This is a genomic window from Neobacillus sp. PVCKKU3 (assembly GCF_058323225.1).
Genome location: NZ_JBLVQN010000017.1, coordinates 57,672 through 115,035, shown reverse-complemented (window position 1 = coordinate 115,035; position 57,364 = coordinate 57,672). Strand labels below are relative to the sequence as shown.

The following is a 57,364-nucleotide window of genomic DNA, read 5'->3' as shown; positions in this document are numbered from 1 at the left end:
TCAGAAGTCAAGGAGTCTCCTACCATTAAAACCCGTTCTCTATTTGTAATTTGCAGTTTGGAAAAGGCATAGTCAAAAATTCCTTTATGAGGCTTCTGGTATCCTGCTTCTTCTGAAATAATAATCTGCTCGAAAGCATGCGCAAGAGAAGAACCCGCGATTCTCGACTTCTGAACTTGGCCAAAGCCGTTTGTAATGACCGCCAGCCTGCAGCCAGCCAAATTACTGCACACTTCAAAGGCGCCAGGAACAAGATGGCTTCCTTCTCCCAAATATTCAAGATAAATACGATTAAACTGGTCGGCATCGATTTCGAGGTTATATTCCACAAACAAGCGTTTAAACCTCTCCACACCCAATTCAGCCAAAGAAATAATTCCTTGTTCTAATTCTCCCCATAAAACCTTGCTAATCTCTTTATAACGCGGACGATAATCCTGCACTCCAGAGGGTAGGCCAAAGTCTGAAAATGCCTTTAGTAAAGCATTTTGTTCCGTTTTTCCAAAATCGAACAATGTATCATCTATATCAAAAAAAATCGTATCGTATCTCATCGCTGCCTCCGTTGGCTATAAATCTAGTTTTCTCTATTCTATCATTTTTTACAGTGGACAGCTGATTAAAGACACCTGTTTAAAGTTCCACTTTTTTGAAATGCTCCACAGTTGGGAATGGATCATAGAAATGGTGAAGCAGCTTTTTCCATTCTTGGTATTCCTGCGATCCCCTGAATCCAACTGTATGGTCCTCTAATGTTTCCCACTGCACCAGCAGCAAGTATTTCCCCTCCACTTCCAGACAGCGCTGCAGTTCGTGGGTGAGATAGCCTTTCATTGATGAAATAATCGTGGATGCTTTTTGAAAAGCAGCCTCAAATTCCTGTTCCATTCCTGGTTTAACTTGGAGCATGGCAGCTTCTAGAATCATAAAATTTTTCTCCTTTTCTTTAACATAAGTTGATTACTTTAGGAAATTCCTAAATAAAGGGAGGTGAATAAATCTGAAAAAGATTCTTTTATTAGTCGCTTTAATGATACTAAATTTTCATAATCCTGCTGCGGCTGAAGTCATTGAAACAGGAGAAGAAATCGAAGTAAAAGACATTGCTACAAAGAGTTTTATTTTCAACAGTCTAAATTTCTGGATAGTCAGTGAGTACAGCGATTTCTACCATAAAAAGTATAATGCCAACTCGGTAATGACGGATCCTCCGGAAATGAAGGACATCCGCATTTGGATAAAGGAAGCCAAGAGACAGCATGGGTCCTTTGAGTATACCCATATAGTTAAAATCTATCTGCCATTTGATGACATCACATTAAATGAAAAAACAAAAATGAAAACCGCCGACACACTCATTTTTGCTGTGAATACCGACTATATAGCCTTCGCAAACTGCAGCAACCCTCATTTATTTGAAAAAACCTTTGAACTGTTGGATTATTATCATAAGGTTATTCAAAAATAACCACTTTGAAAAGGCTCAATCATTCGATGGTGTTGGGCTTTTTATGATGTTGAAAGGAAGAGGAGCATGCTAAAAAAATTCACCTTGAAAACCGGCAAACGGGATGAAATGATTGAAGTTACCGAACAGGTACAGGTTTTTGTAAATGAACAAGGATTGCATGATGGAGCGGTGATTGTTTATTGCCCTCATACAACGGCCGGAATCACCATTAATGAGAATGCTGACCCGGATGTGAAACGGGATATGATCCGCCGCTTTGATGAGGTGTATCCATGGGAGCATAAATTGGACCGTCACATGGAAGGCAATACTGCGGCACATATGAAGGCAAGTACAGTTGGTGCATCACAGCATGTTGTTGTTTCGGACGGCCGGCTGCTTCTTGGTACATGGCAGGGCATCTACTTTTGCGAATTCGATGGTCCGAGGACGCGGACGTTTTATGTTAAGGCATTATAGGTTTATACTATTTACAAGAAACAGACCAATTTATTGCCAAGAACCCCTGCTCAACTTCAGGGGTCCTATTGTTTTCGACACAGGCATTTTTTGCGTTCTCAAGTGAATAAAAATTTAAAACGAACATTGCTGCAAAAAATGATAAACCAATGACTCCAGGGATAACGAGTTTTCTGTTTAGTGTCATATATAGGAACCCTCCATTAAAGATTCATAAGCTTAAAGAATTCCGATTCAGGCTTCATGATTTTCGTGCCTTTTTCTGATTGAAGATAGATTTCCTTGTCGCCTTCATAGAGTACTTTAATTTCTATATCTCCAACCCTAATAACGGTAGTTTTTTCACGGGGCTGCACTTCCCCATTCCAATCAATAGCACCATTGATAATACGGACCAACTCGGTTATTTGAGAGAGGTCTTGGATTTCGGAACAATTTTCAACAGAAGTACTTTTATAAATACAGATGGCATTGGGAATTTGATCAATCCACGCCGTCGAATGTAAGATTGGATTTTTATCAAAAATAACCTTTGTCTGGTTATTCAATTTAAAATAACCCACGCTAATCGATAATTCCCAATCTATTCCTTTTTTACGCCATGTGGTCATAAAACTTGGTACATCCTCATTCGGAGAGCTTTGCTCGAGATCCATCCTCCAGCCATTCTTTGGCATTTCCTTTTTATAAAAATCATAGATTTCCTTCCAATGGTTTCCTTCCATTACATACTCATGACGGGTTGGTTTCAATCCCTCAAATAACGGAATATCCTTGTGTTGCTCAGGAATAATCGACATTCCTTCATATGTTTCATTGGTGACCTTTTGATATGTAAACCAGCCTGCAGCGATTAATATAACAATTACGCTGAAAAGGAACCAATTTATTTTTTTCATATATCCCCCTTCGAAACTCTTCTAGTTAAATCGATTAATGGAAAATAAAGAGATATCTTGCTCTGTTTTCCCGGCACTAATCAATTCGGCTAATACCTGTCCAACTGCACTGCTAAATTTAAAACCATGTCCTGAAAAACCAGCTGCGATAGCGACGTTTGGATAGTTCGGGTGTAAATCGATAATAAAGTCTTCATCCGGTGTCAGGGTGTAGATACAGGTTTTACCGTATTTTAATTTTGGGTTCTGTGGCATAAAGGCATTCAGAAATTGCACCAAATCCGCCTCATCCTCCGGAAGTTCACCAAATCCAGGTATCGCGTTGTCCGGATTTATTTTTTCCCCGCCGTCATGCCTGCCCACTTTCAAGCCAGCTCCATCGATACTAGGAAATCCATAATGAAGGCCCTGCGTGGTTTCAAAGGCAAAGGCTGGAAAACTTTTATGATTATAAAGATCCTCATCCGCTTCAAACCAGGCAAATGTTTTTCTAACTGGCTCGAGAGGAAGGTTTAAACCCAGCTGTGAAAGGAGCTCGCCTGACCACGCTCCCGCTGAAACGACTAAGGATTTTGCATGAAACATTTGGTTCTCAGTCTTGATTGTTACTCGGTTATCATGAACCTTTATTTCTTTTACCCTGCTATTTGTTAAAATTTCAGCGCCATGCTTTATGGCGAGTTCCCGGTAAGCCTGGATGCATTCCTCACATTTCAACACACCTGATATTGGTTCAAAGCAGCTTATGTATTCGTTAGATAATGAAATACCTGGCCAACGGCGGTTTACCTCGCTTGAATTTAAAACATCCAGTGGCAAAGAGTAAGTCTCTGAACTGGAAATAATGTTTTGGATGAAATCCGATTTTTCAGGACCCACATTGAGAACTCCGGTTTGGAGAAACAACCTTTTTCCTGATTCTATCTCTAAGTCGTTCCATAATTCCTGCGCTTTAAGCGCAAGTGGGACATATTCTGCTCCCTCCCCATAAGCATATCGGATGATTCTGGTCTCGCCATGATGGCTTCCTTTGTTATGCGGCGGGTTGAAGGAATCTAATAACAGCGTGCTTTTTCCACTCTTTGCTAAAAAATAGCCAGCCGCCATTCCCATTGAACCTGCTCCAATGACAATGACATCATAAATTTTCTGTTCCATAATTTTTCCACCGCCTAACTAAAATTTTTGAAAAAGCTGAATGGCTATGTAAATGGCAACTCCCCAGATCATGAGGGCAGATAGTTTATTTATCATTTTCAGGAATTTGCCTTGAGAGTCGACATTCCCTACTATTCTACCGGCTACAGCAAGCCCGGAGAACCAAATCCATGATACGATGATACAGGCTGCCGTAAATGCCGCTTTTTCTGTACCGGAATAACTTAGTGAACTCGTTCCAATCACGCCGATTGTGTCAAGGATAGCGTGAGGATTCAACAGCGACACCGACATCGCAAACATGATCTGTTTTTTGGGCGGCATAGAGGCTTCCTTGCGGGATAGGTCTGATGGATCACTTTTCCAAATAGACCATCCCATATAAATTAAGAATAATATACCAATAGAAAATAACACGGTTTGTAAGACCGGCACTGTTAATACAATGACTGAAACTCCTAGTACGGCTAATAAAATTAGCAGTGTGTCGCAAAGTGATGCTGTAATAATGACTGGAATAGTCCCTCTAAACTTTGGCTGCGAAGCCCCTTGATTAAATACAAATACGTTTTGGGCACCAAGAGGAAGAATTAACCCGAAGGCTAATACAATTCCATGTAGTAGTGCTGCTAGCATGATGTTCCCCCTCATTTTGTAAAAATATTAAACTATTAGTATTCTGTATAGGGAGCCCTGTTTCCTTCTCACCAAATGAAAATGACGTCCCTACCATTTGTAGTGACGCCATTAAATGGAATTTAAGCTTTCGGCATCTTGCTCATATCCATGTACAATGCATTCCAGCGATGGCCATCCGGATCGGCGAACCCACAGCCATACATCCAGCCTTGGTTTTCCCCAGGCTCAGCAAAGACGGTGCCTCCTGCTGCAGCTGCCTTCTTTGCTATCTCATCCACTTCTTCTCTGCTTTCCGCGTCGATGGAAAAAATTACTTCAGCAGACTGATTTGTATCAGCAATTGTCGACCTGGTGAAGTTTTCAAATATTGGATTAAGAAAAAGCAAGACGTTTACTTGATTATCACCGACCACAACTTTGGCTCGTTGACCCTCAGGATGTGGTTCGACAGTATATCCAAGACCCTTATAAAATTCGACTGCTTTATTCATGTCTTTTACTGGGAGGTTTACCCACATGTATTTTGGCATTTGCATTCTCCTTTTCAACTCTTCAATTGTATAACCATGATTCACCTTATTTTTAGGAATCATACCTTTCGGAGACATTACAATTTTGAAATTTCCCCATTCCGGGTCCCCTTATTTAACATTTAATTTTTCAATGATTCTTTGAATCACAGTTTCATAATACGAAAATTGGTGCGGCACAAATTGTTCCCTGCCTGCTATTTCGTCAAGTGGAATTCTAATTCCTTCTTCGGTCACCTTAAATCCCGTAATGTGAATAGTGTCCTCTCCTCCATACCAAAATTCGATAAAATTATCAAATTTCACCTTGATAATCCCCGAAACCTCTTCCTCTTGAAGTTGAAAATCATCAAATGACCCAGCTTTCTTATATAAAAACACATTTGCAATTTCCTTGTCGATGAAATGACCATTACGGGAAACACAGTAATCAATTACCCCTAAGGACTCCAATTCATGAAAAGAAATATCAATCCCTAGCTCTTCCTTTACCTCTCTAACCCCATCCTGAACGGTTTCATCGGCCATCAAATGACCGGCAGCGGTAATATCAAATAGAGCCGGATAATCCTTCTTTTTTTCACTGCGGTGCTGTAGATAGATATAATCGGCATCCTCTTCCCTACTGACAAACCAGCAATGGAATACTTCATGCCAGTAGCCGACTCTATGTACTTCCTCCCGAGAAGCAACCCCAATTTGATTTTTGTTATCGTCAAAAATTTTCAACTGTTCAGTTTCCATCGGTCTTCTCCTTAACTATTATTTTAAAAGAGGAATTGTCTCCTTAACAATTCCTCTCTCCTGTTTAATAATCCATTTTTCTTTTCTTAAATAATTGTTTATTTTTATAAGCCAGCAAGCTAACGACTAAAAGCAAAGCCCCTGAAAGCAGGAAGACACTTTGTACGCCAAAATAGTCCGATAAAAAGCCCATTATTAAGGAAGAGACCCCAAATACTCCTGTCGAAACGCTGCCAATAGCAGCATAAACCGTTGCCAATTGTTCTTTAGGCACGCTAGTTTGAATCACTGTTTGCTGGGGAATATTTTTTAACTGCCAAAAAAAGCCGATCAATCCTGATAAAATTAACGCAACCTTTGGGAAACTGGTTAGTCCGAAATACACCGATAGTATGCTCGTTATAAAAGCTCCGGCCGCAATAAATTGGCTTCGTTTTTGGTCAATGAAGACGGAAATACGTACACATAGCAAACTTCCCGCGACCAATCCGATGAAATAGGCACTATTGATAAAACCCCACCATTGTTCTCCAGCACGCAATACTTGATTTACATAAACAAGCAGGATGGCCGCAATCCATACCGAACCAGCGATGGTTTCCAAGAATTCCATTTTTATTAGTGTACTTAACACAGGTGCAGATTTAATGGTTTGCCACCCTTTTGTCAGCTGTGTCCTGATGCTTCCCTTTGTTTCCGGCCGATGCTCCACTTTTTCCAAAAGGCATAGAAGGATGCCGGAAATGACAAACAGGGCCGCCACCAGCCAAATAAGTCCGTTTGGGCTTAATACCATCAACAGCAAACTGCCAAATAACCACGTTCCTATTTGAATGGATTGCGTAATCGTTTCGGCCATGCCATTCGCCTGGATCAGGTGCTTTTCCTCTACATAATAGGGAACCAATGCTTGCCTGACTGGATTGGCACAGCCGTCAAATAGGGCAATGACGGCGATGACGATAAAAATCAAATACAGGTTTTGTTCCATCATTAACATCGTACTTAATCCGAACATTAAAACGGTCTTAGCCGCTTGTGACCATGTCAATAATTGTTTTAATGGAAACCGTCCTATAAAGATTGGTGTAATGGTTCCTGAAATAAACATCGCAGAAGTGATCGTAAACGGAACGAATGTCGATGCTGCGGCAGACTGGGTAGCATCATAAATAATGCTTATCACAGCCACGATGTACAAGACATCGCCAATATTGGCAAGCGACTGCCCCAGCATCAAGAAAAGGAAGTTACGATTATTTTTCAAAAATTCTCCCCCACTTATAATTTAATCCTCGAAGTGTGGGCGGCCTTAAATTGGAGTATTGGACATGTGATTTGCTCCTTGTAAGAATGCATCTTGATAAAGCCTTCGGGGGAGCCAGACTTAATCTTATTGCATCCAATTTTTTCATCTTTTATTTGAAATGGTATATTTAATTTAGTTTATAACTTTAGAATACCATAGCCACGGATGTTCGTGGATTTTTAAAAATAAGGGTGTGAATTTCATGGATTTTTCTAATAAAACAGTGATTGTTACAGGAGCGGGTAACGGAATTGGAAAAGGTGTTGCACTTCTTTATGCTGAAAAAGGTGCCAATGTCGTTCTGGCAGATGTGGATGAGAAGGCCGGTTCTCAAACAACCAGCACGATAACTGGACAAGGCGGCCAAGCTCTTTTTGTAAAAACTGATGTGAGACTGGAATCAGACATTGTCCGGTTAATGGAAACTGCCCATCAAACCTACGGCCGAATTGATATATTAATCAATAACGCCGGAAAAGGATTATTCAAGTCCCCTTTTGATGTATCGGTCGAAGAATGGGACGATGTCATCAACACAAACTTAAGAAGCGTGTTTTTGGGCTCGCGGGAAGCAGCGAAATATATGCGTCAGAACGAAGATGGCGGGGCGATTGTGAATTTGGCCTCCACACGAGCCATCATGTCTGAGCCGAATTCAGAAGGCTATGCTGCCACTAAAGGCGGAATCGTTGCCATAACACATGCACTTGCAGCATCTCTTAGTGAATATAGAATCACAGTCAACGCCATTTCCCCAGGCTGGATTGAAACAGGAGATTATGAAAAGCTTAGCAAGGCTGATCATGAACAGCATTTTTCAAAGCGTGTCGGAAAGCCGGACGACATTGCCCGGGCCTGCCTTTATTTAACTGCCAAAGAAAATGATTTTGTGACCGGGATCAACCTGGTAGTCGACGGTGGAATGACTAGGAAAATGATTTATGAGGAGTAGGAAATGAGGACGGACCACTGAGAGTGGTCCGTCACTTATTTACGTCCTTTTCACTTTACAAGAGTAAAATAAACCATTTGAAAAATCCAAATCAGGATAATCAGCCAGATGGCAAGAATAATGGAGCCTGCAATCCAATTCTTTGGTTTCCCATTGGTCATCATTTCCTGTGCTTTCAATTCGCAATCATGGACCACATCTTTTGGAATCATTTTTAAGGCAAGCTTGATTCCTAGTGGAACTAGAATGATGTCGTCAAGGTAGCCAAGGATTGGAATAAAGTCAGGGATGAGGTCGATGGGGCTGAAGGCATACGCCACAACACAGATGGCTAATAATTTTGCGTACCAAGGCACTCTAGGGTCTTTATAGGCCAAATACAGGACGAATGTATTTTTTTTCAAACCTTTTGCCCAAGTTTTTAATTGATTAAACATGTTATTTCTCCGTTGAAATATTTTTAAATCTTATGATTCTCCACAAATGCTTGGATATGTTTCACAGCTTCCTTCAAGGCGTCTATCGTTGCTAAGGTATCCCCTTTTACTTCTAGGCTGTGTTCTGTATTTGGTATTACAACTGTATCTACAAGATGATTAGTTGTTATAGCTGAAATCTTTTCCTTGTTATAATGATGGTCCAGGTCTCCGATTATGCAGAGTGAAGGCAGTTCGGTCTTTAAAAGTGTCTGATAAACCTCATTCATTTTGATAAGCGGCGTTAACCAAATACCAAAAGCATTGCGGATGAAATTCCTTTGTTTCCACTCTATCGCCATTGGAATCGTGCCAATCGATTTGCTTAACAGAAAACATTGGTCATAGGAACGTTCCTTTAATACTTCATCAACAACAGCTTTTACATCCTCATACACCCATTGATCTTGGTCTGGTTCAGGAAGCATTTTAAAATGTTCATTTTTTGCAAACTGGTAGTTAATGTGAAGAACATCAATGTTTTGGTCCAGACAAATTCCAGTTGAATAATGAAACAGCGGCCGCTGTGTGGTATATCCAAGTCCCGGAAGCATAATACAGATGCTTTTTGCTGGTTGTTTGCTGCGAATCCACATGTAGGGAATGGTGGAATATTCAGTTCTTAGCACTTGTCCTTCTATAAATTCATACATTGATTGTTTCACCTCGATGGTTGTTTACTTACTAGAAAAACTTGATTTCCTCAATCAGCCCGCATTTTTGAAACCCGATATTTTGATATACCTTATTGGAGTCAGGATTTTTCACATCAGCATAGAGCATCGGAATTCGCTTCTCTGACTCTATGATTTCACAAAGTTCAGCGACAAGCGCACTGGCATAGCCGTTTTTTCGATGTTGGAGTGGGGTAAATACGGCATTGATTCTGGCATGCCTTGGAGAACGGTGGGAAATGTTCGCTTTCGCCACTGGCTGGCCATTGACGTTCCAAAGGTACAACCCGCCACCAGCAATCATCGTCGCAGCCCTTTTCTGCTGAGATGACGGTTCAACAGTGGTCCCAAATGCATCCCTCATAAAGCCCGCGAGATAATCTGCAACAACGTCAACATGCTGTTCCGTTGCTTTAAGGATTTCTCCCTTCACACCTTCAGGCTTTATGAGCTTTGGACAATGGTAGGCTTCCATGGTCATATCCGTTTCGTATGGAACGTTATTTATTTTTGAAAAAATTTCAGTGAACATCCGTGCCGTTTTGGGGTCTCCAGTAACTCCCTGCAAGGGCACTTCTGCGAGCTGGTTTATAAGTTCATTTATTAGGGATGTTCGTTCCTTCGATGGGATATCGTTCGAAATCCACAGCCAGCCCTTATGTCCGGGCGTTTGGGCAAAAATTATTTTTTCGTCTGGTGTTTTAAGACATAAGGAGTTAGGGTCTTCACTGATTCGATGGATTAGATTGTATTGGACTTCATCCGAAGTAAATGGACTTCCTTCTGTGATTGCGGTGTCATTGTGGATTAATTTTAAAAACATATTTTTCCACTCCTCATTTAATACCTATTAGGATTGTATATTTTCATACGTACTTTTATGAAGGACAATTTGTTCCTTGGACTTATTGATTTTGGTCTTCATCGCCTTTATGAAGGACACTTTAGTCCAGATCTCTTTCAATTTTGATCTTCATCGCTTTTATGAAGGACATTTGGACATAGGTCTTTATCCATTTTGGTCTTCATCGCCTCTATGAAGGACATTTTGACCCAGGTCTCTTTCAATTTTGGTCTTCATCGCCTCTATGAAGGACACTTTAACCATGATCTCTAGCAATTTTGGTCTTCATCACCTTTATGAAGGACACTTTAACCATGGTCTCTAGTAATTTTGGTCTTCATCGCCTTTATGAAGGACACTTTAACCATGGTCTCTAGTAATTTTGGTCTTCATCACCCTTAGGAAGGACACTTTGACCCTAGGCTTTATCCATTTTGGTCTTCATCGCCTTTATGAAGGACACTTTGACCCAGGTCTCTAGCAATTTTGGTCTTCATCGCCTTTATGAAAGACACTTTGGCCCAGGTCTTTATCGTTTTTGGTCTTCATCGCCTTTATGAAGGACACTTTGACCTGGGGATTTACTCTATTTGTCCTTCACAATCACTCATTCGGACCATAGACTCTCTTCGTGATTTCCGGTACTTCCCTGTTCTGAATTCTTTCCTCCAATGTGGCTCTCAATTTTGGCGCGAGCAATTCACACCGGGCAAGTTCACGCATTTCTTCAAAATTCGGCTTTCTTGCATGAATAATCTCATTACATTTCTGAATAGTCCACTGCGGATAAGGGCGCTCAATCAACGTAAAGCCCTGCCCGGCTTCGACGAAACCCTCTTTTAACACGCGAAAATACCACCCGGTCCGTCCTGTATTTTGGATAAGCAGTGCGAGGGTTTTGATTTTAAAACGGCGGGCCGGCTTCCAGCATGGCTGGCGCGGCTGGGATACCTGAACAACCGCTTCGCCGATTTGAAAGGTATCACCTATCGAAATCAAATCCTCCCTAGCATTTTCCATCAGAAAATTCTCGCCCATAGCTCCTGGTCCAATATGAGAGTTTTCCAATTCCTTTTGCCAGTCCACATAATGTTCCGAAGCATACGCAAAGACAGCTTTCTCCGGGCCGCCATGGTGCTCCGTATCAAATACACCGTCTCCCGCCAAGCCTGTTTTGCCGACCCAGATAGACCCCTCAACAGGTTCTTTAAAAATCGCACTCGTCCACTCACGGTCCATCAAACCGGCGGCATCCTTATCACCGACTGTTTTTGGCTGCCCGGCAAAAACCTTATTTAATAAAAATTCCATCCTTAATCCCCCAATTTATTCATCATCCGAAACCCTATCTAGTGCTCTTATTTTGAAAAAAACATTTGGTTATGATATCCAAATTCTATCACAGCAATTTACGAATATTAACAAAAATCGGATAAGGACTATTTATTTTCAAACCTTCACAAGGTAAATTCGTAATAAAATTTACGGGAGGCATGTAAAATGGAATTCAAGATGAAAAAGAAGAAGAAGAAGGAAGAGAAGGGCGACAAATGGGAATTCTTTGAGTTAGCTTTCGATCTCATTGAACCTATATACTTGCTTATCAGGTGGGGCGTCCGAGTAATAATAAAAATCCTTCATTAATAAGGATGGAATCGAAATAGCCCAGTATGAATACCAGGCTAAATAAATCCTATTCTTTTCTTGTCAATCCGCGACTGACTTCACCATATCTGCGGACCGCATTCCTCCACATCAGGAAGCCGGTTTCCATCAACGACATTGTTAGCCCTGTCCAGAAAAACATACAAGAAAGAGGGTAGCTTTCCAATTCCTTTGAAAAATCATCGTCTTTTACGGGAGTTGCCGGCTTAGAAGCTTCAAAGGGTTCGTTCTTGACTTCCTCTACCTCTGGAGATGTTTCTTTTTCCGGAGTTGATATATTGCTTTCAACAGGCTTCCGTTTTGCATCCTTGACTGCCTTAATACTGACTACTTTTTTCCTCGGCGTCGTCCTAACAGTTTTCAATGGACCCTGTGCCCGGAAAAACGCATCTGCTTCGATGGCCAGACCCGACATGGACTTCATGGCCTCAACAATGACCTTTATTAGCTCATCTTTGGAAAAATCTCTAACTGATATCCAGCCGCGTGCATCAACCGTGTAGTTATTTTTCCTAATGACTTCTTCAGACATGTACTTGCCAAGCACATAGCCATTACCGCTTTGCTGCAATTCCCTTGCTAGCACCAGACCTCTTTGCTTGCTCTCGGGATAGTTAAAGTTCACTCGGCCGTTGCTGATTTCCTTCTCCTCCAGCTTGAACGTGCGGAAAATCTCCTTTTTTTCCTCAAACGATAACATTGGTTTCGACTCCCCTTCCTTTTTCATTTATTTATCTATTCTTTATAGTTGATAATCAATTTCTAGTAATAGACTTCTCGATATATGCCTTTTTTCCTGCAAAAGTTTTCAAAGGTTATGAAAAAAGTAATTTTTCCTCGATTGAGAATGATTTCCTTTAATCAAGGGGAATTTAAGATTGGAAAGGAGGTTCCAATATGCCTTATTTGATTAGAATTCTTCAACTTATTTTACCCTGGTTTTCCATTGCTTTTCTTCCAAGAAAGTCTCTTCGGCAGTTCTTACCTGTTTCCATAGTTGCTTCATTATTTGTAACAGTGCTGTGCTTGCTGGCTATTCCATATAAATGGTGGACTGTTAAAGGTGGATGGAAGGGAAAACTTTTAAACGATAGCAGCTTTATTCTGGGGCCATTCTTCGTGGGAACCCTATGGATATTCCATTTTACCTTTGGGAAATTCAAACGGTATATGCTGGTTAACCTGATTATGGATTTATTATTTTCCTTTCCATTAAGCTTTCTTTATCAAAAATTAAAGCTTTTTACGTTGATTAACTTTAAACCTAAGCACATCTTTTTATCTTTTATCAGCTTTTCTCTAATCATTTATGGTTTTGGGCGATTAAAAAGAGGCCTTAAATTAAAAAAATTGAGCGGCTGAAAAATTAAACCGCTCAATACTTTTTTTAAAAATTTAGCCGATAGGACCGGACGCATTTACCGGTTCAAAAACGTATGTCTGTCTAGCACTCAATCAAACTAAAACTACCCATAAAATCATCGTCACAACGATGGTCACAACACCCTGCAATAAGGTTGCCATAGTCTGGGCTTTGTAGGCATCGGTTACTTTCATTCCGCTGAACTGAGTCACAACCCAGAAGAAGCTGTCGTTTACGTGGCTGACTGTCATCGCACCTGCACCAACCGCCATGACAACTAGTGCCAATGGAACGGCTCCCTCAATGCCAAGAGTCGGCAGCATTGGAGCGATCAAAGATGAAGTAATAACCAATGCAGCAGTTGATGAACCTTGAGCTGTTTTTAATGCAGCAGCAATAATGAAAGGAATCAATAAGAACAGTGCGCCGCTAAATGTGTCGCCGATTGACCAGCTTTGAATCGCATCTGCAATTCCAGTATTTTTGATGACGCCGCCAAATGCACCGCCAGCACCTGTAATTAACAGGATTGGAGCAGATTCTACTAAACCTTCTCCGACCCATTTTGTTAAAGTTTCTTCATCATATTTTGGCAGCAAGGCAAAAGCAGCAATGACACCTGCGAGTAATGCAACAAGCGGTGTACCTAAGAAAACCAAAAACGTAGCGATATTTCCTTTCGCACCTAGGAAGGTAACAACCGACCCAATACCAATCAAAACGATCGGCAAGACAATCGGCAAGAATGATAGAAATGTAGACGGCATTTTTCCAAAGGAACGAACGATTTCGTCATAATTCAATTCCTCACCATCGTCTTCTACCTCAATTTTGTTGGCTACTTTTGTTGCCCAGAAATATCCGACGATGGTTGCTGGAATAGCTGTAATAAGACCAATTAAAATGATAGTTCCCAAGAAGTTGCTTGCGCCAATGTTTCCAGCCGCGGCAATCGGCCCCGGTGTTGGCGGAACAAGCGTGTGAGTAGCGTACAAGCCGGTTGCAAGCGCCACAGACATCGATGCGACCGCTACCTTTGCACGCTTTGCTAGTGCTTTTCTTAAGCTTGATAAAATAACAAACCCGGAATCACAAAATACAGGTATCGAAACAATGTATCCAATTAAACTCATCGCCAGCTGCGGTCTTTTTGGACCGACAACGCGGAGTACGACTTCAGCCATCCTGAGGGCCGCTCCTGATTTTTCAAGAATTGTTCCAATGACGGTTCCGAACACGATAACGAGTCCGATTCCCCCCATCAATCCTCCGAATCCAGTATTCACGTTTTCCACAATCTTCATCAACGGCATACCTGAAGCAAAACCTACAAAAAATGTACCTAATAATAACGATAAGAATGGGTGCAGCTTAAATTTCGTCGTGGCGATGACGACTAACAGTACGCCAATTAATAAAACTAGAAATAACATCTGTATTACCCCTTTGTTGTTTTGTAAAAATCTTTGCCTCTTTACAGCAAGGTTTTTTCTCTGCCAACCCCTGTTCGTATTCCAAACCCCTTAAGCTAGTGACGCCAAATAAGTCCGCATTACCTGCTCTCCTGACTGCTCGAGCAATTCTGCCCCACGGTCCATTGCCTCTTTTAGCGTCATCGGAGCATTGATGATACTATGAACACTCGAAATCCCATGCTCATAAAGCTGGTCAATCCCTTTGCCAATCGACCCGGCAAGGACAAATACCGGTATTCCAAGCTTTTTAGCTTCTTGAGCCACGCCCATCGGCGTTTTTCCGGAAGCGGTTTGAAAATCTGTCTGGCCTTCCCCGGTAAACACACACTGAGCACCGTCCAGTTTTTCTGCAAGCTTGGTGTACTCGATGACGATATCAATGCCCCTTCTTGTTTCGGCTGGAAAAAACGCCTGGAAAGCACCGCCAATTCCGCCTGCGGCACCGGCACCTGGCTTGTCATGAAGCCGGATACTCGTTTTGGCTTCAACCAAGTCGGCCCAATGGCGTAAATACCCATCCAGAATTTCCACCATTTCCGGTGTGGCCCCTTTTTGCGGGCCGAACACATGGGATGCTCCGCTCAGCCCCACTAAAGGATTCTGAACATCTGTGGCAATTAGAAACTGGGCCCCGGCAATGCGCGGGTCAAAATCCCGGTCATCAATGGAAGCAATCCGGGCAAGCTCACCTGCACCAGCCCCATCCTGCACAGGATTTCCATCCGAATCCAACAGCTTCATTCCTAGTGCCTGAAGCATACCAATCCCCCCGTCGTTTGTAGCGCTTCCACCTATGGCCAAAATAAATTTTCGGCAGCCATCGTCTAATGCTTTTTTAATCAGTTCCCCTGTCCCGAAGGTGGTTGCCAGCATCGGATTACGCTGTTCAGGCTTAATCAAATTTAAGCCAGATGCGGTCGCCATCTCGATGACACAGGTTTCCTGATCGCCAAGCATTCCATAGGCTGCCTTCACCGGTTCTAATAATGGGCCTTTCACCATGACATCCACCATTCGGCCATTTGTTGCCGCAACTAAACTATCGGTTGTTCCCTCTCCTCCATCAGCAACCGGCACAAGCACTGTATCTGCTGAAGGGTTCACCCTTTTGATACCCCGCTCAATCGCCTGGGCAGCTTCCAGTGCAGTAAGTGATCCTTTAAACGAATCGGGTGCAATAACAATCTTCATTGTGTTTTCCCCTTTTTTCTACAATATTCTGCTTAAAACAATTATAATCTTCAGACATTTGACATTCATCGGTCACCATAAACAAAAAAATAGAAAACCTTTTTGAATTATTTGTGTATAATAAATAAAAACGCTTACAACGGAATGGTGATGGCATATGCTAACACAAGAAATGGCAGCTGAAATCGTCAAACAAACGATGATTCGTCTCAACCGCAACATCAATATTATGGATCATACCGGGACGATTATTGCATCAGGGGACCAAAGCCGCATTCATCAGCTCCATTCAGGGGCATTGGAGGTTTTAAGAACAGGCAAGCCTTTAATTATCAAAGAAGATGACCCGCAGCAATGGGAAGGTTCCCTGCCTGGCATCAATCTTCCCATTACATTCCAGGACCTGATTATTGGCGTTATCGGAATTACCGGTAAACCTGAGGAAATCATGGAGTTTGGCTCGTTGGTCAAAATGATCACAGAGATGATGATTCATCAATCTTTTATCGCCGAACAATTTGAATGGAAGCAGCGGCTGAAGGAGCAAGTCTTTGAAGAGTTATTGAAAGACCAATACGATGTGGAGTCCATTAACCAACGGTTGAATTTAATAGAAATCAAACTAACTCCATATTTCCAGATTGCTATTATTGAAGTTTCACAAACACCGTTAAAAAAACGAGAATTACTGCAAATTCTCGAGAACACTTTTGACGAGGGAAGTTCACTGATGGGATTTTTAAACAGCAGCAGAATCTTTTTGCTCACATCCCAACTGCCTGAGTCAAAGCTGATACAAAAATTGAAAACTGTTTTAAACTCTACCAATCTATTTTTAAAAATTGGAATCGGTTCAACAGCAATGGATTATACTCAAATACGCCATTCCTTTCAGGAGGCACAGCAGGCTTTACTGTTTGGAGGTCAAGAGCAATTGACCACTTTTGCAGAAATTGAACCACAAGCCCTCTTGGCGGGATTGGATGAACGAACCAAGAGACAGTACCTAAACCGAGTCATTGGGAATCTATCGGACAAGTTGATTGAAACATTGGATTATTTTTTCAAAAGCAATCAAAATATCGGGGAATGTGCCAAGCGCATGTACATCCATCGCAATTCGCTTATTTATCGGTTAAGAAAAATAAAAGAGATAACTGGACTCGACCCGCAGGTGCTAAATGATGCGGTGACCCTGCAGCTTGCAGTTTGGCTTTTGCAAATGAACCGGAAGGAAAACTAATTCAAATGAACAACAAAAAGGCTGACTTGAAACGGTCTCCCTAAACGACCATTCAAGTCAGCCTAATAAGTATTATTTCTTAAGGTTATTCCTCATCAGAGCAGCTATAAGTCTATCATTTTGATCAGTCGAGCTTTCCAGCTGCTTGATAACCAATTCCTGACGTTCAACTGGGTGGTTTTGACTAAGTTTTGCTTTACCCTCAATTTTGGTAATATTGATCCGAAAACCTACAATACCTCTTGTCATTCCTTCAATGTAACTTGGATCTACATCCTTTAACTGATAGGAACTATTGGGCTTTTCATATGTAGTAACCATTTCTGCTAACGTATAAAGCAGTTCCTGGCCATCTTCCACAATCTCCAATTGGCCATATACATGAACGGCAACATAATTCCAGGTTGGCACAGCCTTATTGGTTTCGTACCATGAAGGCGAGATGTAGCAGTGCGGGCCTTGAAATATGACTAAAACCTTTTGATTTGCAATATCCTTCCACTGTCCGTTCGGACGAGCAAAATGGCCATATAAAACACCTTCCTCTTTATGAATGGTTAATGGAAGGTGAGTGGCATATGGTTCCCCATTATGCTGCGAAACCAACGTGGCAAAGCTGTTATTTTTCATAAAGTCATAAAGAATTTCTTCATTATCTATTTTGAAATGGTTTGGAATATACATTTTTAATACCCCTTATTCTGATAAAATTTTATTCTGGCAGACCATGCAGGTTGTCCGCAATTCCTTTATAAAAACTGTAGATATCTTTTAAGCCAAGATTATCTTCAGATCCGATCCCGATAAAATCAAAATGATCCCAGCCAGACTGCACATCAAAGTGATTCCAAACCCCTTTTTCAACATGGCCATCATACCTCTTATGATCATGACCGTGCGGGTATTTCGCCGAGACTACATTGACAATCCCATCATTTGGCCACCAGGCAGAATCAATAACAGGCTCAGGGCTTTTTCTTGAATAAGCTCCCATTAACATGCTGGAGGCTTTCATTAAAGGATTCATGTTAAACATCGGATACGCCCGGCCGGTCAGAACGCCTTTATAGGTGGCATCCCCAGTATACGAAAAATAGTAAACATTCTGATGCGTCTTCACCCATTTATTAAGGTTAGCCGCTCCATAAGTGGTTAAATCATTGAGGCTGCTGTCTTTGCTTGTCCAAATGGCACTTTTGAAAACCCTGTCAACATATTCAAAGTATGACTCTCCCTCTTCCCGCTGTAGCCCCCATTGGTTAAGTTTATAATCATAGACGATGTTTTCATCACTTGCCCCTGATAAACTCCCAGCGTAAAAGACCATCTGATTCAGCCATGGTGTCATCCCTTCTTCGTCCGCAAACGTGGAGCCATTATGGGGCGTCGCAAGGGTTGTGACACTATGGACCCAGCTTTTTCCGCCTTTGAACAAGTCAGATAGCCCTTCTTCCGGATGCTGCTCAGCGTATTCCCGTTCCGCAGCACTTCCATTTTCCAGCAGTTCGACCAAGGTCCTGATGGTTTGTCCGCCCATACTATGGCCGACAAGGTGAATTTTCTCAGTGACATTCCATTGGCTGTATATCCCAGGGTAGGTTCTCCCAAACCGTTCATGCCCGTGCTCTTTGGCATGGGCCGCCCCGTAATCTACCTTTCCGCCTTTGATGTACGCATAAAGCTCAACGGCCCGGTCCCAGTTGCTGGAAACAGGTCCCACTGTCGCTGTATAGGTTTTATGTCCTTTTTCATTTAAGTACTCTTCGAGGTCGCGGACCCCGCCCCAATATTTAATTCCCCCCATTTCATCCCTGCCCCAGCCGGTTAATCCATGGACAAGGATCATCGGAAAATCATTCAATTTTTGTGAAGCTTTTGGTTTAGTTTTTCCTGAGAGCGTTGCGAAAAAAGAACTTGTTAACAGACATGGACTTGGAAACAATGTTAAACTCCCAATCATGAAATTGACCCCCTCCTTTTTTGCTGAATTTTCACAATTTTTAACCCTATTATATCATATTGGTATAATCAGTTTTCAAATTAATAGAAGTGTACAGGTACACATCCCAAGTCTGCTTGGCATCATTTTATTGGTCAATTTTCTTCCCTTTTGGTGAAACTTTATATAGACTAATACGTAATACATGTTTGTACCATTCTAAATATTAAGATAGGCAGGAGATAGAAAATTGGGTTCTTATATTATGCTAATTGGACAGTATGCTTTTGAGGCATATTATTGGTTAATTTTAATATCGATTTTTGGTTCTTGGTTCCCGCGTTTTCAAGCAACAAAAGTGGGCGAATGGATTTATAAGCTGGTTGAACCTTATTTAAACGTCTTTAGGAAATTCATTCCTCCTTTAGGTCCAATCGATTTTTCTCCAATCATCGCCTTATTTGTATATCGATACATCGGCGGGTTTGCACTTGAGGGACTGCGCTCATCCATTAATTTTATTGGGGTTTAAAAGACATATGAAAATTGACGCGCCTAAGATTCCTGATGAGTTGCGTGACAGGAATTTCCATGAAATTTTTTATGAAGAAGATCCGGAATTAGAAATGTGCAAGATTAGCGACTCCGTTTTTGAAAATGAAGCGGCTGTCCGGGTCCGGCTTTACAATGTGGTGTTGAAGAATTGCCGGTTCACCAATACTGATTTTCAAAAAATGGATCTAACGGATGTAATCTTTGAAAACTGTGATTTATCCAATGCCGATTTAAGCAAATCTTCGATTCACAGGGTCATCTTTAGGGATTGCAAACTATTAGGGGTAAATTTTGAAGACTCCCGGTTTGGAAACGTCCAGTTCATCAATTCCGTCTTAAACTTAACGGCATTGGCCACTTCCAAGTTTGAAAAGGTACTTTTTCAAGATAGTTCATTAAAGGGCACTGATTTTTATGACTGTAAATTCAAAAGTGCCGAATTTCAATTTTGCAATCTGGATGAAGCCAGCTTTGACCATACCTCCCTTAAGGGCGTGGATATCAGTTCCTCGAATTTCAATACACTGACCGTCGCAATTGAAGATTTAAAGGGATGCAAGGTATCAACGCATCAGGCTTTGCAATTTTCTACTTTGATGGGGTTAATTATTAAAGATTAATTTGAAAAAAGGAGTTCTGAACCAAATTTGGTTTCAGAACTCCTTTTTAGTTGCCTATGCTTGTTCGTTTCTTTCCATTCTGCGCTGCTGTTCGGCGATGATTTCATCATCCTCAGAATTGTCCCTAATGACTTTCTGGGTAAGGATGGAACCCACGATGATGAGCAGCATAACCGCAATATAATATCCCTTTTCATTCAACTCCAGGTCAGCGTTATAGATACCAATCGTAAATAAACAAACCCCTGCAAACAGCGTGAAATAGGCCAAGAATGTGAACGCTGCCGTATTTCTTCTTTTATGTTTTTGTGGATACATCAAGTAGCCCCCTTTTTCTATTTCTTTCCTGAAATAAAAATAACTGCAATTTTATTATAAGTAGAAACAGGCATTTAAGTAAACTATTTCCATATTGAAATAACGAAATATTAGGACGTGTTAACCAATGCAGGCTTTTTAACATACATTTAAAACAGGGGTGAAAAGGATGCCGCGAGCAAAATATAGATCATCGGATGTTAATCTGATGGCAAGGATGATGAGAGCAGAAGCCGAAGGTGAAGGAAAAATGGGTATGCTGCTCGTCGGGAATGTCATCGTTAATCGTCTAAAAGCAGATTGTTTAGACTTTAAAGGACTAAGGACAATTCCACAAGTCATTTATCAAGTACAAGGCGGAAATTATTCCTTTGAGGCTGTTCAAAAGGGTAATGTGTTTTACCAAGCAGCGAGAAGTTCAGAGAAAAGATTAGCAAAACAAACTTTGGATTATTGGAGGAACCAACCGGCTAAACATGCCTTATGGTATTTTAATCCTTATGCTCCATGCCCGCCAACATGGTATGACCAGCCACATTCTGGGCAATATAAACAGCATTGTTATTATGAGCCGAAAGAATGTCCTAATGCATATAGCTGGTAAAGAACAAAAGCGCAAGCGCCCTGTTCAGCGGCGTATGGCCTGGAGCTCTCCAACTGAGATAAAGGAAACACGAAGAGCGCAAGCGATTCGATGTTGACTTATCGTAGGGCGGAGAGCGAAGGACACTAGCCGCTAGGGCGCTGGAGCTAGACGTGTCTATCCTAGTAATAAGTTATACACAATAACCTAATCTATTATTTCCTAGACCAAAAGTAAATCCCACAGAATTTGTAACAGGTTTGCTTGTAAGGTGCAAAACGGTTAATCACAACCCTAACCACATAGCAAATCCCATAATTTTCCACAATACAAATCACAGTATATTGCACAGTCCATAAGGCTTTGAGATGAAAATGTCTCTAAGCCTTTTTTCAAATTTTCTTTGTCTGACTAAAGCAACCGTAAGTTGTATAAGTTCATTAGACATTAGACACTGTTTGATAAATAAGGGAAGAAATTTCCCTTATTTAGTATATAAGATTAAGAATAACTTAAATAGGCGGAGAAATTTCCCCTATTGACTCAAAAAACATCAATATTGGGGATTTTTCTTTATTTAAGCGGAAAACCTTCCCTTATTTACGCCGGAATGAGCCCTATTCTCCATTTAGCGGAAAAATCTTCGCTTATTATTGTGAATTCAAGTGTGTTTAGCTGTGTGGTTTAAAATGATTGCACCTCCTAAAGTAAACCCGTTACAGAATTTGTGTGATTTTTCTTTTTTTAGATACTCTTCATAAATAATAGTTTAAGATAATGGTAGTATATCCCTATACCTTTTGGTAAAATTATCAAAATCAACTTAGGGAGGAATTATCATGCTTACCTATCCTCTTTTGAAAAAAGGAGCAACGATTGGGATTACCGCACCTTCATCGGGTGTCCCTGTTAAATTGCATGATTTGGTCAAGAAAGCGTGCAACCGGCTGGAGCAGAAAGGATATCGAACAATCTGCGGAGAAACGGTTTGGACGCAGGACAGGGCCAAATCAGCACCAGCGATAAAACGGGCAGCAGAATTGAATGCGATGCTGAGCGATGCTGAAATCGACCTCATTCTTCCTCCTTGGGGCGGCGAGCTTTTGGGTGAGATTCTTGAGCATATTGACTTTGAAAATATCAAAAACAAATGGGTGTTGGGTTACTCCGATACCAGCGCCCTGCTGCTGGCCATTACTTTAAAGACAGGAATGGCAACGGCCCATGGGACGAACCTGGTCGATATTCGGGGAGAATATTGGGACGAAACAACTGCGATGTGGGAGACCATCTTATCGACAGCAAGCGGCGGGTCTGTCCTTCAGCACTCCTCCCCCCTTTATCAAAAGAAATGGCAGCATGATAATCCGTCACCATGTGTATTTCATTTAACCGAGGAGACCAGGTGGAAAACCACTCCTAGTAGTACTGTTAAAATTAGCGGCCGCCTGCTTGGCGGATGTGTTGATATCATCAGACATCTTGTCGGCACTCCATATGGTGATGTGCAAAGCTTTAGAAAACAGCATATCCCTGGAGAACCTATCATTTGGTATTTGGAGAATTGCGAATTAAGTACGACTGATTTGCGGAGGTCATTGGTGCAAATGAAGCTCGCCGGCTGGTTTGACAATTGTTCGGGTCTGCTGTTCGGCCGGAGTTCGGCGAATATGCCTGTAGAGAACTATACTATTGAGGATGTTTACCTGGACCTTGCTGAAGATCTGCAAATACCAATTGTTTATGATATTGACTGCGGGCATGTTCCGCCACAGATTACTTTTATCAATGGGGCTTTTGCGGAGGTAGAGGTTACGGAAGGCAAAGGGACAGTCCTGCAAATATTTAAATAACATTGGCAAAGGGCTGGTCCATGTTTGCTTAAGATTCCCCCATAAAAGCAAAGAGTCAGGCTCCCTCTTCACTTTCCTGTTAAAGCGATGGGGCCTGACCTCTAATTTTAAATCGGATTTTGCCGCCTGGGCGGAGCTGGGCGATTTTCCATATGTCTTCTTTCGCAATTTTTCCGATTGTGGCGTAGCCGCCAATCGTTTGGGCGTCGGCCATTAGGATGATCGGCTGACCGCTGTTTGGAACTTGGATCGTCCCAAATTGAGTGGCTTCCGAGAGGATATCTCCTCCGTTTTTAAACCTTAGCTCAGGACCTTTAAGAAGGTATCCCATCCGGTCCCCGCTCCTCATCGTATACGGAGTTTGGAAAAATTCCTGTAAGCTTTCCGGTACAAACATCTCTGAATGCGGACTAGTCCAGACACTAACCTCTACCTCATCCGAGTAATCCGGGATTTCACTTGGAATCAACCCTCGATGAAACCCAGTCGATTTCTCTTTCTTCGCGTAGAGGATACCATCCTTCTTAATGGAACTTCCCAGAAGCCCTTTTGGATAAACCGATGCGCTGCCCAACAGTTCTTCTGAATGGAACCCACCTTCAGGAAACACATAGGCGATACTGCCTTTATTAGGACGAGTAAACTTTAATGACTGCCCTTGATGAATCGAAAAGGTTTTCCAGAGCGGAACAGCTTTTCCGTCCACCTGGGCACCTAGATCCGCTCCTGTGATGACAATTCGATGATCCAACAAAACCTCAAATTCCTGCCCACCTAAAAACACTTCCAGCGCTGGGCTGCCGGATGGATTCCCTAAGATGTAATTTCCCATTTCGTAAGCATAGGCGTCCATCGGTCCAGATACAGGAACGCCAAAGCGCTGAAAGCAGAACCTTCCTTTATCCTGAATGGATCCGTAGACACCAGTCTTTCGAACCTTCAATAAAGGAATCATGCAGGTGCTCCTACTGACCGAACAAAAACATTTTCCTTTTCTAAAGCTTGGCAAATCCGTGCGGTATGTTCAACCACATTTGCCCCATCCCCATGGAAACAAATCGTGTCTGCCTGCAAACTAATCCAGCCTCCTGAAAGACCCTTCACCCGCTTATGGAAAATGATCTCTTTCACCTGTTGCAAAATCTCATCATGGTTTTTCAAAACAGCATTCGGCAAGAGCCTTGAACACAGCCGTCCGTCATCCGTATATTGTCGGTCCGCGAACGCTTCGGAAGCTGTTTTCAAGCCTGCTTCTTTTCCGGCCTTCACAAGTTCACTATTGCACAACCCGAATAAATAAGCATCCGGAACCGTATCATTCACAGCTTCAGCGATGGCTTTTGCCACTGCCGGATTCTCAGCCGCCGTATTGTATAAGGCGCCGTGAGGCTTCACATGCTGTATAGCCATCCCCTGAATCTGGGCAAACATTTTTAGTGCCCCAATTTGATAGACCATGCAATTATAAATTTCCCGCGGTGTCATCTGCAGGTTTCTCCGGCCGAATCCTTGAAGGTCCGGATACCCCGGGTGGGCGCCAATCGCCACGCCGTTTTCCTTTGCTTTTTTCACCGTATCGTTCATCACGTTATAATCTCCGGCATGGAAGCCGCAGGCGATATTGGCAGATGTAATATATTGAAACAGATTCTGATCATCGCCAATAGTATAGGCGCCGAAGCTTTCCCCCATATCTGCATTTATATCGATTCTCACTCAGGAGCCCCTCCCTTCTAAAATCCCCTTTTTCTAATTCTCTACGATAAACTCACTGATAGATTCAGGATGCTTTGCTAATTGCACTTGTATGGCGCTAAATTCAGTTTGGGAGATGGCTGTAAACTGAAGCGTGTCTCCCGTACGAATAAAAAACGGTTCCTCCCGGTCAGGCCGATAAATCTCAAGCGGTGTTTTTCCGATAATGTTCCATCCCCCAGGACATTCAATCGGATAAATTCCCGTCTGGCTGCCGCCAATACCAACCGTCCCCTTTGGCACTTTTACCCGCGGGTTCGGAAGCCTGGGTGTCGCTAATTTTGGATTTAACTCTCCAAGGTAGGGGAATCCAGGTAAAAACCCTATCATATAGGTGGTATATACCGTTTGGGAGTGATGCGAGATAATCTCGCTGTCCCGCAATCCGGTATGCTCCATCACTCTTTCCATGTCCAAAGCAAACTCTTCACTATAGCACACGGGGATTTGCAGTTTTCTAGGTTTCCAGTCTGGTTTCCCTTGTGATTGATGTTCCCACTTTGCTAACAACGACTGAATAAAGGGTTCTTTTTTTTCCAAATCCTTCTTTAAATAGATCGTTACTGTGTGATAGCTTGGAACCACTTCTTCAATCAAGAAAGATTCCTTTTCCAGCATGTGACAAAAGCTTTGTACTTGATTAAAGATTTCTTTCCCAACCTTGTTGCTGAAGGCAAAGCGAATGCTGCGTTCCCCTGTGATGTTTACTTTTGGAAAAATAACTTTCGTGTTACTCATGTTCCGCTAACACTTGAATGCAAGTGTAGATTCCTCGTTTTAAATCCTCATGCGACCAGCTAGGGATTTTCCCGTGTTGGATCGCCAGCTCATGGGAGGCAGGAATATGGATAAAACCGGAAGGCATTTTCTTGTTTTGTGTTTTTGCATAATGCAGGCTTTGATACATAACATGATTGCATAAATAAGTTCCTGCTGTATTAGAGATTTCAGCCGGTAGACCTGCCTCCTTCAATTGGTTGACCATGGTCCGAATCGGCAGGGTTGTCATGTAGCCGTCTGCGCCTTCAGCCTGAATCGCTTCATCGACAGGGGTGTTGCCGCTGTTGTCTGGTTCTCCGTCATTGACATTGATGGCAATTCGCTCGGGTGTTATTTTGAAGCGCCCACCAGCTAAGCCTAAGGAAATCACAGCGTCCGGCTTAATTGCCTCAAGGTGTTCTAACAGCTGTTTCCCTGCTTTCTTAAAATCTACCGATAAGATTTCCCCATGAATCTTGTAGCCGCCAACTTCCTGGCCGTTCAGTTCTTCCACAATACGCATGGTTGGATTGATTGTAAAGGATAGAAACGGTTCAAAGCCTGTTAGTAAAAGTGTTTTCATTGCAAAAACCCTCCCCTGGTTTTATAAAAAGTTCATTTTTTAAAGATATCTGCGAATTTTATAAGTATATCTGCGAATAATCATTTTTATCTGCGAATTTCTAAATATATCTGCGGATTTTTCATTTTATCTGCGAATCTTAAAATAACCATGGTACTTTATAGACGAATCGGCCTGTTCCGTTCCAAGCCGAAGCCGTTTCGGTCATCGCGTTTGACCTCGATTTCAGCTTTTTGCAGAACTTCCAAAATCGCTAAATCAAAGACGATGTGCGCTTCGACGCAGCTTTGAAGCACTTCACCGTATACCACTTCATCCGCTGTTTCAGAAATGATTTCGGCCGCAATCCACTCTGGGTACCTAGAGATTCCAATGGTTCTATACGACGGTGCCACCGAAGCAGAGCGATAAAAATGAATCCCCGGCGCCTCTTCAATTGGAAAAACATTTGGCAGCCACTGGTTTCCGTACTTTATAAAACGCCCCTGCCAGTATCCATTCTCTTCCTCAATCAGCGTCCCACGAATTCGACTGCTGACCTGACCAACAATTTTATCTACATTATCTTCATGCAGAGTCCGATACTCTCCGTTCGATAACCGAGCGATGCCATAGATTTTCGCACTTGGCAAAAAGTAAGATACCGGGAAACGCGGCGGACTATTATAGCCAGCAAACGGCTGTACCCACTCATGTGAAGGGATGCCGTGATCATCAATGATGACATCAGGAGCCCATCTCTTCAGCACTTCCGGATAAATATTAGCTTCTCCAAAAATCGTTTCATGGAAGCGAACCAAGGAATATTCCAAACCTACCGCATTGTACCTGGCCGCATGGTGCTTCCATTCCGGATGCTCTTCCGTAAGCTTGGTCAGCAATTCGTATCCATCTGGGTTTGCCAATGGAAGGATCACCATGTTGACTTCCTTCAGCCAGTTTTCATATTCAGCCACGGCACGATTGATAAACTGAAGGATCGCTGGTGTACTGGATACCTCATTCGAATGATGTCCCGCTTCAATGAACACAGTCTTTTTAAAAAGAGACATTTTTAAAGGAGAATAGAACTCTTCCCCAGCATCCAGGAAGCACTCAATGACTGGGATCGCCTTGCCAAGATACGAATGGTCTGGATAGACAACTCGATAAGGTGATGAAGTGTTCAGCCACTGCTGAACGTCGGGATGTATATGCTCAGTCGGTTTTTCAAACTCCTTAATCTCCAGGTTTACGACCACTTCCCCGTTGGTAATGACAGCTTCAGAGAACCTGCCATCTTCCGTAAAGGAAATCGCTTTTGTCACTAAGTTTTCCAGCGGCTTATCTTCCCATTTGTACACGCGAATCTGAGCTTCCGGCTTTTCGCCGACTCTTACATGCATAAATGGATGAACGCCCCCAGGTGCATCAAACGACTTACCTTCCAGTTCTTCTCCCATATAGGCAAAATAATCGAGCGTATTAAAATATAGGTCTTCGTGGAGAGCTTCCAGTGAAGAAATACGTTCCTCGTCCACTCCAATCTTCTGTTCCTCTTCACTCATCCAAACATCGATTTCAATCCGGTCGAATAATGGGCGGTTGCGGCCCTGGCCGGGATTGTACTTCGAAACTTCTTTTCTAAGCTTCGGCAGCACTTCTTCGACATAATAACAGTAAAAGCGTTCTCGGTCCGTTTGAATAAGATGTTCTTCTTTACGTCCTCCATCGCCATTAATGCGAACCGTACTTGAAACAGGATAAACGTAACGCTGATGGTCCAGGTAAGGCAGCTTTGATACAGGTACATCCAAACAGCCTGCAAGCTGAAATTCTTCTTTCTCATTCCAGATATGGACCTCATATGTATGAGCAAGGTCCTTCACCAGCTTGAATTGGACACAATCGGCCTTCAAGCCCAGCTTCTCTTCCAGGCAGCGGTCCACAGGATACAGCTCCTGAATCCAGCGAATCGGAAGCTCGAGGCCTTGCTCCCCTTGTTCCTCCCTTACGTAGATATCCATTCTAGTAATGGTCTCCCCTGCCGTTTGCAAGGAAGGCAGAATCTCCTCCATTATCCAATGAAAACCGGGCTTAAAGGCGGAGCGGATAGATAGGGCGTGAATGTCTGGAAAAATTGCTTTCCACTCAGCCACCAGACGGTTTCTCACCTCTAATGGTTCCGATAAAAAAATCTCAACATTCGCTGCCTCAATATTCTTGGATGCTTCTAATACCTTGAATGCTAAATCCACTTCCCGCTCACCTGACCATACAGATTCAAACAAAAGCGGAGCTTCTTTTTTCTGGGATAATAGATATTCCTGTTCCCAATAGCCAAATGCTCCTCCTTCGCTCCAATGCTTAGCTTTCGCCAATTCATTCAGAGCTGCAGGCAGTGTTTCCTTCTTCCCGGTTAAGCGTAGTTGGTTTGAATTTAAAAGCTCAAGCACTGCTGGATCGGAGCCCTCTTTTATAGCAAACTGAAACCGTGCAGCCGTATTCCCCATAATCGGAAAAACGATATTCGTAGAATACATAGCAGCTCTTGCCGCAAAATAACAAATCTCACGTAATACGCTCGTTGTCATCAATGGTTTTTCAACTGATATATTTAAGTTTAGTAGCTTCGAAGGAGAGGCTTCCTGATTTTTTCCAAACCCGGAAAAACTCCAAAGATGGCTGAGGCTATGAATATCAGAATAAACTTTGTTAAGCTCATCTTGGTTGGAGACTGCCTTAACTGAATCCTCAGCTAAGGCCATATCTCCCTGGCCCCAGTTCACCGCAACCAAGTCTGCCCCGGCATATAATTGGTCTTCTCTTAATTCGATAACCGGACTTTCCATCCCCGGTTCCGACTTCATCGCTGCAAGTAACTGAAGGAACAATGACAATTCCGATTCATTTTTATAAGAAATAGTAAATTCCCCGTTTTCCCATCGTGCTTCTGTTTTAGAACTAGAACCGACAAAACGGATATTTACAGCCTTATCACTTGGTTCAAAAAACGAAAGTGATAGAGAAGTAGTTTCAAATCCCAGACGGGCACTGAAATCGATTAAACCTTCCGGCGCCAGCCCCTCTGGCAAATCGATAAAAACAGAAACTCCATCTACCACACCATCGCCATTTTTATCCCTTAGAAGTCCATCCTTCGTCCAAATCGCCAGAATATTATTCAAGATCATCACCTACATCTTCATATTCGGATCAAATTTATCTCTGAGCCAGTCGCCAAGTAAATTGAATCCTAAAACAGTCAACATAATCGCAATCCCTGGAAAAGTTGCTGTCCACCAGGCAGTTGTAACATAGTTACGGCTGTCTGCGAGCATGCCTCCCCACGAAGGTACTGTCGGGTCAACGCCCAAGCCTAAGAACGTTAACGAAGCTTCTAATAAAATAAATTCCGCAATATACATCGTTCCCAGAACGAGAATGGATGACATGACATTCGGCAAAATATGCTTACGAATAATCCTGAACTGCGTGCCGCCAATGGCTTTTGCCGCCTGAATATATTCCTGCTCCTTCAGCGAAATGACCTGTCCCCTGATGAGACGGGCAAAACCGACCCAATACGTTAATCCTAGAATAAGGATAATTTTCCAAATCCCCGTTCCAAGTACGCTCATAATAACAATTGCAAACAGGATAAACGGAAAGGCTAACTGGATATCCGCCACCCGCATGATTAAATCATCCATCCATTTTCCAAAGTAACCAGAAATCAGGCCAAGGATGGTTCCGATAATCATGGAAATCAATACTCCAAAAAAGCCAACCATTAATGAAATCTTTGCCCCATAAATGATTCTACTTAAAAGGTCACGTCCTACCTGGTCAGCCCCGAGGAGAAACACAGATTTGCCGGTATCGTCTGCCCAAGACGGTGGTGAAAGCCTTGATGAAAGGCTTGCCTTAGTTGGATCGAACGGTGCAATCCATTGCGAAAATAGCGCACAGCTCACGGTGAGAAGAACAAGTAAAATCCCGATAAAGCCGGCCGGGTTCTTTTTCACAAAACGTAAAAAGCTTTGAAGAACGGTTCTTTTTTTTGGAAGAATGGCAACCTCCTCCTGAACCTGTTGCTGTAAGGTTGTCATGCTCGTCCACTCCCTCCGGTCTTAATTCTTGGATCAATCAATGAATAACTTAAATCAACAATTAAATTTACTACCACCATGATAATGGCTAGGAAAATGACGCCGCCTTGAATAACAGGATAATCACGCTGGTTGATGGCATCGATAATCAAACGTCCGATTCCAGGCCACGAGAAAATCGTTTCCACGATGACCGTTCCGCCGAGTAAGGAGCCAAATTGTAGACCAAGAAAGGTGATGGTCGGCAGCAAGGCATTACGGAAAGCGTGCTTGATAATAACCGCCCAATCGCTGATGCCCTTCGACTTTGCTGTTGACACATATTGTTGATTCATGACTTCCAGCATGGACGAACGGACAAGTCTTGCCAAAATACCGGACAGAATCATCCCTAATGTAATCGATGGCAAAATCAAATGCTGCGGTCCATCAAAACCTGAGGATGGCAGCCACTTTAAATTAACGGCAAAAATCAAAATCAGCATGATTCCCAACCAGAAGTTCGGGAAGGAAATACCAATTAGGGAAAAAATACGCCCGAAGAAATCGACGACGGAACCGCGCTTCACGGCTGAAATAATTCCGACCGGAAAGGCGATTAAAATAGCAACGATTGTGCCGCCAATGGCAAGAGCCAAAGTTGCACCCGCTCTTTCCATAATTAAATCCATGACTGGCATATGGCTACGAAATGATTCGCCAAAGTCAAACGTTACAAGTCCTTTTAAAAAGATTAAATATTGCACATAAAGCGGCTGGTCGAGCCCGAGATTTCTTCTTACTTCCTCTATTGCTTCTTTCGTTGGTTCACCTGCGGAAAACATCACCGTCACCGGGTCCCCCGTCAGGCGGATCGAAAAGAAGATTAATAACGATATCGCAAATACAACTAAAACCGTGTGAAGTAATCTTCGAATCACGTAAGCTATCATGTTATTCCTCCGTCCTCTTTGATAAAGAAAGAGATAGCATGAGGACCATACTATCTCTTTTTTAAGCCAATCAGTATTTGTATCCGGCCATTAAAACGCATCGCGCTTAGCATTCCTTTTAGGAGGCCGGAGCGTTAAGCGAGCAGTATTTTTTTACTTAACTGATACTTCTTCTAGGCGCATACGGTCCTCGTGTGGCGGCTGGAAGTTTTGAACACGTTTATTGACAGCGTATAGATCAACGGCTGAGTATAAGTTAACCTCTGGTGCCAAATCATATAAAACTTTTGTTAACTCTTTGAAGAGGACCTTCCTCTTTTCAGGATCAACGGTCGCACGCTCTGCTGCAAGCAGCTCTTCAACCTTTGCATCTTTAAACGATGGGTTCCAGAATTCACCTTCGTGGTACATTAAGTATGCTGTGTTATCAAAGTCGAGCGTCCATCCGCCCCAGCCATTACGGTACATATGACCGACCTTGCCGTTCGGAATTAAATCAGAGTTCATCGTTGTTCCGTCTGCAGTATGAATATTTACCTTTAAGCCAACTTCCTCCAAATAGAAGGAAACAGCCTGAGCAATCTCTTTAAAGTTTCCATCGGTGCCTGGAATGTAGAAGTCGAGTGCTGTACCCTCTTTCACTCCTGCTTCTTTTAATAATTTCTTCGCTTTTTCTTTATCATATGGATATGGCTTCAAGTCAGGGTTGTTACCAAATGAAAGTTCACTTTGGAATGTGCTGATTGGCTTACCGTATCCACCTAAAATTTCTTTAATAATCCCTTCTTTGTCAATCGCGTAGTTAATCGCTTGTCTAACTAATTTATTATCCATTGGTTTTTTCGATGTATCGAAGCGAATGGCGAATGCAGTTGGTGTACCAACATCTTTTAATTCTAGGAAACTTGATTCTTTAACTGTTTTTGCCTGGGCCACTTCGACACGTTTCATGATATCGATTTTTCCAGTTTGAAGCTCTGCTAATCTAGTAGAAGCTTCTGGAATAACTTTGAAAGTAACTTTATCTAACTTCGGTAATCCTTGTTTCCAATAATTCGGGTTCTTTTCTAACACGATTTCTTGGTCGCGCTTATAGCCTGTCATCTTGAATGGTCCTGTACCAACAGGGTTGTTATTGAAGTTCTCGTCGCCTTTTTCCTGAATGTATTTAGGCGGTACAATAACGGCACCATAGCCGGCAAGTTTCGTTAATAGGACTGGGTCCTTGGATTTCAATTTAAAATTAACAGTATATTCATCGACAATTTCTACATGATCAATTGAATTATAGTTGGCATACTGAGGACCCTTTTGTCCTTCTGGCCCTAATAAACGGTCAAACGTAAATTTGACAGCCTCCGCGTTGAATGGCTCGCCGTCATGGAATTGAACACCTTTACGCAGTTTGAATTGAAGTGTGCTATCGTCCAGGTATGCCCAGCTTTCTGCAAGTCCTGGCTCCAGTTTTAGATCTAGCGTACGGTCTACTAATCCTTCAAATACAGAGGTAGCGACTGTGCTCCAATCTAGCAAAAATGTATCAATTGGATCCCAGTTTTGCGGTTCACTTGTAACACCGATAACAATTTCATTTCCACGGTCTTTAACAGGATTCTCTTCTTTACTTTTACCAGAAGAGCTTGCATTGGATTTTTCGCTCTTGCCTGAAGAACAAGCGGATAAAACAAGTGTGAAGCTAAGTAACAGTGCAAATAGTACTGACAATTTCTTCTTCATGCTTTTTCTCACCCCTATGTTTGATTCGTTGCTATGGTTTTTCCATATGGATATGGATGGTTATAGCCTAATTTCTTGGAAATTTCAGCAGCTGCCTCCCAAAGCGGTCCAACAAAATGATCCACCTTATCTCTTGGCAGGCTGGTTGAAAAACTGGCAATGCTTAACGCGTACTGGACAGCTCCGCTGCTATTAAAAATTGGTACGCCAATCGACGCGGTTCCCTCTTCTAATTCCGAGTCGCTGTACGAATAGCCCCTTTCCCGTATTTGCTTGATTAAGAGAAGAACATCCTCTTTCGTTGCCGGAGACTGGCTGGCATACTTTGTCAGAGGCTTGTCCAAAATCTCTTGTATTTTTTCTTCAGGCAAATAGGCGAGAATGGCACGCGGGCATGCTCCCGAATATAACGGGGCGTGTCTTCCCACTTTTGTGTACAGCCGAACGGGCAGTGTACTTTCTACCTTTTCAATGTACACACCTTCGTCCTGCTCCCGGGCAATCAATTGGATAGCCTCATTAAACTGCTCTTGAAGCTTTTTCATATAAGGATAAGCAATTGGGCGGATATCGAACCTTCCGGCTACTCGCTCTCCCATTTCCAGGAATTTCAACCCCAGCCCGTAGCTTTCTCCGTCAATCACGAGCCCCTCCTGCTGGAAGGTCATCTTTTTTAAATAACCGAGTTCTACAAAAGTTCTTAGCAGGCGCAAACACGTTGGCTTAGGGACACCTGTAAAAGTAGAAATCTCATCCAGCTTCCAGTAAGGTCTCTGTTCCGTAAAAATATCAAGAAGCTGCAAAGCTTTTTTTACTGTTTTACTCATCGAGATTCACCTGCGGCAATCTGTTCCTTGGCGCCTTGATATAAATGGCAGGAAACGAGATGGTCCTCATGAACCGCCTGCAGGCTTGGCTGTTCCGTTTTACAAACATCTAAGCACTTAAAGCAGCGCGGATGAAAGGTACAGCCGCTCGGCGGATTAGAAGGACTTGGGACATCCCCCTGAAGAATAATCCGCTGCTTCTTCTGAAGCGGATGGGAGCTTGGCAATGCTGAAAGCAAAGCTTCTGCATATGGATGAAGCGGAGTATCATACAAACGGTTTTTATCCGCTACCTCTACCATTTTCCCAAGATACATCACGCCAATCCGGTCACAGAAATGCTTAACCACGCTTAAGTCATGAGAGATGAAAATATAGGTCAGTCCAAACTCTTTCTGCAAATCTCTCATGAGGTTAAGAACCTGTGACTGAATGGAAACGTCAAGGGCCGAAACCGGTTCATCGGCGATAATCAGCTTAGGCTTTGAAATCAGCGCCCGGGCAATCCCAATCCGCTGGCGCTGCCCTCCGGAAAATTCATGCGGAAATCTGGTTAATTGCGCCTTAGTTAAGCCTACTTGGTCGGCCACTTCCAAGACCCGTTTTTCCCGCTCACTTCTGTCGGTCACCCCGAAATTAATCAGCGGTTCCTCTATCGTTTCTTTAATTTTCATTCTTGGGTTTAACGACGCAAACGGATCCTGAAAGATAATTTGAATATCTTTTCTCAGCTTTCGCATATCGTTTTTTGAAAGCTCGGCAATATCTCTTCCCTGGAAAAGAATCTTTCCTTCCGTCGGCTCTAGTAATCTAAGAATCGTCCGTCCGGTCGTACTCTTCCCGCAGCCTGACTCACCGACGATTCCAAAGGTTTCCCCTTCAAATACATCGAACGAAACTCCGTCTACGGCTTTAACTTGCTTTAGGGTCTTCTTGCCAAAAACCCCGCCCTTTATGGGAAAGTATTTCTTTAAGTCTTGTACTTGCAAAATTGGATTTTGTGTCACAGTACCGCCTCCGAATCACCATTTTCATAGAGCCAGCATTTTACCTTTGAACCGTTCACCTCAAATAATGGCGGTGTGTTCTTGCAGCGTTCATGAGCAAAGCTGCAGCGTGCGGCAAAGCGGCAGCCGGAAGGCATTTTCCCTGGTGCCGGTACCACGCCTGGAATTGAAGAAAGGTACTCCTTTTCTTCGTTCACATCCGGCAGGGAGGATAATAAACCCTTCGTGTACGGATGCCTTGGGCGATCAAACAGTTCGACCACCTGTGCTTCTTCGACGATTTCTCCCGCATACATGACGATGACGCGGTCGCACATTTCAGCCACAACACCGAGGTCGTGTGTGATTAACACAATCGACATATTTAATTGTTCCTGCAGCTTTTTCATCAACTCAAGGATTTGCGCTTGAATTGTTACATCCAATGCCGTTGTCGGTTCATCAGCAATCAGGATTTCCGGATTACACGATAAGGCGATCGCAATCATGACCCTCTGCCGCATCCCACCGGAAAGCTGGTATGGATATTCATCAAGAACCTGCTCCGGTCTTGGAATTCCGACAAGCTTCAGCATTTCTAGCGCGCGTTCTCTGGCTTGTTTCTTCGAAACGTTCTCATGGCTTAAAACCATTTCGACAATTTGCTGGCCAATTGTGTAAACCGGGTTTAGCGAGCTCATCGGCTCCTGAAAAATCATCGCAAGTCTTTTTCCTCTGATTTTCCGCCAATCCTTCTTTTTGAAATCCTTAAAATGAAGGCTCTCTGTTTTGATATCGCCGTCGAACCACTCCACGCCAGGCGGCAGGAGCCCCATTAACGATAGCGATGTCATACTCTTCCCGCACCCGGATTCTCCTACAATCCCAAGTGTCTCACCTTTATTCAGGGAGAAGCTGATTCCGTTCACAATCGCAATTTTATTCCCATCATCATTAATACCGACTTTTAACTGATCAATCTCTAACACTTTTTGAACCATTATGACACTCCTAACGGTTTCATTTTGTGAAATGCAATTTCATTTTATGATTTTAATAATATAAAATAATGCGAATATTTTCAATAGTATTTGATGGAAAATAATTTAGAAATATCGAAATAATCAATAGTTTGGTAAAAACTGTGGCATTTTAGCTTTTCCCCGTTCTATTAACATGTGGGTCTTCCATTCAAATAGATATTGAGAAATTAGCAAGTTTGTGGTTGGATTAGAATATCTGGGAGGGTTTTACATGAGTGTGAAATTTAGATTAATCATGACGATGCTCATCTTTGGCAGCATCGGGGTGTTTGTTAAGAAGATTGATTTGAGTTCAAGTGAGATTGCTTTTCTACGCGGGGTGATTGGCAGTCTATTCCTGCTTTTAGCTAGTTTTCTAGTAAAACACAAACCGTCTATGAAGGCGCTGAAAGAAAATGCGGTGCTTCTCCTTTTATTAGGCGGGGCAATTGGTCTTAACTGGATTTTTTTATTCGAGTCCTATCGGTATACGACCATATCCAATGCCACAATCAGCTATTACTTCGCACCAATATTTGTGATGATGTTAGCTCCTTGGGTTCTGAAGGAGAAACTGACGGGTGTGAAGGTTATTTGTATCGCCATGGCTATGGCGGGCTTATTTTTAATCGTGCAGAACGGTCCTGGCGGGGGAAGCGGCTCACACAATCATACCTTAGGGATATTCTATGGCCTTTTGGCGGCATCCTTATATGCCAGCGTAATTTTAATGAACAAATTCATTAAAAATCTATCTGGTTTTGAAATGACATTAGTTCAATTAATGGCGGGAGCTTTAGTACTGTTACCCTATGTATTGTGGCAAGGGCAGCTTAACCTTGCTGGATTGAACTCTACTTCGATTATTTTTATTTTAATACTGGGTATTGTACATACGGGTTTAGCTTATTTCATGTACTTTACTTCCATTCAAAAACTAAAAGGGCAAACCATTGCAGTTCTTAGCTATATTGACCCGATTTCCGCCGTCATCATCGCGGCGTTATTCCTGCACGAAAGTATGACATGGTTACAGATGATTGGCGGTGTCCTTGTATTGGGTTCGACATTTTTAAGTGAAAAAGTTGATTTAAAAATCGAGAAAAAAGGCCAGACTCCTACTACTTCGCCGTAATAGGGGGTCTGGCCTTTCTTTTTTAATGGGAGACTACACCTGTTAAATCTGGCTTCTGCCCTTGCATAAGATTTAGCTTTTCAATTGCAAATGCAACGTTTAAAACATTTTCTTCCTTAAACGCAGGACCCATTATTTGCAAACCGACCGGCAGACCATTGCTGATACCGCATGGCAGGCTTAGTGCGGGAAGTCCAGTCAAATTGCCTGGTCCCGTGAAGCGAATCACCTGGTCAAGGAAACTTTCTTTATTGCCATTAATGTCGACTGAATTATCACCGATAGCAGGCGGCAGGAACGGCAGTGTTGGCGAAATCAGAGCATCCACGTGCTTAAAAGCATGAGCAAAATCATTACTTAGTTGAAGACGGACCTGCTGTGCCTGCAGGTAGTCAACTGCTGGAATCAGTTCACCGAACTCCAATAAAAAGCGAACGTCGTCGCCAAAGTCCTCAGGACGTTTAAGCATATTGGCATGATGAATGGCGCTTGCTTCGGAAACAATCGTGACCAACTCGGCAAATTCAGATGCGGCAAGAGTAGGAATCTTGACTAGTTCAATTTTGGCACCCATCTTTTCAAGCTGCATAAGAGCGGCACGGACAGCTTCCTCTACCGGTTTGTCAACATTTTTAAAGAAATAGTCTTCATTTATACCAATAACCTTCCCGGAAAGGTCTTCTGATAGCAGCTCGGTATAGTTTTTCACTGGAGTATCCACGGAAGTCGGATCTTGAGGGTCGTAACCGGAAAGGGTTTCTAATAGCAATGCTGCATCATACACCGTTTTGGTCATTGGTCCGATATGGTCCAGGGACCATGCGAGCGGGAAACATCCAAACTTACTGATTCTGCCATGGGTTGGTTTTAGGCCGACGATTCCACAGCTAGAGGCTGGAATTCGGATGGAACCGCCTGTATCCGTCCCAAGGGAGGCAATGGTCATATCGGCAGCAACTGCTGCTCCTGAACCGCCACTTGAACCGCCAGGAATTTTGCTTAAATCCCAGGGATTATGGCAGGCCCCGAAATGCGGGTTAGTTGTCGTCGCCCCCCAGGCGTATTCGTGCATATTCAATTTTCCTGTAAAAATAACGCCTTCCTCTTTTAATTTCTTTACTACCGTTGCATCGTAATCCGGAATATAATCCTGGTGGATTTTTGAACCTACCGTGACTTTCTCGTCCTTAAAGTACAAAATATCCTTCAAGGCCATCGGTATGCCGTGCAGTCGCCCGCGATAATTCCCCTGAAGAATATCTTTTTCAGCCGCTGCAGCGGATTTTAAAGCGCTTTCCTTTTCAACTTGAATATAGGCATTGATTTCATCGTCGTATCGATCAATATTTTCTAAAACAGCTTTGGTCAATTCAACTGGAGAAATCTCCTTATCCCGTAACAGCGGGGAGGCTTCCCCAATCGACATGGCGGCTAAATTTTTACTCATTCACATTTCCCCCCGGCACGTGTTTTAAACCAATGTTATAGTCTGCAAGTTTTTCAAGATGCGGGTTGTTCTTTAATTGTTGATAGGATTGCCATTGTGCCATTAATGGCTGAATATGGTGTTCGGATACAGCAATTCCTTTCTTTTTCAGATGATCAATAATTTTTTCACTCACAATTCTCATCCTCCTAGATTAGAGTTGGTATTGGTCTTTGATCTTAACTATTATAAGAACTGCTTGTATACCTTAGATGCACTCAATCTAAACTATACCTTACGTCCAATTAAAAGATTGTAGTTTCTTGTTGTCGATTCTTGTTCAAAACGGCGATTATATTTCCTTTACTAGAAATAATATAATTTGAATAATGGAATCGGAGGTTTAATGAATGAGTGTGCCATGGTCGCCTGAAAGGGTTATTTCGAATGAAGAAGCAGCTAGGATGATTGAAAAACAGTTTCCGCAGTTGAAACGTGTAAGGATACAAGTCTTAGGTGAGGGATTTGACAATTCTGTGTTTCTGGTAAATGAGCAGTTTGTATTTCGTTTTCCTAGACGTGAAATATCGGTTAAGTTGCTTCAGGTTGAGAACCGGCTACTTCCGGTCGTGGCCCCTTTGCTGCCAATCCCCGTGCCGAATCCTATTTTTCATGGCATTCCTGAAGACGGGTATCCGTGGCCTTTTGCCGGGTACAAACTGTTAAGCGGGAAAACTTTGTCTGGTTTAACCACAGAACAGCGGCTTCTCTCAGTTGAGGGCTTGGCTTTATTTTTAAAAACACTGCATGCATTTCCGGTAAGCGAAGCGGAGATGCTCGGCGTTCCTTATGACGAGCTGGGCCGGACGGATATTTTAAAAAGAAAGCCGATGCTGGAAGCAAATATAGATAAGGCAATGGATTTAGGTTTGATAGAGGAATGTGAACGGGTGCGGTTGCGGTTATTTCTTTCAAACATTAAGGGCTCTTTAGAGAATGACACCAAAACGCTGGTTCATGGCGATTTTCATATTCGGAATATGCTGGTTGATAATAGTGGCATAGTGTCGGCCGTGATTGATTGGGGAGATGTCCATATTGGCAGCCCGGCGATTGATTTATCGATTGTGTACAGTTTTATTCCGGCGGAAGGCAGGGATTTATTTTTCCAATTATATGGTGATGCAGCTCCTGAAATAAAAAAGCTAGCTAGATTTAGAGCCGTCTATTCGCTCATCATGCTGCTTTTGTATGGGGATAGTCAAAAGGATAAACGGTTGGTAAACGATAGCCGAACTGCATTGGGTCTAGCACTGGACAATTAACCAAAACATTAACGCTTAGAGTGATAAATTCTCTAGGCTTTTTTTTACCTCAAAAGAAAATTCAAAAAGTTCTTGATTTTTTAAACACGGCATATTATGATTTTTAATTAAGTAATCCTATAGTTATTATCGGAATTTATTTTTACCATCATAAAATGGGCTAACTTTAGAAGAATTGGATAAGTGCCCTCCGCTTCTTCATTGCATATATTTATTAAAAACTAATACCTGTTCGTAACATTCCTGTCCCAGAACTCCATTTAGGGATTTATTTTTAGCAGTGAATGTTGACTGAAATACTCAACATTAAGGAGAGGAATTACATGAAGGTATCAAGTAAAGGAGAATATGCCCTAAGGGCCTTGCTCCTGCTCGGCGGGCATCAAGGAACTGTCCTCGGCATCCAGGAAATCGCCGACAAAACCCTGGTAACGACAAATTACCTTGAACAAATCCTGCTTCAATTAAAAAAACTGGGTTATGTAATGAGTAAACGAGGGGCAAAAGGCGGCTATATGCTGCTTAAAGAGCCGCAGGACATCAATATCGGAGAGATTATCCGGGAATTAGAAGGGCCTTTGTCACCGATGGCCTGTGCATCCATTACAAAATATGAACCATGTCCTTTAGAGGCGGGCTGTCAATTAAAGCCGCTATGGTCATTGGTAAGGGATACCATTGCCTATGTCCTGGAGCGGACAACACTTGAAGATTTATTAGAAAACCGAATAAGTCTATTAAAAGGAGAGGATTTAGTTGTCATTAAAACCACATCTTAATCAGCAAGTGCTGGAAAAACTCGAAAGTTTGTTGGAAGGCTTAGAATTTGGAACCGTACAAATCACCGTTCACGAATCACAAATCACGCAAATCGACCGATTAGAAAGACACCGGCTGCCATTGCAGAAAAAGACCAGCCAAGTAACCAACCAAAGGAAAAACGAAAGATGAATATGCTGCCGATCGGACCCCCGAAGGCCCTTTAGTTAGATGTACATGACGATGTACATGCAAAAACTAATGGGCTTTTTTTATTGAAAAAAGCCCGCCAATTCAAAAAAAAGGGGAGATAAAAATGCTCAAAAAAATCTTAATAACGGTAATTACACTAATGTTTCTTGTTGGGGCAGCGGGCTGCTCGAATCAAACTTCAACTGAACCGGCCAAGTCCAAAAAAGATGCCGCCGCAAAGGAAACCAATAAGAAACCGATTGAATTGTTAAATGTATCCTATGACCCAACCCGAGAATTATACGAGGAATATAACAAAAGCTTTGCAGCTTATTGGGAAAAGAAAACCGGTCAAAAAGTGACGATTAACCAATCACATGGAGGTTCCGGCAAGCAGTCCCGCTCTGTCATAGACGGTTTGGAGGCGGATGTCGTGACGCTGGCCCTTGCCTATGATATCGACGCTATTGCCGAATCAGGCAAACTCGCGGAGAACTGGCAGGAGCGGCTGGCTGACAACAGTTCACCGTACACATCAACCATTGTCTTCCTGGTGCGAAAAGGGAGTCCCAAAGGAATCAAGGATTGGGATGACTTGGTGAAAAAAGATGTTTCTGTCATTACCCCGAATCCAAAAACCTCCGGCGGTGCACGTTGGAATTACCTGGCGGCGTGGGGCTATGCTTTGCTGCAAAATAATGGTGATGAACAAAAGGCGCAGGAATTTGTGGCAAAGCTCTTTAAAAATGTGCCGGTATTGGATTCCGGAGCCCGCGGTTCAACGACTACTTTTGTTGAAAGAGGAATCGGCGACGTATTAATTGCATGGGAAAATGAGGCTTATCTTGCACTTAAGGAATTTGGCGAAGACAAATTTGAAGTAGTCAATCCATCTGTCAGCATTTTGGCTGAGCCTCCTGTTTCCGTAGTGGATACTGTGGCGAAAAGGCATGGGACCGAGGAAGTAGCAAAAGCGTATCTTGACTATTTATATACAGTTGAAGGACAGGAAATTGCCGCGAAGAATTTTTACCGCCCACGCAATAAAGATGTCGCAGAAAAATATGCCAGCCAGTTCCCTGATATCAAACTATTTACGATTGATGAGGTTTTTGGCGGCTGGAAAAAAGCCCAGGAGACTCACTTTGATGATGGAGGCGTCTTTGACCAAATCTATAAACCATAATGATTGGAGGCTTTCCCGTGTTTAATCAATCCAAACGCCGCCGGGTGCTCCCGGGGTTCGGCCTCTCAATGGGGTATACGGTCATCTATCTCAGCCTGATTGTCCTGATCCCGATTGCTGTTTTATTTTTAAAAGCAACTACGATAAGCTTTGCCGAATTTTGGGAGACTATAACGGATGATAGAGTCGTAGCTTCCTATAAACTGACTTTTTACACCTCCTTCGTTGCTGCAATGGTGAATGTCCTTTTTGGAACGCTGATCGCCTGGGTATTAGTAAGATATGACTTCGTCGGCAAACGACTTGTTGATGCGCTTGTCGACCTGCCGTTTGCCCTGCCGACTGCAGTTGCAGGCATAGCGCTTACCGCCATCTATGCTCCGAATGGGTGGATTGGGCAATACTTCGAAGCCGCCGGGGTGAAGATCGCCTATACACAGTATGGAATCATGATAGCATTGACGTTTATCGGCCTTCCCTTTGTGGTCCGGTCTGTCCAGCCAGTTTTACAGGAGTTGGATCAACAGTTCGAAGAGGCAGCTGCTACACTTGGTGCCTCTTCGGCCCAAATTTTTTTCAAAATTATTTTTCCAGCCATCTTCCCAGCCATGTTGACGGGCTTTGCCCTTGCCTTTGCAAGGGCCTTGGGGGAATATGGTTCGGTCGTGTTCATATCCGGCAACATGCCGATGAAAACGGAAATTGTCCCCCTGCTCATCATCACAAAATTAGAGCAATACAGCTACGGGGGGGCTGCCGCCATTGCCGCCGTTATGCTCGTCATCTCTTTCCTTCTATTATTCTTAATTAACTTTTGGCAATGGAGAACGGCAAGGAAACATCAAGTGACCTAGAGGAGTTTGAAGAATATGATTGCTAGAGAACAAGTCCATCTAAAAAGTCCAGGAGCCAACCGGTTTGCCCTGGCTCCGATAAGGAAATGGCTGCTGATTGGAACGGCTCTCGGATTCTTAGGAGTCTTTATCCTCATCCCCCTCATTGCGGTTTTTACTGAGGCATTGAAAAAGGGAATAGAATTATACTTTGCGGCCATCACGGAGCCTGATGCGCTGTCTGCCATTAAACTCACGCTCATCACCGCTGCCATCGCCGTTCCCCTGAATACCATTTTCGGTGTAATCGCCGCATGGGGAATTGCGAAATTCAATTTTAAGGGAAAAAACTTTTTGATTACCCTGATTGATATTCCTTTTGCTGTTTCCCCTGTCATTGCAGGTCTCGTGTTTGTGTTGTTGTATGGTTCAAATGGGGTGTTTGGTCAGTTACTGGAAGCAAATAATTTAAAAATCATATTTAATATACCGGGAATTGTTCTTGCCACTACCTTTGTCACCTTCCCGTTTGTTGTCCGCGAGTTAATCCCAATTATGCAGGAGCAGGGCACCGAGGAGGAGCAGGCTGCAATAACTCTCGGTGCGAGCGGCTGGCAGATGTTTTTCCGGGTCACCCTCCCAAATATTAAATGGGGGTTGTTGTACGGCGTGATTCTTTGTAATGCACGTGCTATGGGGGAGTTTGGCGCCGTTTCGGTTGTGTCCGGCCACATCAGAGGGCTGACCAATACCCTCCCTCTTCATATTGAGATTTTGTATAACGAATACAACTTTACCGCCGCCTTTGCCGTGGCTTCTCTGTTGGCCATGCTTGCCCTGCTTACGTTAGTTATGAAAAGTATTTTGGAATGGAAAACAAATAGAAAGGGAGATTAAGATATGGGGATTACAATCAGTGGCGCAACGAAAGTATTTGGTGCTTTTGCGGCCGTCAAAGATATCAACCTAGAAATATCAACCGGCGATTTTGTGGCATTATTAGGTCCTTCCGGTTCTGGGAAAACCACCCTTCTCAGACTGATTGCAGGACTGGAGGGGTTGGATACAGGTTCGATCTTTTTCAACGGTGTTGATTATTCTTTCAAAACCGTGAAAGAACGCAAGGTTGGTTTTGTATTTCAGCATTATGCCTTGTTTAAGCATATGACGATTTTTGAGAACGTCGCCTTTGGGTTGAAGGTAAGGCCGCGCAAACTACGGCCTTCTAGGATTGTTATCAGGGAAAAAGTACTGGAATTATTAAAGCTGGTGCAGCTGGAGGGTGTGGCCGACCGTTATCCCTCCCAGCTTTCAGGTGGACAGCGGCAAAGGATTGCGCTGGCACGGGCGCTGGCTGTGGAGCCAGAGGTACTTCTTCTCGACGAACCATTCGGAGCGTTGGATGCAAAGGTTCGCCAGGAACTGCGCCACTGGCTACGGGAAATCCATCGAAAGCTTAATATTACCACTGTTTTTGTGACGCATGATCAGGAAGAAGCACTTGAGATGGCCGACACTGTTGTGGTGATGAATCATGGGAAAATTGAACAAATTGGTACTCCTGCGGAAGTCTATGAAAAACCAGTAAATGCTTTTGTTTATAGCTTTTTGGGTCGGGTAAATGAATTCCGTGGGGCTGCTGTGTATAATGATGTTGCAGTTGCGAGGGATTCAGCGGTAGAAAGGGTTGGGTATATCCGCCCCCATGAGATTGGGTTGAGCAGGTTTTCCAACGGGGGTGGCATACCAGCGGAAGTCTCACATGTCAATGCGGTTGGTTCCACTGTACGGGTTGTATTGAAAAGGCTTGATACGGAGGATTTTTTTGAAGCTGAATTGACGAGTGGCAATTTTCGTGAACTTGGTCCGTTTCATAAAGGTGATATTCTTTATGCTGATTTTACAAATATTGTTGTGTTTGAGGCTAAACAGGATACTCAGCATGGAAAAGTAATGGAAAAGGTAGCTGCTAGGGCTTTTTCGGCATTTACGTAATAGAGTTTGTTGAATTGTTTTGTGATAACTACCCGAGGCGGAGGTTCTTTACTAGTTCGGGGGTTATGATGGGTTCATAACTACCCGTAACGAGGCTACTTTTCCTGTTCGGGCGTTATAATGCGTTCATAACTACCCAGGATGGCGCGGCTTTTCCCCTTCGGGCGTTATAAAGCTTTCATAACTACCTGGGTGGCGCAACTTTTCTCGTTCGGTAGTTATAAAAGCTTTCATAACTCCCCGGGGTGGCGCGGCCTTTCCCCTTCGGGCGTTATAAAGCTTTCATAACTCCCCGGGATGGCGCGGCCTTTCTCGTTCGGGCGTTATAAAGCTTTCATAACTCCCCGGGATGGCGCGGCCTTTCCCCTTCGGGCGTTATAAAGCTTTCATAACTCCCCGGGATGGCGCGGCCTTTCTCGTTCGGGCGTTATAAAGCTTTCATAACTCCCCGGGATGGCGCGGCCTTTCCCGTTTGGGTGTTATAAAGCTTTCATAACTCCCCGGGATGGCGCGGCCTTTCCCGTTTGGGCGTTGTAAAGCTTTCATAACTCCCCGGGATGGCGCGGCCTTTCTTATTCGGTCGACTAGCACCTTTCTATGCGACCGATTGTTTGGAAAATCCACTGGTTCAGGAGCATAGACCCTTTCTACGCGACCGAATGTCTAGTAAATTCGCCAGTTCAGGAGCATAGACCCTTTCTACGCGACCGAACGTCTAGTAAATTCGCCGGTTCGGAAGCATAGAGCTTTTATATACGATTGTACAATTAAAAGATATTCAAGCTAGGTTCGCCACACACAACTATATCATCAGTATCTCTCTAATATCCTCTTCAGTAAGACTCCCCATCGCCTTCTCATCCGAATCAATGATTTCCTCTATTAAGTGCCTCTTTTTATCCTGCAGTTCATTAATCTTTTCCTCGATGGTGCCACGGGCAACAAGCTTGATGACCTGAACCTCATTTTGCTGGCCCATCCGGTGGGCGCGGTCCGCAGCTTGTTCCTCGACGGCCGGGTTCCACCAAGTGTCATATAAAATAACGGTATTCGCCCCCATCAAGTTAAGGCCGGTTCCGCCTGCTTTCAAGGAAATCAGGAAAAGGTCGCGTTCACCGCGATTGAACCGTTCGCAGATTTCCACCCGCTCTTCAGATGGAGTCTGCCCATCAAGGTAAAAGTATGGCTGTCCTTTTGCCGTTAACCGCCGTCCAATCAACGCCAGCATTTTCGTAAACTGGGAAAAGATTAACACCCGTCTCCCGGAAATCCGTGATTCCTCTAATATTTCCATGAGCTGTTCAAATTTTGCCGACCCGCCTTGATAGCCGTCTACGAACAAGCCCGGATGGCAGCAAATCTGCCGCAGGCGGGTCAACCCCGCTAAAATCTTGATACGATTTTTTCGAATCGTGTCTTTGTCCAGATGCTTTAATGTATCATGCCGAAGCTTGGCCAAGTAAGCAGCATACAACCTCTTTTGTTCAGGTAACAGCTCAACCAAATCCAACGATTCGATTTTTCCAGGCAGTTCGGATAAGACATCCTCCTTCATCCTGCGCAGCAAGAATGGCCGGATCCTGCGAGCGATTTGTTTTCGGGTCAGCTGGCTGAATTCCTTTAGGCCAAGGAAAAGCTCTGGAAAGACGACATGAAAAATCGACCACAGCTCCTCCGATGAGTTCTCAACCGGCGTGCCTGTCAGAGCAAAACGATGATGGGCCTGCAGCTTTTTTACCGCCCGGGCTGTTTGCGTTAACGGATTTTTAAAGGCCTGGGCCTCGTCAAAAAACACGGTATGAAAGGTTTGTTTTTCAAACCAAAGGATGTCCTTACGCAGCAAAGGATAGGAAGTGACAATGACATCGACATCGGAAAGATCCTGTTGCTGCCTGTTCCGCTCCTCCTTCGAACCATCAATGACCACTGCCCGCAGTTGGGAGGTCCCCGTAAATTTCCTGAACTCGCTTAGCCAGTTATAGGTCAGAGAGGATGGACAGATAACGAGGACCGGCTGCTTTTGCTTGCGAATTTCCGGAAGCACCGACACAATAAAAGCGATGCTTTGAATCGTCTTTCCGAGCCCCATATCATCGGCTAAGATTCCCCCAAAGCCAAAGTGGGCAAGAGTCTTCATCCATTTAAAGCCAACTTTTTGATAATCTTTGAGAATAGGCTCAAGACTGCGAGGCACCTTGAAGTCCAGGCTCCCCGGGTTCCGGAGCTGCTCCATAAACTGCCTGAAGGATTCCTCTAGCTTAAAGGTATCGCTCACCTCCACCGTATCCAGCAGCTGCAAACACTGTTCGATAGGCAAGGCCAATCCATTCCCTAAGTCACCGGCCTTCATAAGTGGTGAATGGAGAAACTGCTGAATCTCCTCGAATTCCCTTGTTTGCAAGGATAGCAGAGAGCCATTCGGCAATCTATAATACTTCCGTTTTTCCTCGAGCGCCTCCAAGACATCGCGAATCTGATTGTCGGAAATGCCGTCCATTTCAAACTTGAATTCCAGCCAATTGGTCCGTTCCTTCTTTACCTTCACCCTTATTTTCGGAAAAACATTTTCTCGAAAAATCCGACTGCGGACAGCCGTTGTCGCATAAATTTGGGCGAGCTTTTGCAGCCTCGGTACGACATAGACCAGAAATTCGTACTCAAGATCCTCATTATGCAAAAAATAACCGCCATCCGTCTTGGCGAAGGAGCTGTCCTCCATGATTTGCAGGATTTCCGCTTCCCTCTCGACATCCCTAACGACCATGGAGCCTGAGGGGAGTTCCCTGCACTCCAACGGATTGATCACCATATGTTCATAGTGAAACTCAAGCCCGGCAAGGAGTCGGTTTTTCACCCGATCCAAGTAGAGCTTGACCTTCAACGGTGTTTTCATCCAGGTTTTTGTGATGGAATCGGCAATCTGCACCTGCCCCAGCTCTTTTAATCCCGGGGCGACTTTTTCAAGAAAAAACGGAATTTGTTCGTGCGGGATAGGGATTTTGTTGGTCCCGGAACCATGGAGCATTCGTTTTAGTTCCAATAACCTCTGGAAATCCTGATTCTTCAATTGTGTTATTTTCCCGTCGTAAAGAACGGAGCGATAGGTTTCCAAAATTAGTATCTGGTCAAATCCTTCAACCACCAGTAGATTTTCCGTAAAAGCAAACTGTAATGGCAGCGAACCGTCTGACAGCTGGAGTTCTTCATAGGTTTGGCCATTGTACTGTATTTTGACCCTGGGAGCCTTTATAAGTAATGGCAGGAGCCGGTCCCATAAGGATGCCGAAATCGGCAGGACTTGCGGATCCAAAGCTTCCTTTCCATACGCCTGTTCATCTCGAACCATGTTAATCAGCTGCTGAATAACGGCATCGGTTTCTTTTTGAAAGCAATGAAGGCTCGGGTCGTAAGTAAAGGAATCCGATAGAACATATCGATTTCCACTACTGACCTTGTCCAAAAACTCTCTGATATTTTGAACCTCGTTCTCTTCTACCTCTATCTCAATGCCCAGAATACGCCGGCCCTCGCCTGCAGCGACTGGTTTACAGCTAAACCTCGCATCCAGCACGGTTCTTTTTTCAAAATAATTCTGGTGTCCGCTGGTCTGGACGGGCTTATTATCGAAAATAGTCAGCAAGCTGGCGGTCAGCTCCTGATTCAGTAAATTCGGTGTTGTTCCTTGCCGTTGATGATCGTATATCACCAATAAAACCGCCGCAATATGCTGACAATCCTTTTGAAAAGAAGCGAGCTTTGGGCAGCTGCAACTAGTGCGGAACTTACCTTCAGCTTCACTTACAACAGTCACATGGAAATCCCCGTCAACCATTGCTTGGCAGCGATCTGGACCATATTCGGTGAAGGTCACTTTATTCGTCCGATAAAAATAATCTCCTCTTTTGAAGGAGACTGCTCCACACATATCTGTGATGATTTTATAATTTAACTCTATGTTCATGCGGTCGCTCCTTCGTTAAGAGATTTCAATAGTACGATTTTATCATAAGGGCAGCCCAAATTCATACATAAGGAAATACGGGAGACTTTATCATTTGTTCCAACCTTATAATCATATATAAAGATCAAATACAACTTTTGGTTTATTTTCCTTTTCAAGCACAATTGATTTAATAAGGAAAGAATGATTCAAGGCTTATGTTTGAGCATCAAAGTAGATAGGGGGAACGAACATTGAGTAACACAGACAAAACTCCAACACCACCATACTATGCGGTCATTTTTACATCGGTACGAACCGATGGTGACAATGGTTATGAGAAGATGGCAGAAAAAATGGTCGAATTAGCCTCGAGGCAAAAAGGTTTCTTAGGAATTGAAAGTGCCCGTGACAAAGAGACAGGAATTACCGTCTCCTACTGGGACTCTTTGGAGGCGATAAAGGCATGGAAGGAACATACAGCACATAAAGCGGCGCAGGAAAAGGGCCAAACTGAATGGTATAAGCATTACAAAGTGAGAATCTGCAGGGTGGAGAGAGCTTACTCTTTCGATAAATAGTGGTGCATATTGCTTAGAGTGTGAGCCACATTTTGATCGATTCCAAAGTGAGTTTTGTCCGTAGGAGCGGGGCTTACGGACATTTTGATCGATTCCAAAGAGAATTTTGTCCGTAAGAGCGACCCTTATAAGCAACAATCTATCAGAAAAGAGCGTTTCAATTATACTAGCTCTACAAAAGATTCAGTGCTCTCTCTACTTTATCCTGACAATAACCTTCCCCTTGGCTCGTCCTGTTTCCACGTAATCCAATGCTTCCTGTGTATCGACAAACGGATACACTCGGTCGATTACAGGGATGATTTTACCCTGCTCGATTAAACCTTTAATAAAGGTTAACTGCTTACCGCTTGGTTTCATGAAATGATAGAGATACTCTACGTTATACTTCTTTTCTAATGATGCAGTTTTGAGGTTGACGAGTGAAAAGAGAATCATTCGAAATAAACCTAAATTTTCTTTTCTAGCAAATTTGGCATCAGGCAATGCGGCAATGGAAACAATTTTTCCAAGCGGTTTTAAAATTTCAAACGATTTGACCAGCGTATCTTTTCCTACCGTATCAAATACTGCATCGTAATCTTTTATAATCTCTGCAAAACTTTCTTTTTTATAATTAACGATTATATCCGCCCCTAGGGACTTAACAAGGTCGTATCCCTTTTCGCTAACAGTGGTTGCCACCAATGCTCCCATTTCTTTAGCCAGTTGGATTGCAAAGGTGCCTACCCCACCTGAACCTGCAGGTATAAAGACTTTTTGTCCTGCTTTAAGCCCCATCATCTCAAAAGCTTGTATAGTCGTTAATCCCACCAATGGGATTGAGGCAGCTTCTTCAAAGGATAAATTACCTGGCTTTAAGGCGATATCATCCTCGTGAACAGCAACCATCTCAGCAAATGTCCCGATTCTGGTTTTTCTAGGCCGGCCAAACACCTCATCTCCGATTGAAAACTTTGTTACCTTCGATCCCTTCTTGATGATCGTCCCCGAAAAATCATTCCCCAACGTTAAAGGAAATTCATATTTCGCGAGCAGCCTCACGATTCCATCTCTAATTTTAAAATCTACAGGATTGATGCTGGCTGCATGAATTTCAACCAACACCTCATATTCACCCACAATAGGAGTCGGCCTCTCCATTAAGCGTAACGGAACATTTTTACCGTATCGATCTATGACCATTGCTTTCATTTTGTAGCTTATCTTCCCTTCAGTTATCGGAATAAAATTGACAATAAATTTACAATTCCTCCAAAATGGATTAACAAAATTCGTCTATACTGAGTGTATCAAAATCAAATACAAAGGAGACTTAAAAATGATTGATTTCTTGATTCGACTCATTATATTGACTCCTGTTTGCACGCTGCTTAGCCCTTAACATCCCCCTCTAGGGAGTCCCAAACATTGTAACACTCAGCCCACACTCTACACAGCAACTCCTCATTTCAGTAGAAAAAAACGAACAGCATCGATTACCGTTCGCTTCAAAATCTTAATGGGGCTTTTGACGTACAAAGTTCTATTCCTTCTAGCTTTTTCACTGACAAATAGAATTCTAACCCGGACTTGACAATATCTAATTTGGTTCGGGGGCCGATCGTTATTTTGCGAACCAAAAGCTTGCCTTCCCTTGATTCATCGTTTTGGTCAACCACAGGTACTTTAATAAACGGGATAAATGCCCCTCGGGACACCCGAAAGTGGATGTGTTCATCGGATTTTGGGATGAAAATGAATCTGAATTCTTCTTCGCAGGCAAAGGTGGGATGCTTAATAAAGCAGCCTAATGTTCCGAAAGTAAATAGCAGCACACGAGAAAAACTCTCCTCTGATAAATTGGCGTTTCTTACCAATTTCAGCAGTCTGGTAATCACTTCTTTCACAATTTGCCTTTGTTTCTCCTCATCATAAACCACTTTTCCAACAAAGGTAATTTGTGAGTTAAATGATTGACCAAAAAATTTCGAGGCGTCGATTCCGATATTGCAGCCCTCATTCGCCCCGTAGTTATACCAGAGCGGCAAGGAATCAGGGTTTTCCGTTAAAGAAAAGGCGAAGATGTTTAAATCCTTATAATAACTTTCGGTGGAGGAAAAATCCTTGTATAAGGCAATAAAGGTCTCTTTTTCTTTGCTGTCCTCAATCTCACCAATAATCGCCCGAACTATTTCCGTCACATAGGCGATCTCTTTATAATCGTTCATGAAGTCCACACGGGTAATCCAAAAACACTTTTCCCGGTCAAGGATATTATTTAAAGCTTTCATGGACGTATAATGATAAAGCATCGGACCTTGCATGATTTTGTCCAGGTTTTCAAAAATATGCTCTTTAAAATAATCCGCCATCTGCTGGCTGAAATCATCCAATATGACTTGTCCCAAGACTGCTCCTCCTCCAGTTTTTTCTTTTATTATTGCTAATTATTGGAGAGAACATTTCCTTTTGGGCCAACTTTTTGAAAAAACTAAACGCGGTTGCAACCACGCTTAGTTTTTTGATAACTTCGAAACCGCTCCTAAAAGTGAACTCCTTCATTATTTTGAAGTGCTTTTTGTAAGTAACGGAGCTCCTTTTGGATACTCAGGAATGATTCGATTCCAGGAATCGGTTTTAGGGGCGGTGCTTTTTTCAAATGGGTCGCTATCGCCATCGTTTCACACGCTAAGAGCAGCTGGGCAAGATCATCATCAGCCAGAATCGGACGGCTGCTTAGTTTAGCTGCATTCTCCAGCAGATAACCTAGATGTTCAATAGAATGGACAACCGGCCAGTAATAATCCAATACATCACGATTGACCGGAATTTCACCTGAAGCAGTATTATACAGGATTTTTAAATTCGAAATGTTCGTTCTCATTTTCTTTAACTCTGTGCTTTTTCTAGCATTAAACCCTTTTCCTTGGTCAGAGAAAAGGACAAACAAAAATTGCGACTGACTGCGTATGGTTTTGCTGATTAAGTGCGGCAGGCGGCTTGAGGCGGACCTCCTCCCAACCAGCCATACCCCTATTAGACCAATGATACTGCCGATTAAAACATCCATCATTCTTGCCGAGGCAAAATAGGCAAAGCTAAAGCTCCCGTGGCTTGTGCTTTCTGCCATAAGCAACGCATTAGGGGTGAAAAACAATGCCGCTAACGCATAATTCTTCACGATAAACAGCTCCGTAATGAACGTAAACAGTAAAACTAATAAAGCAATTATGTATCCATCAGGATGAATCGAAAGAATCAAGCTGGCAATTAGAATTCCAAGCAATGTACCGATTCCTCTTTGAATCGCCCGATGGTAAGTGGCGACAATAGAGTAGCCCGACATGACGGCCACGCAGGACAACGGTACCCAGAAGGAACGGGCAAATCCAACCTCAAACGCGAAGATGGCAGCAATGATCGTGATGATCCCAAACCTTATGGCAGCAATAAAAATAATCGAGTTTTTATCAAAGGCCCCTCCAAAAACAGTCTTAAGTGACAACTTCGAGAATTCAACCTCTTGATTGATTTTGGAAGTGGGTTCATTCATAACTGCATCTGCATCATAAATCAATTTAAATAAATGAGCGACCGAAGCATCCATCTCTTCAGGCTGTAAAATGACTTCTGAAGCAGAATCACTTTTATTTTTTTTGCCTAACGAGTTTGCTATTTTTCGGACAGACTGCGCTGCTTCCGGCGGTAGTGGTGCTCGGTGTTCTGGAAAATCTTCAAGTAAATAAGTAAAAATATCATGAGCCGAATTGTTTAATACATATAAACGTTTGAAATAGTTCGTTTCCCTGATAGGCGTTTGCCCTGATGCCAATGTTTCGTCCGCATCCATTAAGGCTGACATGACACGGTGCCGCGACTCGTGGAATCGGTCTGTCCCTACTGAATCAAGCAATGCTGCGAGCTCTAACAGGCCCCTTTTAACTACTCCTGTTTCAGGACCATGGGGATCAGAAAACCAGCCAAGCATAGCCAAAATCCACGATAGACTCCCGCCCAGGAAGACTAAGCCTGCTCTTAATGGAGCAATCTCTGGTGCCTGGGGCATTCCTGTTACCATTGAAAAAACGAGGACCAAGAAGATGGCAGCAGGGCCTGCAATCCTTAATGCTCCGAAAATAAAGATGGCCGAAGCACCGATGATTCCCATAAATATCGCTACCATAATGGGATAAGGGGCCACCAGTGTACCCAAGGCAGTAAGAAAAGTGAGGGCAATGACAATCCAAAATATCTTTTTCGCTCTTTGAGCGTATGGGACATTAAACACATATAGATATGTAAATCCGCCCAATCCGGCAATTAATCCATATTCCAAGTTGCCAAATAACAAGCCAATCAAAATCGGCAATGCTGCAGCCAGGCCTGCAGTAAATGCCTTCAGCCACGGAAATGGCTTCCTATTGACAGACAAAGCTTGTTTTAATAAAGATGGTGTTTTCTCCATACCAACCACTTCTTTCTAAAACTTAAGTCATAAAATACATTTTAAAACAAATATTTTTTTAAGGAGGAAATAATGCTTATACTATCGGAATAGAAAAGCCTAAATCACATAGTGATCTAGGCTTTTCTATTATTTCCGATATTGCTCCATAGTAATCGAGTAATGGACTGACCTAATTAGGCTGAATTTCCTTTTATTAATGAAACTATTTTTACAATCATTCCAATGAAAACATAAAGAATCCCGTTGCCGACGATCATTAAACCAACAAAAGCACCGGCAATGGCTCCACCTTCACCTGTGCTCCCTGCACTATGGTCCATCTTTACAAATATGGCCCCAATTAAAAAGGCAATGATGGGACCGAGCATACTGATAATAATCCCAGACCAAAAATAGTGCATTTTTTTCTTATTATGTAGAGAAATTGCTCCCCAGTTGAACAGCGTAAGCAATAGTATTATCAGCAGCCAAATTACTGCATCCATATGAACACCATCCATCTCATAATTTTCGGCTTTTCCCGCCCGACTTGATGATAATATTCACTCCATTTACATCGGCGCTATCAATGTGGTTTTTCATTTTCGATACATCAATATCGGCTTCAATCATCACTCGTTTCCTTTCCTTGTTGCCAAGCTTTATTGTGTAAGGGGCATTGGCGTTCATTAGCGTTACGATTTCATCCTCATATTTGTCGTAAAATTCAATGGTAAAACGGACATCCTTGCTGCTGTTGTTTTCAAATGGAAGTACACATTCGCCGTGCAATATTTTCTCATTAGCCATTTCTAAATGGCACCGGCTTTCGTTGTGATTGAAGGAGATTGTATAAATACCTGTTGCAAAATATTTTTGAATGGAACTGGCCAAAAAAGATGGGATAACCATTGCTCCCAAAAAGGCAATAACTATGAATCTAGTTTGATACTTATTCAATGATTTTGAAAGCAAATAAAGACTCATCATTAATACAACAAATAAGGAAATGCTCAAATAGTTCAACCCATTTGCCGGACTAACAGGTATATGAAACATCGATGCCAGTGTCTCTCCAAGGGGATTTGCATTTGGGAAAGGAAGGGTTAAGATCATCACAGCAAAATATAGGATGATCGATATATATAAAGATTTTTTATCCCTTATCATAATGGAACCCTCCTGCCTTCTAAACATTCTTAATATAAGTTTACCATTAACTTGGATAGATTTGGAAAAATTTTAAAAACCAAAAAACAGCCTGGATGTCAGACTGTTTCCATTCTAAATATTTTAATTTTATTTCCAATGAGCCGGAGTCCTTAATGCAAGCGGCAATTTTGTATGCCGGTCGCCCCTTGCTGCATTTACTTGCGCCTGCGTAAGAAAGATACTTCCAGTAAGATTAGCACCGCTTAGGTCGGAATCCCTCATGTCTGCTCCAATAAAGTCGACTTCCCTAAGGTCGGATTCTCGAAGATCGGCTGCTATTAACAAAGCGCCCCTTAAATTAGCTCCCCTCAGGTCGGCACCTCTTAGTTTTGCCCCAATCAGATCACTGCCCTTGCGAATTTTGCTAATATTTTTTCCAGGTGAAATCTTTGCACGGACTAGTTCACTCGTATGTAAAAATAACTTATTTACCTTCGCCCGATGTGATGGTACATCAAGATTCAAGATTTCCATTGGAGTTAAATTGGTCAGGCTTTCTAATTCTTTAAAAGCCGCATGCAGTTCATGATGAATGACTTTCGCTTCTTCAAAATGTATTGCCTCATTTAAGTAATAAAGCATTTCATGAAGCTGCTGCATGATGGGAAATACATTAAACATTTCCATAGCTGACTCCGGGTTCTCGCGCCAATCTCTTCCCCCATATGTATTTTGGGAAACCTTTTGACCTGCCCCAAAGCATTCGTAGGCAGAACAGCCGCGGAACCCTTTATCTCTAAGATTTTGATGAATTCTGCAGCGGTGATCGGATTGCAGGTTCTTACAAGGGGTCCCGCTTTCTTTATCAAAGGCAAAATCGGCAGACTTGGCGTAGGGCAGCGCAACACAGCATAAAGCAAAGCAGTTTGCACAGTCGGCGTTTAAGCTTTGATGCCTTTTATTGTTATTGGTTAATGGATTTGACAATCCTTACACTTCCTTTTAACGATTATACGATTAACAAAATTTGTTAAATAACCTGTAAATTACAAATTATATTATAATGCTTCAGTGTTTGGATTTATATTTAAATTTTTGAAAAAGCCATTGTATGAAAGGAGTGTTTGATTGAGTGGAATGAAATGATTGGTTTTGTAGATAATACGTTTATAAATTAATCTAGTTATATGAAGGGGAATACTTTCAATGAAAAAACACTGGATACTGAGTGTATCTATTGTCCTTATAGCATGGTCGACGCTCCCTTTTTTGGGAAAGAGCAACATAAAGAGATATCTTCCTGCATCCATCCTGATTTCGTTGATTGAAGGACTTAATGTGCAAATTGCCAGAAAACGCAAATGGTGGATTATTCCCAGAACACCAAGGTCGTTTTTCTTTAGAGAGTTTCCTTATAACATCGGACCGCATTTGGTCGGTTCCATGTGGATATTAAAATGGACATACGGAAATTTTATACGTTATATTCTACTAAATGCATTGGTAGATGGTTTCTTTGCTTTTCCTTTTGTAGGGTTCTTAGAGAAAACAAAAATGTTTAAACTAGTGCGCATTAATCATTTTCAATTTTTCCTTTACATTTTTTATAAGGCCTTTTTGCTTTACGGGATTCAATTCTTTTTCGAAAAAAAGGCTAAGAATTTAATAAAGTGAAAATACCCTGCCGAATATTGGCAGGGTATTTTCATTGTTTCATCTCTTATGAACCTTTTCCCCTTGGACCCAAACTTCGCGAATATTTACCGGGCGGGCGAGGTACATGATTTTCTGGAAGATATCATGCAGGTTCTCTTCTGTATCGTAAAGAGGCAGCTTGGCCGTCTCTATGGTCGTATCGATGATTTGGATGTCCCAAGCGTAATTTTCTTCAAGGCGGCCGATTGGGAGAGAAAGGCTTTCGCCTCCGCCGGCAGTGGCCAGATAGAATGCTTCATCAATGGTAATCCGGGAATTCGGAACTCCGCGGTCCTCAGCAGGAATTGCCGGGTTCACACCATCTTCCAGCATTCTTGAGGACATCACCGCTTGTCTTACATTATCGAACAGACTTGGCGAGAAACCTCCGGAAATATCCGACCCTAAGCCAATCTCGACTCCTTTTTCTTGGAAACGGGCGATTGGAATGACGCTGTTCGCAAAATAAGCATTAGAAATAGGACAATGGGCGATTGCCGTCCCGGTTTCCACAAACAAGTCTGCATCGTCATCACTGAGAAAATTGCAATGCGCCATGACGGATTTTTCCCTTAATAAGCCGAAATCATGTAACGCAAATGCGTCATTTTTGCCCATACGATCCTGAACATAGCCATGCGCCCAATCGCTTTCACTGCAGTGCGACTGGACATGTGCATCGTACTTAGCCGCCAATTCACCTAAACCTTTTAGAGTTTCGTCAGTACAGCTTGGAATAAAGCGCGGTGTTACGACTGGGTAGACGCCCTGTTTTGCTCGCTTTGCCACTTCTTTCACCGCTTGGATAAATTCCTCTGTATCTGCCAAGGCGGTTGCTGTGTCCGAGTCTCGATAATATTCCGGTGTCTGGTCAGGGTTATCCATGACCACTTTTCCGACTAAACCGCGCTGCCCTTTTTCCGCGCAAATTTCTGCCAGCAGGACGCTTGCTTCTTTATGTACAGTTGCGAAATAAAGGGCCGTGGTTGTACCGTTTGCAAGCAAGGTGCTGACAACGTCCTGGTATACTTTTTTTGCAAAATCTAAATCTGAAAATTTCGCTT

At 42.9% G+C, this 57,364-nt stretch carries 58 protein-coding genes (2 of these 58 only partly in view); 19 read left to right on the top strand and 39 right to left on the bottom strand.

Annotated features, from left to right (window positions below; translation table 11 throughout):
- Together ACNQGS_RS13505 and ACNQGS_RS13500 are read right to left on the bottom strand one after the other, a co-directional pair.
- On the bottom strand, positions 1–554 hold the 5' portion of the coding sequence (locus tag ACNQGS_RS13505; RefSeq protein ID WP_491487765.1) for a YjjG family noncanonical pyrimidine nucleotidase. It extends 154 nt beyond the left edge of the window; the window shows 554 of its 708 coding nt (coding positions 1–554); it begins with the start codon at positions 552–554; the stop codon falls past the left edge of the window.
- A gap of 79 nt (positions 555–633) precedes the next feature.
- Complete coding sequence (locus tag ACNQGS_RS13500) at positions 634–927, bottom strand: antibiotic biosynthesis monooxygenase family protein (RefSeq protein WP_491487764.1); 294 nt, start codon at positions 925–927, stop codon at positions 634–636.
- A gap of 103 nt (positions 928–1,030) precedes the next feature.
- Here ACNQGS_RS13500 and ACNQGS_RS13495 point away from each other — a divergent pair, with 103 nt between their 5' ends.
- Both ACNQGS_RS13495 and ACNQGS_RS13490 read left to right on the top strand, forming a co-directional pair.
- Positions 1,031–1,468 carry a hypothetical protein gene (locus tag ACNQGS_RS13495; protein WP_491487763.1) on the top strand — a complete coding sequence of 146 codons (438 nt, stop codon included), beginning with the start codon at positions 1,031–1,033 and terminating at the stop codon, positions 1,466–1,468.
- Positions 1,469–1,534: 66 nt separating this feature from the next.
- Complete coding sequence (locus tag ACNQGS_RS13490; RefSeq protein WP_491487762.1) at positions 1,535–1,930, top strand: secondary thiamine-phosphate synthase enzyme YjbQ; 396 nt, start codon at positions 1,535–1,537, stop codon at positions 1,928–1,930.
- Positions 1,931–2,133: 203 nt separating this feature from the next.
- Here ACNQGS_RS13490 and ACNQGS_RS13485 read toward each other — a convergent pair whose 3' ends face one another.
- From ACNQGS_RS13485 to ACNQGS_RS13460, 6 genes are all read right to left on the bottom strand, one after another.
- Positions 2,134–2,829, bottom strand: a complete 696-nt coding sequence (locus ACNQGS_RS13485) for a hypothetical protein (protein ID WP_491487761.1) — start codon at positions 2,827–2,829, stop codon at positions 2,134–2,136.
- A 21-nt stretch (positions 2,830–2,850) separates the two neighbouring features.
- Positions 2,851–3,987, bottom strand: coding sequence for an N-methyl-L-tryptophan oxidase (solA, locus tag ACNQGS_RS13480; protein WP_491487760.1), 1,137 nt, complete (start codon positions 3,985–3,987; stop codon positions 2,851–2,853).
- A gap of 18 nt (positions 3,988–4,005) precedes the next feature.
- The gene (locus ACNQGS_RS13475; protein WP_491487759.1) at positions 4,006–4,623 is read right to left on the bottom strand and encodes a LysE/ArgO family amino acid transporter; all 618 of its coding nucleotides are present in this window, start codon (positions 4,621–4,623) and stop codon (positions 4,006–4,008) included.
- Positions 4,624–4,745: 122 nt separating this feature from the next.
- Positions 4,746–5,234 carry a VOC family protein gene (locus ACNQGS_RS13470; RefSeq protein WP_491487758.1) on the bottom strand — a complete coding sequence of 163 codons (489 nt, stop codon included), beginning with the start codon at positions 5,232–5,234 and terminating at the stop codon, positions 4,746–4,748.
- Between the two features lie 33 nt (positions 5,235–5,267).
- The gene (locus ACNQGS_RS13465) at positions 5,268–5,900 is read right to left on the bottom strand and encodes an NUDIX hydrolase (protein ID WP_491487757.1); all 633 of its coding nucleotides are present in this window, start codon (positions 5,898–5,900) and stop codon (positions 5,268–5,270) included.
- 64 nt (positions 5,901–5,964) lie between these two features.
- The gene (locus ACNQGS_RS13460) at positions 5,965–7,167 is read right to left on the bottom strand and encodes an MFS transporter (RefSeq protein ID WP_491487756.1); all 1,203 of its coding nucleotides are present in this window, start codon (positions 7,165–7,167) and stop codon (positions 5,965–5,967) included.
- A 244-nt stretch (positions 7,168–7,411) separates the two neighbouring features.
- Between ACNQGS_RS13460 and ACNQGS_RS13455 the strand changes: the two genes are divergently transcribed.
- Positions 7,412–8,161 carry a glucose 1-dehydrogenase gene (locus ACNQGS_RS13455; protein ID WP_491487755.1) on the top strand — a complete coding sequence of 250 codons (750 nt, stop codon included), beginning with the start codon at positions 7,412–7,414 and terminating at the stop codon, positions 8,159–8,161.
- Between the two features lie 50 nt (positions 8,162–8,211).
- Here the strand turns inward: ACNQGS_RS13455 and ACNQGS_RS13450 are convergent, their stop codons facing one another.
- The 4 genes from ACNQGS_RS13450 to ACNQGS_RS13435 form a co-directional block, all read right to left on the bottom strand.
- Positions 8,212–8,598 carry a YkvA family protein gene (locus ACNQGS_RS13450; RefSeq protein ID WP_491487754.1) on the bottom strand — a complete coding sequence of 129 codons (387 nt, stop codon included), beginning with the start codon at positions 8,596–8,598 and terminating at the stop codon, positions 8,212–8,214.
- Between the two features lie 23 nt (positions 8,599–8,621).
- Positions 8,622–9,290, bottom strand: coding sequence for an alpha/beta family hydrolase (locus ACNQGS_RS13445; RefSeq protein WP_491487753.1), 669 nt, complete (start codon positions 9,288–9,290; stop codon positions 8,622–8,624).
- A 31-nt stretch (positions 9,291–9,321) separates the two neighbouring features.
- Positions 9,322–10,134, bottom strand: a complete 813-nt coding sequence (locus tag ACNQGS_RS13440; protein ID WP_491487752.1) for a GNAT family N-acetyltransferase — start codon at positions 10,132–10,134, stop codon at positions 9,322–9,324.
- Between the two features lie 624 nt (positions 10,135–10,758).
- Positions 10,759–11,466, bottom strand: coding sequence for an MOSC domain-containing protein (locus ACNQGS_RS13435; RefSeq protein ID WP_491487751.1), 708 nt, complete (start codon positions 11,464–11,466; stop codon positions 10,759–10,761).
- Positions 11,467–11,655: 189 nt separating this feature from the next.
- Between ACNQGS_RS13435 and ACNQGS_RS13430 the strand changes: the two genes are divergently transcribed.
- Positions 11,656–11,799: a hypothetical protein gene (locus ACNQGS_RS13430; RefSeq protein WP_491487750.1), complete on the top strand. Its 144-nt coding sequence runs from the start codon at positions 11,656–11,658 to the stop codon at positions 11,797–11,799.
- A gap of 49 nt (positions 11,800–11,848) precedes the next feature.
- Here the strand turns inward: ACNQGS_RS13430 and ACNQGS_RS13425 are convergent, their stop codons facing one another.
- Positions 11,849–12,520 carry a hypothetical protein gene (locus ACNQGS_RS13425; protein ID WP_491487749.1) on the bottom strand — a complete coding sequence of 224 codons (672 nt, stop codon included), beginning with the start codon at positions 12,518–12,520 and terminating at the stop codon, positions 11,849–11,851.
- A 197-nt stretch (positions 12,521–12,717) separates the two neighbouring features.
- Between ACNQGS_RS13425 and ACNQGS_RS13420 the strand changes: the two genes are divergently transcribed.
- Positions 12,718–13,182 (top strand): hypothetical protein, encoded by a 465-nt coding sequence (locus ACNQGS_RS13420; RefSeq protein ID WP_491487748.1) that lies wholly within the window; start codon positions 12,718–12,720, stop codon positions 13,180–13,182.
- Between the two features lie 93 nt (positions 13,183–13,275).
- Here the strand turns inward: ACNQGS_RS13420 and ACNQGS_RS13415 are convergent, their stop codons facing one another.
- Entirely contained in the window at positions 13,276–14,616 is a 1,341-nt protein-coding gene (locus tag ACNQGS_RS13415; protein WP_491487747.1) for a GntP family permease, read from the bottom strand.
- Positions 14,617–14,706: 90 nt separating this feature from the next.
- A complete protein-coding gene (locus ACNQGS_RS13410; RefSeq protein ID WP_491487746.1) occupies positions 14,707–15,849 on the bottom strand; it encodes a glycerate kinase in 1,143 nt (380 codons plus the stop codon).
- A 157-nt stretch (positions 15,850–16,006) separates the two neighbouring features.
- Between ACNQGS_RS13410 and ACNQGS_RS13405 the strand changes: the two genes are divergently transcribed.
- Positions 16,007–17,092, top strand: coding sequence for a CdaR family transcriptional regulator (locus ACNQGS_RS13405; protein ID WP_491487745.1), 1,086 nt, complete (start codon positions 16,007–16,009; stop codon positions 17,090–17,092).
- Positions 17,093–17,164: 72 nt separating this feature from the next.
- On the opposite strand, the gene ACNQGS_RS13400 is transcribed toward ACNQGS_RS13405, so the two are convergent.
- Both ACNQGS_RS13400 and ACNQGS_RS13395 read right to left on the bottom strand, forming a co-directional pair.
- The gene (locus ACNQGS_RS13400) at positions 17,165–17,776 is read right to left on the bottom strand and encodes an FMN-binding negative transcriptional regulator (protein WP_491487744.1); all 612 of its coding nucleotides are present in this window, start codon (positions 17,774–17,776) and stop codon (positions 17,165–17,167) included.
- A gap of 28 nt (positions 17,777–17,804) precedes the next feature.
- Positions 17,805–19,052: an esterase/lipase family protein gene (locus tag ACNQGS_RS13395; protein ID WP_491487743.1), complete on the bottom strand. Its 1,248-nt coding sequence runs from the start codon at positions 19,050–19,052 to the stop codon at positions 17,805–17,807.
- A 244-nt stretch (positions 19,053–19,296) separates the two neighbouring features.
- On the opposite strand from ACNQGS_RS13395, the gene ACNQGS_RS13390 reads away from it, so the two are divergent.
- Both ACNQGS_RS13390 and ACNQGS_RS13385 read left to right on the top strand, forming a co-directional pair.
- On the top strand, positions 19,297–19,563 hold the full coding sequence (locus ACNQGS_RS13390; RefSeq protein WP_213146743.1) for a YggT family protein: 267 nt from the start codon (positions 19,297–19,299) through the stop codon (positions 19,561–19,563).
- A gap of 7 nt (positions 19,564–19,570) precedes the next feature.
- Positions 19,571–20,206: a pentapeptide repeat-containing protein gene (locus ACNQGS_RS13385; RefSeq protein ID WP_491487742.1), complete on the top strand. Its 636-nt coding sequence runs from the start codon at positions 19,571–19,573 to the stop codon at positions 20,204–20,206.
- 54 nt (positions 20,207–20,260) lie between these two features.
- On the opposite strand, the gene ACNQGS_RS13380 is transcribed toward ACNQGS_RS13385, so the two are convergent.
- On the bottom strand, positions 20,261–20,524 hold the full coding sequence (locus ACNQGS_RS13380) for a YiaA/YiaB family inner membrane protein (RefSeq protein ID WP_491487741.1): 264 nt from the start codon (positions 20,522–20,524) through the stop codon (positions 20,261–20,263).
- A 169-nt stretch (positions 20,525–20,693) separates the two neighbouring features.
- Here ACNQGS_RS13380 and ACNQGS_RS13375 point away from each other — a divergent pair, with 169 nt between their 5' ends.
- Together ACNQGS_RS13375 and ACNQGS_RS13370 are read left to right on the top strand one after the other, a co-directional pair.
- On the top strand, positions 20,694–21,128 hold the full coding sequence (locus ACNQGS_RS13375) for a cell wall hydrolase (protein WP_213146369.1): 435 nt from the start codon (positions 20,694–20,696) through the stop codon (positions 21,126–21,128).
- Positions 21,129–21,946: 818 nt separating this feature from the next.
- Positions 21,947–22,960 carry a S66 family peptidase gene (locus ACNQGS_RS13370; protein WP_491487740.1) on the top strand — a complete coding sequence of 338 codons (1,014 nt, stop codon included), beginning with the start codon at positions 21,947–21,949 and terminating at the stop codon, positions 22,958–22,960.
- Between the two features lie 79 nt (positions 22,961–23,039).
- Here ACNQGS_RS13370 and ACNQGS_RS13365 read toward each other — a convergent pair whose 3' ends face one another.
- The 11 genes from ACNQGS_RS13365 to ACNQGS_RS13315 form a co-directional block, all read right to left on the bottom strand.
- The gene (locus ACNQGS_RS13365) at positions 23,040–23,915 is read right to left on the bottom strand and encodes a 5-oxoprolinase subunit C family protein (protein ID WP_491487739.1); all 876 of its coding nucleotides are present in this window, start codon (positions 23,913–23,915) and stop codon (positions 23,040–23,042) included.
- The gene (locus ACNQGS_RS13360; RefSeq protein WP_491487738.1) at positions 23,912–24,676 is read right to left on the bottom strand and encodes a LamB/YcsF family protein; all 765 of its coding nucleotides are present in this window, start codon (positions 24,674–24,676) and stop codon (positions 23,912–23,914) included. Before ACNQGS_RS13360 ends, ACNQGS_RS13365 begins: the two co-directional genes overlap by 4 nt.
- A gap of 33 nt (positions 24,677–24,709) precedes the next feature.
- The gene (gene pxpB, locus ACNQGS_RS13355; protein WP_491487737.1) at positions 24,710–25,453 is read right to left on the bottom strand and encodes a 5-oxoprolinase subunit PxpB; all 744 of its coding nucleotides are present in this window, start codon (positions 25,451–25,453) and stop codon (positions 24,710–24,712) included.
- Complete coding sequence (pcp, locus tag ACNQGS_RS13350) at positions 25,446–26,057, bottom strand: pyroglutamyl-peptidase I (RefSeq protein ID WP_423800946.1); 612 nt, start codon at positions 26,055–26,057, stop codon at positions 25,446–25,448. Before pcp ends, pxpB begins: the two co-directional genes overlap by 8 nt.
- Before the next feature lie 158 nt (positions 26,058–26,215).
- Positions 26,216–29,224 (bottom strand): M14 family metallopeptidase, encoded by a 3,009-nt coding sequence (locus ACNQGS_RS13345; RefSeq protein WP_491487736.1) that lies wholly within the window; start codon positions 29,222–29,224, stop codon positions 26,216–26,218.
- 9 nt (positions 29,225–29,233) lie between these two features.
- On the bottom strand, positions 29,234–30,148 hold the full coding sequence (locus tag ACNQGS_RS13340; protein WP_491487735.1) for an ABC transporter permease: 915 nt from the start codon (positions 30,146–30,148) through the stop codon (positions 29,234–29,236).
- Positions 30,145–31,080, bottom strand: coding sequence for a nickel ABC transporter permease (nikB, locus tag ACNQGS_RS13335; RefSeq protein ID WP_491487734.1), 936 nt, complete (start codon positions 31,078–31,080; stop codon positions 30,145–30,147). Before nikB ends, ACNQGS_RS13340 begins: the two co-directional genes overlap by 4 nt.
- Before the next feature lie 153 nt (positions 31,081–31,233).
- A complete protein-coding gene (locus ACNQGS_RS13330) occupies positions 31,234–32,817 on the bottom strand; it encodes an ABC transporter substrate-binding protein (protein WP_491487733.1) in 1,584 nt (527 codons plus the stop codon).
- A 14-nt stretch (positions 32,818–32,831) separates the two neighbouring features.
- Positions 32,832–33,644: an IclR family transcriptional regulator gene (locus ACNQGS_RS13325; RefSeq protein ID WP_491487732.1), complete on the bottom strand. Its 813-nt coding sequence runs from the start codon at positions 33,642–33,644 to the stop codon at positions 32,832–32,834.
- The gene (locus ACNQGS_RS13320) at positions 33,641–34,651 is read right to left on the bottom strand and encodes an ABC transporter ATP-binding protein (RefSeq protein WP_491487731.1); all 1,011 of its coding nucleotides are present in this window, start codon (positions 34,649–34,651) and stop codon (positions 33,641–33,643) included. Before ACNQGS_RS13320 ends, ACNQGS_RS13325 begins: the two co-directional genes overlap by 4 nt.
- Positions 34,648–35,631 (bottom strand): ABC transporter ATP-binding protein, encoded by a 984-nt coding sequence (locus tag ACNQGS_RS13315; RefSeq protein WP_491487730.1) that lies wholly within the window; start codon positions 35,629–35,631, stop codon positions 34,648–34,650. The genes ACNQGS_RS13320 and ACNQGS_RS13315 overlap by 4 nt, the downstream gene beginning before the upstream one ends.
- Positions 35,632–35,884: 253 nt before the next feature.
- On the opposite strand from ACNQGS_RS13315, the gene ACNQGS_RS13310 reads away from it, so the two are divergent.
- On the top strand, positions 35,885–36,787 hold the full coding sequence (locus tag ACNQGS_RS13310; RefSeq protein WP_491487729.1) for a DMT family transporter: 903 nt from the start codon (positions 35,885–35,887) through the stop codon (positions 36,785–36,787).
- A 22-nt stretch (positions 36,788–36,809) separates the two neighbouring features.
- Here ACNQGS_RS13310 and ACNQGS_RS13305 read toward each other — a convergent pair whose 3' ends face one another.
- Together ACNQGS_RS13305 and ACNQGS_RS13300 are read right to left on the bottom strand one after the other, a co-directional pair.
- Positions 36,810–38,234, bottom strand: a complete 1,425-nt coding sequence (locus ACNQGS_RS13305) for an amidase (protein ID WP_491487728.1) — start codon at positions 38,232–38,234, stop codon at positions 36,810–36,812.
- On the bottom strand, positions 38,227–38,409 hold the full coding sequence (locus tag ACNQGS_RS13300; RefSeq protein WP_491487727.1) for a hypothetical protein: 183 nt from the start codon (positions 38,407–38,409) through the stop codon (positions 38,227–38,229). The genes ACNQGS_RS13305 and ACNQGS_RS13300 overlap by 8 nt, the downstream gene beginning before the upstream one ends.
- Before the next feature lie 214 nt (positions 38,410–38,623).
- Between ACNQGS_RS13300 and ACNQGS_RS13295 the strand changes: the two genes are divergently transcribed.
- The 7 genes from ACNQGS_RS13295 (at position 38,624) to ACNQGS_RS13265 (ending at position 44,503) form a co-directional block, all read left to right on the top strand.
- On the top strand, positions 38,624–39,538 hold the full coding sequence (locus ACNQGS_RS13295; protein ID WP_491487726.1) for a phosphotransferase: 915 nt from the start codon (positions 38,624–38,626) through the stop codon (positions 39,536–39,538).
- A 323-nt stretch (positions 39,539–39,861) separates the two neighbouring features.
- On the top strand, positions 39,862–40,317 hold the full coding sequence (locus ACNQGS_RS13290) for an RrF2 family transcriptional regulator (RefSeq protein ID WP_491487725.1): 456 nt from the start codon (positions 39,862–39,864) through the stop codon (positions 40,315–40,317).
- Positions 40,295–40,489: a YezD family protein gene (locus ACNQGS_RS13285; RefSeq protein WP_491487724.1), complete on the top strand. Its 195-nt coding sequence runs from the start codon at positions 40,295–40,297 to the stop codon at positions 40,487–40,489. The genes ACNQGS_RS13290 and ACNQGS_RS13285 overlap by 23 nt, the downstream gene beginning before the upstream one ends.
- Positions 40,490–40,613: 124 nt before the next feature.
- Positions 40,614–41,675 carry a sulfate ABC transporter substrate-binding protein gene (locus tag ACNQGS_RS13280; RefSeq protein ID WP_491487723.1) on the top strand — a complete coding sequence of 354 codons (1,062 nt, stop codon included), beginning with the start codon at positions 40,614–40,616 and terminating at the stop codon, positions 41,673–41,675.
- Positions 41,676–41,692: 17 nt separating this feature from the next.
- Positions 41,693–42,529, top strand: a complete 837-nt coding sequence (gene cysT / locus ACNQGS_RS13275; protein WP_491487722.1) for a sulfate ABC transporter permease subunit CysT — start codon at positions 41,693–41,695, stop codon at positions 42,527–42,529.
- Positions 42,530–42,544: 15 nt separating this feature from the next.
- Positions 42,545–43,405: a sulfate ABC transporter permease subunit CysW gene (gene cysW / locus ACNQGS_RS13270; protein ID WP_491487721.1), complete on the top strand. Its 861-nt coding sequence runs from the start codon at positions 42,545–42,547 to the stop codon at positions 43,403–43,405.
- A gap of 3 nt (positions 43,406–43,408) precedes the next feature.
- On the top strand, positions 43,409–44,503 hold the full coding sequence (locus ACNQGS_RS13265; protein WP_491487720.1) for a sulfate/molybdate ABC transporter ATP-binding protein: 1,095 nt from the start codon (positions 43,409–43,411) through the stop codon (positions 44,501–44,503).
- Between the two features lie 802 nt (positions 44,504–45,305).
- Here ACNQGS_RS13265 and ACNQGS_RS13260 read toward each other — a convergent pair.
- Complete coding sequence (locus ACNQGS_RS13260; protein WP_491487719.1) at positions 45,306–48,464, bottom strand: DEAD/DEAH box helicase; 3,159 nt, start codon at positions 48,462–48,464, stop codon at positions 45,306–45,308.
- 233 nt (positions 48,465–48,697) lie between these two features.
- On the opposite strand from ACNQGS_RS13260, the gene ACNQGS_RS13255 reads away from it, so the two are divergent.
- The gene (locus tag ACNQGS_RS13255) at positions 48,698–49,024 is read left to right on the top strand and encodes an antibiotic biosynthesis monooxygenase family protein (RefSeq protein WP_491487718.1); all 327 of its coding nucleotides are present in this window, start codon (positions 48,698–48,700) and stop codon (positions 49,022–49,024) included.
- A 195-nt stretch (positions 49,025–49,219) separates the two neighbouring features.
- On the opposite strand, the gene ACNQGS_RS13250 is transcribed toward ACNQGS_RS13255, so the two are convergent.
- The 7 genes from ACNQGS_RS13250 to guaD form a co-directional block, all read right to left on the bottom strand.
- A complete protein-coding gene (locus ACNQGS_RS13250; RefSeq protein WP_491487717.1) occupies positions 49,220–50,218 on the bottom strand; it encodes an NADP-dependent oxidoreductase in 999 nt (332 codons plus the stop codon).
- 296 nt (positions 50,219–50,514) lie between these two features.
- Positions 50,515–51,414, bottom strand: coding sequence for a DUF2971 domain-containing protein (locus tag ACNQGS_RS13245; protein WP_491487716.1), 900 nt, complete (start codon positions 51,412–51,414; stop codon positions 50,515–50,517).
- A 134-nt stretch (positions 51,415–51,548) separates the two neighbouring features.
- Positions 51,549–53,471, bottom strand: coding sequence for an FUSC family protein (locus ACNQGS_RS13240; protein WP_491487715.1), 1,923 nt, complete (start codon positions 53,469–53,471; stop codon positions 51,549–51,551).
- 176 nt (positions 53,472–53,647) lie between these two features.
- Positions 53,648–53,959 carry an ABC transporter permease gene (locus tag ACNQGS_RS13235; protein ID WP_491487714.1) on the bottom strand — a complete coding sequence of 104 codons (312 nt, stop codon included), beginning with the start codon at positions 53,957–53,959 and terminating at the stop codon, positions 53,648–53,650.
- A 16-nt stretch (positions 53,960–53,975) separates the two neighbouring features.
- Positions 53,976–54,623: a hypothetical protein gene (locus tag ACNQGS_RS13230; protein WP_491487713.1), complete on the bottom strand. Its 648-nt coding sequence runs from the start codon at positions 54,621–54,623 to the stop codon at positions 53,976–53,978.
- Between the two features lie 129 nt (positions 54,624–54,752).
- Entirely contained in the window at positions 54,753–55,592 is an 840-nt protein-coding gene (locus tag ACNQGS_RS13225; protein WP_491487712.1) for a pentapeptide repeat-containing protein, read from the bottom strand.
- 726 nt (positions 55,593–56,318) lie between these two features.
- A protein-coding gene (gene guaD / locus ACNQGS_RS13220) for a guanine deaminase (RefSeq protein WP_491487711.1) crosses the window boundary here: on the bottom strand, positions 56,319–57,364 show its 3' portion. 319 nt of this gene lie beyond the right edge of the window; only the last 1,046 of its 1,365 coding nucleotides appear in the window; the start codon falls outside the window, past its right edge; it ends in the stop codon at positions 56,319–56,321.

Excerpts from the sequence above, each read along its gene's own strand:
- ACNQGS_RS13490 (WP_491487762.1), top strand. The coding sequence starts at position 1,535 with ATGCTAAAAAAATTCACCTTGAAAACCGGCAAACGGGATGAAATGATT.
- ACNQGS_RS13365 (WP_491487739.1), bottom strand. The coding sequence starts at position 23,915 with ATGATTCCTTTATTGAAGGTTCGAAAGACTGGTGTCTACGGATCCATT.
- ACNQGS_RS13240 (WP_491487715.1), bottom strand. The coding sequence starts at position 53,471 with ATGGAGAAAACACCATCTTTATTAAAACAAGCTTTGTCTGTCAATAGG.
- ACNQGS_RS13495 (WP_491487763.1), top strand. The coding sequence starts at position 1,031 with ATGATACTAAATTTTCATAATCCTGCTGCGGCTGAAGTCATTGAAACA.
- ACNQGS_RS13385 (WP_491487742.1), top strand. The coding sequence starts at position 19,571 with ATGAAAATTGACGCGCCTAAGATTCCTGATGAGTTGCGTGACAGGAAT.
- ACNQGS_RS13295 (WP_491487726.1), top strand. The coding sequence starts at position 38,624 with ATGAGTGTGCCATGGTCGCCTGAAAGGGTTATTTCGAATGAAGAAGCA.
- ACNQGS_RS13410 (WP_491487746.1), bottom strand. The coding sequence starts at position 15,849 with ATGAAGATTGTTATTGCACCCGATTCGTTTAAAGGATCACTTACTGCA.
- ACNQGS_RS13440 (WP_491487752.1), bottom strand. The coding sequence starts at position 10,134 with ATGTTTTTAAAATTAATCCACAATGACACCGCAATCACAGAAGGAAGT.
- ACNQGS_RS13340 (WP_491487735.1), bottom strand. The coding sequence starts at position 30,148 with ATGACAACCTTACAGCAACAGGTTCAGGAGGAGGTTGCCATTCTTCCA.
- ACNQGS_RS13305 (WP_491487728.1), bottom strand. The coding sequence starts at position 38,234 with ATGAGTAAAAATTTAGCCGCCATGTCGATTGGGGAAGCCTCCCCGCTG.
- ACNQGS_RS13475 (WP_491487759.1), bottom strand. The coding sequence starts at position 4,623 with ATGCTAGCAGCACTACTACATGGAATTGTATTAGCCTTCGGGTTAATT.
- ACNQGS_RS13330 (WP_491487733.1), bottom strand. The coding sequence starts at position 32,817 with ATGAAGAAGAAATTGTCAGTACTATTTGCACTGTTACTTAGCTTCACA.
- ACNQGS_RS13500 (WP_491487764.1), bottom strand. The coding sequence starts at position 927 with ATGATTCTAGAAGCTGCCATGCTCCAAGTTAAACCAGGAATGGAACAG.
- ACNQGS_RS13310 (WP_491487729.1), top strand. The coding sequence starts at position 35,885 with ATGAGTGTGAAATTTAGATTAATCATGACGATGCTCATCTTTGGCAGC.
- ACNQGS_RS13290 (WP_491487725.1), top strand. The coding sequence starts at position 39,862 with ATGAAGGTATCAAGTAAAGGAGAATATGCCCTAAGGGCCTTGCTCCTG.
- ACNQGS_RS13420 (WP_491487748.1), top strand. The coding sequence starts at position 12,718 with ATGCCTTATTTGATTAGAATTCTTCAACTTATTTTACCCTGGTTTTCC.
- ACNQGS_RS13425 (WP_491487749.1), bottom strand. The coding sequence starts at position 12,520 with ATGTTATCGTTTGAGGAAAAAAAGGAGATTTTCCGCACGTTCAAGCTG.
- ACNQGS_RS13260 (WP_491487719.1), bottom strand. The coding sequence starts at position 48,464 with ATGAACATAGAGTTAAATTATAAAATCATCACAGATATGTGTGGAGCA.
- ACNQGS_RS13395 (WP_491487743.1), bottom strand. The coding sequence starts at position 19,052 with ATGATTGGGAGTTTAACATTGTTTCCAAGTCCATGTCTGTTAACAAGT.
- ACNQGS_RS13435 (WP_491487751.1), bottom strand. The coding sequence starts at position 11,466 with ATGGAATTTTTATTAAATAAGGTTTTTGCCGGGCAGCCAAAAACAGTC.
- ACNQGS_RS13390 (WP_213146743.1), top strand. The coding sequence starts at position 19,297 with ATGCTAATTGGACAGTATGCTTTTGAGGCATATTATTGGTTAATTTTA.
- ACNQGS_RS13400 (WP_491487744.1), bottom strand. The coding sequence starts at position 17,776 with ATGTATATTCCAAACCATTTCAAAATAGATAATGAAGAAATTCTTTAT.
- ACNQGS_RS13405 (WP_491487745.1), top strand. The coding sequence starts at position 16,007 with ATGCTAACACAAGAAATGGCAGCTGAAATCGTCAAACAAACGATGATT.
- ACNQGS_RS13470 (WP_491487758.1), bottom strand. The coding sequence starts at position 5,234 with ATGTCTCCGAAAGGTATGATTCCTAAAAATAAGGTGAATCATGGTTAT.
- ACNQGS_RS13235 (WP_491487714.1), bottom strand. The coding sequence starts at position 53,959 with ATGGATGCAGTAATTTGGCTGCTGATAATACTATTGCTTACGCTGTTC.
- ACNQGS_RS13485 (WP_491487761.1), bottom strand. The coding sequence starts at position 2,829 with ATGAAAAAAATAAATTGGTTCCTTTTCAGCGTAATTGTTATATTAATC.
- ACNQGS_RS13455 (WP_491487755.1), top strand. The coding sequence starts at position 7,412 with ATGGATTTTTCTAATAAAACAGTGATTGTTACAGGAGCGGGTAACGGA.
- nikB (WP_491487734.1), bottom strand. The coding sequence starts at position 31,080 with ATGATAGCTTACGTGATTCGAAGATTACTTCACACGGTTTTAGTTGTA.
- ACNQGS_RS13325 (WP_491487732.1), bottom strand. The coding sequence starts at position 33,644 with ATGAGTAAAACAGTAAAAAAAGCTTTGCAGCTTCTTGATATTTTTACG.
- ACNQGS_RS13430 (WP_491487750.1), top strand. The coding sequence starts at position 11,656 with ATGGAATTCAAGATGAAAAAGAAGAAGAAGAAGGAAGAGAAGGGCGAC.
- ACNQGS_RS13375 (WP_213146369.1), top strand. The coding sequence starts at position 20,694 with ATGCCGCGAGCAAAATATAGATCATCGGATGTTAATCTGATGGCAAGG.
- pxpB (WP_491487737.1), bottom strand. The coding sequence starts at position 25,453 with ATGAGTAACACGAAAGTTATTTTTCCAAAAGTAAACATCACAGGGGAA.
- ACNQGS_RS13450 (WP_491487754.1), bottom strand. The coding sequence starts at position 8,598 with ATGTTTAATCAATTAAAAACTTGGGCAAAAGGTTTGAAAAAAAATACA.
- ACNQGS_RS13380 (WP_491487741.1), bottom strand. The coding sequence starts at position 20,524 with ATGTATCCACAAAAACATAAAAGAAGAAATACGGCAGCGTTCACATTC.
- ACNQGS_RS13230 (WP_491487713.1), bottom strand. The coding sequence starts at position 54,623 with ATGATAAGGGATAAAAAATCTTTATATATATCGATCATCCTATATTTT.
- ACNQGS_RS13370 (WP_491487740.1), top strand. The coding sequence starts at position 21,947 with ATGCTTACCTATCCTCTTTTGAAAAAAGGAGCAACGATTGGGATTACC.
- pcp (WP_423800946.1), bottom strand. The coding sequence starts at position 26,057 with ATGAAAACACTTTTACTAACAGGCTTTGAACCGTTTCTATCCTTTACA.
- ACNQGS_RS13445 (WP_491487753.1), bottom strand. The coding sequence starts at position 9,290 with ATGTATGAATTTATAGAAGGACAAGTGCTAAGAACTGAATATTCCACC.
- solA (WP_491487760.1), bottom strand. The coding sequence starts at position 3,987 with ATGGAACAGAAAATTTATGATGTCATTGTCATTGGAGCAGGTTCAATG.
- ACNQGS_RS13465 (WP_491487757.1), bottom strand. The coding sequence starts at position 5,900 with ATGGAAACTGAACAGTTGAAAATTTTTGACGATAACAAAAATCAAATT.
- ACNQGS_RS13415 (WP_491487747.1), bottom strand. The coding sequence starts at position 14,616 with ATGTTATTTCTAGTTTTATTAATTGGCGTACTGTTAGTCGTCATCGCC.
- ACNQGS_RS13250 (WP_491487717.1), bottom strand. The coding sequence starts at position 50,218 with ATGAAAGCAATGGTCATAGATCGATACGGTAAAAATGTTCCGTTACGC.
- cysW (WP_491487721.1), top strand. The coding sequence starts at position 42,545 with ATGATTGCTAGAGAACAAGTCCATCTAAAAAGTCCAGGAGCCAACCGG.
- ACNQGS_RS13280 (WP_491487723.1), top strand. The coding sequence starts at position 40,614 with ATGCTCAAAAAAATCTTAATAACGGTAATTACACTAATGTTTCTTGTT.
- ACNQGS_RS13315 (WP_491487730.1), bottom strand. The coding sequence starts at position 35,631 with ATGGTTCAAAAAGTGTTAGAGATTGATCAGTTAAAAGTCGGTATTAAT.
- ACNQGS_RS13265 (WP_491487720.1), top strand. The coding sequence starts at position 43,409 with ATGGGGATTACAATCAGTGGCGCAACGAAAGTATTTGGTGCTTTTGCG.